The following is a 57,671-nucleotide window of genomic DNA, read 5'->3' as shown; positions in this document are numbered from 1 at the left end:
AGGATGCCGGGGCGACAGTGCTCGTGTTGAACGGTCTGGAGGCGATACCTTCTGATCGTGACATCGTGGGGATCAACGTGCACCACAGCGAGACCGATGCCCAGGTGGCGACCACCACGCTCTACGATGATCAGGGCGGTGTGCTGCTGGTCATGGCCAAGGATTCCGCCAGCAAGCCGATGGTCCTGGGGCGCTCTGCCCATTGAAAAGTCCGCTCCCGGTGACTCCCGCTGCTCCAGATCCCTCCATGAACGTCTCTGCCACCGCCCGCCTGCTGAACGCGACGCGGGTCAGTCTTGCCTGTGCTTTGCTCCTTGCTCCCCTGGCCCAGTTCCGGGCTCAGGCCCCGGAGTCAGCGGCAGCGGCAGGAGCCCCCAAGCATCCTATCAGCGCCGACATTGCGGCCAAGGACGGTCAGGTCTGGGGGGCGCTGGTGTTTGCCTCCTCGAAACCAAAGCAGGATGGCGTAGCGGCGACACCCACGCCGGAGTTTCCCGATCTGTCGAAGCGTCTGGCCAAGGCCTTTCCCTATACCCAGTTTGAAGTTCTGGGTCAGCATTCCCAAGTCGTGTTTCGTGAATACGAATCCTGGGTGGTGCCGTCCCGTGACGTGTTCCTGAAGCTGGATTCCAAAGGCACGGCTGCCAATGGAGGCCTGAATCTGCACCTGCAGTTTTGGCAGGGTCAGCAGGTCCTGGTGAAGACCGACACCCTTCTGCAGCCCGACAGTCCGCTCTTCATCGGCGGCCCCAAGTGGCGCGATGGCCAGCTCATCTTTGTCCTGCTCCTGAAAAAAGGGGCGAAGTAAGTGACACAGGCATCCTGCCTGTGCGTGCCACCGGCGTCCCGCCGGTTTTGGAATGCAGTGCGTCAGTGCGTCAGTGCGTCAGTGCGTCAGTGCGTCAGTGCGTCAGTGCGTCATCTCGGGTTCGAGGTAATTCAGTCGCCGGAAGCTTTTTCCTCGAAGAGGATGTGGCCAAAAGCCCAACGTTGGCGAACTTCCAGCGAGTCTACGTTGGGGATAGGACGGAAGATATTCTGCTCCAAAGGAGTTGCGGCGGGCTGACGGCGGGGTGCATCCAGGAATCGCCCCGCACGCTCAATCCGGCAGCACCACGCGCCCTTTGGGGATGGCACCGAAGACTTTGCCGGAACGCGAGACGCGCACGGGAGCTTCCTGGATGGTCGTGGTCGTGCTGAAGCTCGTGCCCACGGTCACGGATTGCTCGTAGTCAGAGGTCTCCGCTTCATAGATCGGTGTGGTTTCCACCTCGCGGACGCCAAACTTGTAGTACCAGCTCTCACTGCCATCGCGCTGCTTCTCCAAGCGCAGGGGACTGCCGAACTGGCGCTGTAGATCGGCTTTCGTCATGCCGAACCGGACAGGGGCGGGGGCTAGCTTGGTCTCCGGGGTGGTGCTACAGGCCGCGAGCAGAGCCAAAGGGGCAATCCAGAGATAGGGCAGGGTACAAAGGCGCATCTTCATCGGTGAGGAGAGGGTGAAAAGCAGGCCGCAAACCAGTCTGTCAGAAACAGACGGAGCCCGCATCGGTAAAATTCATCCCAGTCCGGGTGGGGAGGTCATCTTCTTGTGATTCCCATGACGAAACGCGTGGCCCCGCCACGTACGTGTACTGCACCCCGGCAAGCAAAACCATGAATCACAAAACTATCATCTCACGTTCTAAAACGCGACGTCAGTTCCTGAAGTCCGGATTTCTTGCCACCGGCGGTGCCGTGCTCGGCTTCCCGGCGGTGGTCTCTTCGAAATCACCCAATGGGAAGCTTAACACGGTCGTGATCGCCTGCGGTGGTCGTGGCGCGGCGAACCTCAAGGAGATCGGCGCCCTGACCAATGTGGTAGCCCTGTGTGACGTGAACTCCCAGGCGCTGGATGCGGCAGCCCAGCAATACCCGAACGCACGCAAGTATCGTGATTTCCGCGAACTGTATGCGAAGGAGACCGACTACGATGCGGCGGTCATCAGCACTGCCGAGCATACACATGCCTTTGCCGTGCTGCCGGCGTTGCGGGCCAAGAAACACGTTTATTGCGAGAAGCCGCTGACTCGGGATGTGCATGAGGCCCGGGTCGTGATGGCGGCTGCCAAGGAGGCCGGGGTGACCACGCAGATGGGCACGCAGTTGCATGCCTCGGCCAACTATCGTCGCGTGGTGGAGCTGGTGCAGGGCGGGGCCATCGGGCCAGTGCGGGAAGTGCACGTGTGGGTCTCACGAGCCTGGGGCATGCAGAGCAAGGCGGAGGCTGAAGCCAACGGTGACCTCTTTGTGAAGGCAGGATTGCTGGACTACATCGACAAGATGCCCACTGAGGCCAAGCCCGTTCCGCCACAGCTCGACTGGGATCTCTGGATCGGACCCGCTCCCATGCGGCCCTATCATGACATCTACTTCCCAGGACCGCGTTGGTACCGCTATTGGGACTTTGCCAACGGCACCATGAGCGACCTGGGCAGCCACTGGAATGATCTGCCCTTCTGGGCACTGAAGCTGGATCATCCCAAGACCATCTCTGCTGACGGTCCCGCCCCTCATCCGGAGCTGGCTCCGGCCAGCATGTCCGCCACCTATGAGTACGGAGCTCGTGGTGATCTGCCGCCGGTGAAGCTGACGTGGTATCAGGGAGCCCTGAGGCCGCAGTTGCTGAAGGACAAGAAGATCCCGGAGTGGAGCAATGGCGTCCTCTTCGTCGGCGATGGCGGCATGCTTCTCGCAGATTATGGCAAGTATCTGCTTCTGCCGGAGGACAAGTTCAAGGGCTTCACCGCTCCAGCACCTTCCATCCCCGCCAGCGTGGGGCATCACAAGGAGTTTGTGGAATGTGCCACGGCCGGTAAGCCCGCCTTGTGTGATTTCAGCTACAGCGGCTTGCTCACGGTGGCCAATCATCTTGGTGGCGTGGCTTATCGCAGCGGCAAGAAGATCACCTGGGATCCGGTCAAAGGCGTCACCGATGACGCCAGCGCCAACAAGTTCCTGCAGCGCGAGTATCGTGCGGGCTGGAAGCTGTAGGGAAAGGATTTTCCTTTGGTCGGGTGCGAAGCAAAAACGGCTTCGCACCCGGCTTTTTCCATGGCAAAATGGATGGACTGGAAGATTCGCACCTGTTATGAAGAAGTCATCCTCCTCCCCGGCCAGCCCGGCTCGCAGTAAGAAACGAAAATCCTGGCAGGAGAAACTCGACCACGATAACGGTCTGCCCAAGGTCATTCAGATGGAGGGTCGGCTGGAAAAACGGTTTGGTCCCGGGACCATGGTGGTACCCGCCCCACGCGCTGTGGATGCGAAAATGAAGAAAGTGCCGGCCGGCAAATTGACCACCATCGAGGCCATCCGCGATCGCCTGGCCTCAGATCACAAGACGACCACCGCGTGTGGCATCACCACGGGCATCTTCGCCTGGATCGCCGCGCACGCCGCTGCTGAACTGGAGGCCGATGGCGTGGCTGAAGGAAAGGTCACTCCCTATTGGCGGACGCTGAAAACAGGCGGTGAGTTGAATGCGAAGTACCCGGGCGGTGTGGAGGCGCTGCGGGAACGATTGGAAAACGAAGGCCACGAGGTCTACCAGAAAGGCAAGCGCTGGCTGGTAAAGGGGTATGAGAAGCGCTTGGTGAGGTTGTGAAGAAGACGGAAGATCTGAGTGCGCTGGGAGGGCGTGACGGGTCGAGCAAGGGCCTTGGGATGTTCTTTGTTCGAACCCGCGATCTAAATACCCTGGGTTCGTAGGGCGACCGCCCCGGTTTCCTCAGTCAGGGGTAGCGCGTGGCAAGCGGAGCGCTTGCCCTACAGGTTGTCAGGGGTGGGGTTTGGGCGTGCAAGGGCCTTTGGAGGTTGTGCCGCTGAACTCGCGGACGAACATCCTGGGCTGTTTGGCATCCCGACCTGTCGGGATTGCCTCGGTCAGGCCTCGATCACAAACGGCAGATCCGGCCGTTCCTCCGGATCGACGCCGATGTGATAAGGCCAATCTTGCCATCGATCTACGAATCCCGCTCGCACGGGATTCTCCCTGATGTAGTGCCACTTGGCGTCTGCGGATTCTGCCGAACGCAGCAACCGATCAAAGCACCCGGTTTGCCATTCCATTTGGCCTCGAGGGATTGGCGCATCCATCGTTTGATTGCCCCCGCGAAATTGCCGACGGATTCATAGCGATCATGGGGAATGGCCAGCACGTGGATGTGGTCGGGCATCAAGGTTGCCGAACGAACAATCCAACGTCCTTCCATGCGTTGGGCGGCGTTGAGAAAGGCGGCCATTGTTTCTGGATTGGCCAGCACCTTGTGGCGGTCCTGCACGCAAAAAGTGATGAAATAAATCACCGCCTTTTCCACCGGCAGAAGCACGGGAATACGGGGAGGATGCGCCATGTTTTTTCGATAGCAATGAGCTGAATCGAGCGCAAGCGATTGATGGCGATGGGGAGAAGGTTCGTGTGATGCGGCAAGGTACAAAATGCTTTGGATCTTCCGCATCCGAACCGGCGGCCGAACGCATTGGGTTGTAGGGCGACCGCCCCGGTTGCCGGGTCAGGGGTGGCGCGTGGCAAGCGGGGCGCTTGCCCTACAGGGTGTCAGGGGGATGGGCGTGCAAGGGGGCTGTGTATGTGCGGCCCTCCACCTGCCCTTCTCACTGAAAACTCAACGTCAATCCGTTCCTGCCATACCGCAGACTGGCGCCGGCGGGTTGGGGGATACGGCTCGCATCTAGAATCTCGATCTGCCGGTCGGGGCCGGTGATGGGGGCGCTTCGGCGGTCGGTGAGATACACGGTGGTCTTCACCGGGGTCTTGATGCGCAGTTCTGATTCCGGGGCTCCGAAATTACAACTCTCAAACACGCAGTTCTTCGTGGCGATGAGCACGCTCTCGGGAATGCGGCAGTTGACGAAGCGGCAGTTCTCGATGGACAACCACGAGCGCTTCACTTCGTCTCCCGCATCCTTCTGGTAGATCAGAGGGGCGAAGTCGATCTCATGAAACGTGCACTGGTTCAGCTTGATGCCGATGTCGATGACCTTCCAGGGTTGGATGAAAGAACCAGCAAACACACAGTTGTCGAAGGTCCACTTGCTTGAGAAGTAGTCTCCAAACCAGTCGCCTCCTTTCCCCAGCCGGCAGTTCGAGAAGAGGGAGTTGGTAGCCTTGAAATCGGCACCCCACTCTGCCGTGATCTTCATGTTGGTGAACAGGGTTCCGGTGGCTGTCCAGGCCCCTCTTTCAATGAAGGCCGATCCGCCGGTGATTCTGGCTCCGGGAAGAGTGAAGAACCGGCCCGCGGTCTTGGCCTTGGGATCCACTGGGTCCGGGCCACCCAGAATGAGGTGCTTCTTGGGGCGGTAGTCCCCCGCCGGAAACGTGATGCGGCCGATCATCCGTTCCTCCCGATCCAAGAACGCCTGTGTGGCCTGAACGACCGGGATGCGCGATCCGTTGACGCGGAAAGGCCGCCCACTGAAATCGGTGCCGGAATAGGTGGCTAGATCCTCGGCAAAATGGAGGTGCGCCTCAGTGTTGTTGGAGCGCCCGGTGGCCTTCAGCAGGACATGCCGCCGACCGAGCACCTGCCATTGTACTCCCAGGTTTTGCTCGTCCCAGGAGGGGCAGACGACCTTGCCCCCGGCATGGAGTTCAATGGCTTCATCACTCTGGCTGCGCCAGCGCCAGACGGTATCGCTGAGGTATTGCTGGAGTTTCCCTTCCTCGCCGCCCAGCGTGGGCGTGACGGGGGCGGGAGTTGCCGGAGCGGCGGCGTCAGGCATGGCGGGCGCGGCGTTGGCCAACGCAGGGGCAGGGGCCGCAGAAGACTCTGACTGACCCAGACTGGCTTGCACGATCCCACGACGTCGGCGCACCTCGCCGGCACCAGCTTCTTGTCCGGGCTGGGCCAGCTCCTGTTCATAAGCCGCCAGCACACCGTCATACTTCTGGGACAAGGTACGCTGAGTCTTGGCCGCCTCGGTTTCAATCTGGCCTAAGGTCGTCCGATAGATCCGCCGCAGGTCCTTGACCCCACTGGTGACTTCGGGACCGTCTTCGGCCGGCAGCGGCTGGTTCAGGGAAACCCGGGCTTTTTCGCCGTTGAGGGCGGCGATCTCTTGAGGCGTGGCCGTTCCTGCTGCGGCGTTGATCATGGCCCGATCCAGGGCCGCCAGGAACTTGCTGTTGAGGTCTCGCAGCGCGGCTTCTTTGACCTGGGTGACGTCTCGCTGCACGGCGCTCTTGAACTGTGTTTCCAGTTCTGTCAGGCGCTGGGCGATCTCAGGAGGGACTGGTGCCGAGGCCGGGGCAGGGGTAGCATCTGGGGTTGTTCCAGGGGCAGGAGCACCATCGGGTGACGCAGGTGCGACTGCCGAGGGATTGGGGCCCTCAGCGGCTGCGGCAGAGTGCGCGGCTGTGGGGGGCTTGTCCGTACCTCCAGAAGTCGAGCCCCCGTCGTTCTTGCCGTTCAGCACGTAGAATCCCACCGCGCCTGCGACGATCATCCCCACGGTTACAACTCCCCCCGGGAGCGAGCTACTCTTGGGTTTGGTGCGGGCCGCCGCTGCGGCGGCCTGCTCGGCACTGGCACGGAAGGGGGCGGGCCTGGGTCCCTGCGCCTTGGCGACGGGGACGGTGAGGATGTGATTGAGATCTTTGCGGAAGTCTGCCGCCTTCTGATACCGGGCCCCTGGCTCATGCTGCATGGCCCGCTTCACGATGGCATCCAGGCGCTTGTCCAAGCCGGGCACCACCTCACTGGGAGCCGGGGGCAGTCCACGAGGCACGTCGCCCGTGAGCATCTCATACAGCATCACTCCAAGGGAATAGAGGTCGGCACGTCCATCCGCCACCACACCCATCTGCAGGGACTCCGGAGCCACGTAGTCTGGCGTGCCCATGGTCATGGTGCTGTGGGCTTCGTCTCCATCCTGGGTGGAATGCTTGGCCAGGCCGAAGTCGGCCACCTTCACGCGGCCCTCCATGTCCACCATCACATTCGCGGGCTTGATGTCGCGATGCACAATGCCGTGCTCATGAGCATAGCTGAGTGTGTCGCACACATGGGCCGCGATGGAGATCGCATGCACGGGCTCCAGCTGCCCCTTCTGGAGCAGCATCTTGGAGACATCTGTACCTTCCACGAACTCCATGACGATGTAGAGCAGACCGCCCGGCATCTCGCCGAAGTCGAAGACCGCGATCATCCCCGGGTGCATGAGCCTCGCCATGAGCCGGGCTTCATTGCGGAAGCGCTGGGCATACTCTGCCTCATCTTCCCAGAGGCCGGAGGGGAGCACCTTGATGGCGACCAGCCGGTCCAGGGAGTTCTGCCGGGCCTTGTACACGGCCCCCATGCCTCCCTGCCCGATGAGTTCTAGCACCTCGTAGCCCTGCAACTCTTGTTGCAAGGCCGAAGGGGAAGGGGCTTTCCAGTGAGGACCACTGGAAGAGGATGCGGAATATGAAGAGCCAGACATGAGGGGGGCGTGATTTAACCTGAGGCTATGGCGCAGCCCCTTTTCCCTTCAACAGTACTTTGTGCAAAATGTCGCGCAACTTCGCCTCTGTCTCAGCGGGAACTCCCGGCTTGGCCAGTGCCGTCTCCAGATCCTGCTTGGCCCCGCTGAAGTCCCCCATGGCGATGCGCACGACAGCGCGCATTCCCAGCGCGTCCAGCACTCGCGAGGGCTCGGCGTCTTTTACCTCCAGGATGCGGGTGAGATCTTCCTGCGCCTCAGAGTGGTTCCCCATGTTGGCCCGAATTGAGGCGCGAAAGCCGTAGGCAGTCCCTAGAAGGACGGGAGAAACATTCTTGGACTGGATGATTTCGGTGAAGTCTTTCTCCGCCTCGGCAATTTTCCCGATCTTGAAAAGGGTCAAACCCCGGTTGTTCAGCGTTTGGTGACGGCGAAGATCGCCCAGTTCCGGCGACGCCAGTGCCTTGTCCATCGACTCGATTGCGGCTGTCTGCTGACCGCGGCTGATTTCGACAGTCGCCAGCACCGTGTAAGCTTCCGCGACAATATCGGCGGGTACATCCTTCATGGACAGGATCTTGCCGATGTCTGCCTCTGCTTCGTCCGCGCGATTGGATGTTGCCCGAATGTAAGCCCTTTTCACCAACGCTGCCGCCGCATACTCGACCGGGGGGTTCTCAAGGAACAGCAGTTCGGTGAAGTCGAAGCTTGCCTCGCTCATTCTCCCTTTGTCGCCATAGGCCAGACCACGCTCCATCAGGGCTTTTGCCCTGTTCTTCACTGAAATGTCCTTCATCTTGAGCGTTTGCGGGAAATCCAGAATCGCCTTGTCCTTCTCGCCGGTCGCCGACCGAACTGCGCCCCTCGTGTTCAAGAGGCCTGCTTGGAGGTTGGCGGTCAGACCAGGCAGCTCCAAGGCCCGGTCGAGATCCTTCAGCAGCTCCTTCACCCGGCTTTGATGGTTGAAGATCGCGGCCCGCATCATCAATGCCGTGGCCTTGAATTCGTTGGAGACCGCTACGTCGGCGAGGATCTTCTCCAAGGCCTCCGATCCCTCCTTCTCCTTTCCGGTGTGAATGAGATTCCCCGCCTCGCGCGCTTTTAGAGTCAGTTCCGGTGGACTGTTCAAGCCCAGATAGAACTCGGCAAAGTCGCGAATCTCCACCATTTGGGCGGGCAAAGACTTTGTCGCTCCGAGAAACACCGATGGTAGCAACACCGCGAAAATCATGCGGATTCGAAGGGGGGCTCGCATGAAATGTATTCTAAGCTTTTTTCGACTGCGTTGACAATCTAAGGAATGCCTGGAAGGCCCTAGTGAGATTCTTTAGCCGTCAAACCGGGCCCTCGTTTCGGGCATGGGAAAACCGTTGCCGTCCCGGACTCTGGTGGAGTACACTTTCTTTCACCGGTACAAACACCCGGATAAACGCATGAAACACTCCATGAAGTGGTCGGCGGCGATATTTGCCGCGGGCCTGGTGCTGTGCAGCCCTGCCGCTGCGGAACAAAAAGAAAAAGGGGCGACGACAGCTCCCGCCACCAAGACAACCCCGGCGGCTGCGGCCGAGAAGGAGGCTAAACCGAAGAAGGACACCTACCCGCTCTATGGGGAAGTGGTCTCCGTCAATGCCACCACGCTGGTCATTAAGGGCGGGGTGGAAAAACCCAACCGGACCTTTGTGTTGAACAAGGACACCGAGATCGTGGACGGCGACAAGGCCGCCAAGGTCAGCGACGTGAAAGCCGGCCATTGGGTAGGTGGCCTGATCAAGAAGACGGAGAAGGGCGATGATCAACTGCTCAAGCTCAATGTGGGCGTGAAGCAGAAGGAGGCCAAAGCGGCAGAGCCCGCGGCGACTGGCGCGAAGGTGCCTGACAAGAAGAAGCCGTGACCCGCTGCGCGGGAGACAGAAGACTTGAGGTCAGGGGGAGCAGAATCGTTCAGAGTTTTGGCTCGTTCATTCGAATCTGCTGCTTCACGCACGCACTCCACAGTCCCGACGTGTCGGGACGCCACCAGGTGTTGTTTCCTTCACGCTCAAAGTTCACGCCTCACGCCTCCGACATCGGAGGCCGAGCAAACGCTCTCACCCTCCAAACACTCACTCCCCCTGGATGCGCAGCATCTTTGGAGTGCGCGCGAGAATCGCCGCTTTCACTACGCCTTGTGAGGGGCTAGAACCCTTCGCCATCCGCCGGAGCCCATCCGTGCGCCCCATCCAGCCTGCCTACGCCCGCAACCGGCCCAGCACAACCCCTTCTGCCCAAGCCTCATCAACACCGGCTGTAGTTGTCGACGTGAGGAGGCACAAATTTTCCCGTCTATCACCCAGCGGCCGGAAGCGGGACCAAGGAGCCAACTCCTGCTCAGTCCGAAGTTGATCCCCAGCGGGGATATCTAACACAGCCCAACGTTGGACGAGCCCTAAGCGAGTCAACGTTGGGTACCTCCGCAGAGGATGATCAGGTGCGGAGGCCGACAGCATCTGCTTTCCCTTCCACCGCCATCAACGCCTCCACGTCGCTCAAGTGCGATGTTGCACGAATGTTTGGTTGGTCACACCTCGCGAGGTCACCCGCCGACTGACGTTCCCGGCAAGATGCCGGAAACAGCACGCAAGATGCGTGCGCTCCCCGAGCTCACGCCACGAGCCTCCAACATCGAAGGCTCGCCCCCTTTCACTTCGGCTTCCCCGGCAGCGGCAGCCCGTCCGTCCGAAACGGCACCGCCGGCAATCCCGCCGTATTCACAAAATTCGGCTTCTCCAGCGCCGGCACAAAAGCATACCTCACCGTCTTCGGCTTCTGCACTCCCGCAGCCTTCAGAAACACCGCATTCCCCCTGATCTCAGCCGCCGCCGTCTGGTAGTTTCCATCATCCCCGGCCAGCTCAAAGCCGCGCAAGGCCTCTCCGTCACGGCTCTTCAGTTCCCCGTTGCCAGGGTCAAAATTCACCATCAGACCCCCATTCACCGGCCTGGCCTCCACGAACCTCGGTCCCCGCCAGGACACCTTCTGTCCATAGGTCTTGCCCAGCGCCAGCCAGGCCAGCCGGCGGCCAATGGGGGACTTCTCTTTCGGGTGCAGCTCCTTGGGGTCATTGGTGTCATACGTCACGACAAAGCCGCTGTCCGGCACATCCGTCCCCAGTTTTTCCTGAACCTCACGCATGTACGGCCAGTAGCGGCCGTCCCCCGGCTCCCGGGCCGGTAGTTGCACCAGATAGATGGGATACTGCCCCAGGGCCTTCTCCCCGGAAGCTGCCGCCCATCGCGCACGATACTCCCGCGCATAAGCCACGAAGAGATCGTGATACACCGTCACCCAGTCCCACTTGGAGTCCCACTCACCCTGATACCAGATCTGGCCGCGCAGGGCGAAGGGCTGCAAGGGCGCGATCATGCCGTTGTACAGCGCCGAAGGGCGGCGCGACCAACGCGGCCCGATGAGCTCGCCTGGCTTCACGAGCGTGGCTGGCACCGGTTGCTTCGCTTTCTTGAGTTCATCCACCTTCGCAAAGTACTCCGCAGTTTCCCTGTCGCGCTGCGCCTGCTTCTCCGGCGTCCAGGTCTTGGTGGCATTGCCCCACCAGGTGCGCAGAGACTCGGCGGAGGGATCCTGATCGCGCACCTCATTGGGGATCCAGGAGTACAAGTTGGTGGCGCCCACCGAGGACCGGATCAATCCCAGCGGGACCTCTGGCAGATGCTTCTGCAGCTCCTCGCCAAAGTAGAACAAGGTGGCGCTGAACTTCATGATCTCCTCTGTGCTCGCGAGCGTCCAGGTGCCCGCGGCGTTGGCCACCGGTGCATCCGCACCTGTCTCTGCCACCTTGAAGAGCCGGATCCGGTCAAAGGTGCCCGGCGGCATCTTCAGGATCTCCTCCTTGCGGTCGGTCACGTTGAGGTTCCAGTCCATGTTGGACTGGCCCGTCCCCAGCCACACGTCGCCCACCAGCACGTCCTTGATGGTGACCGTGTTCTTTCCTTGAATCACCAGGGCCTGCCCGTTTCCGGACACCGGCTTGGGCTTCAGCACCACCATCCACTTCCCGTCGGCCCCGGCGGTGCCTTGCTTCGTCTCCCCGGCAAAGCGCACACTTATTTTTTCTCCCGGATCAGCCACACCCCAGATGGGGAGAGGCCGCTCCCGCTGCAGCACCATGTGGTCGCAGAAGAGGGAGTTGGGAGTGACCTCTGCAGAAGTGCAGATCGTCAGAGCTGCCAGCATCACGGCGGACAGCGTGGGAATGGAGCAGGATTTCATGAAAACAATGCGGCACCTCATGGCCAAAAGAGAGGCGTATCATCCTGGAATAACTTCCACAATAGACCATGCGGTCGGGAGGGATTGCACGAGCGCCCGGGCACCCCAGCCACTCTTTCCAGCGATTTAGCTGTCCCTTCTCCGAAACCCGACGACGGTGGGTCTTATGGAACGCCACCCGTTTCTCCACCGAGCCCAGAGGGCCGGCCCACCTGGGAGGCGTACGCAGGACTTTTTATCGGTAAGGGCCGTGTTCATGCCGCGATTCGGGTTGGGGTTCCTCCCCTGATATGAAAACGGAATCGCTCGGTGTCGGTGCCATTGGTACGGGAGGCTTCGGCCTGTTTGCCCTCCAGCAGTTTCTCCAGATCCCGGGAGTGAAACTTGTAGGGATCGCGGGCACGCTCCGGGAGGCAGCCCTCGCCATGTCCCGACGCTTTGGCGTGCCGGATCTCGTGGAGGTGGACGCGCTGCTGGCGAGTCCGGAGGTGGACCTCGTTTACATCGCCACGCCGCCGTTTCTGCACTACCCCCAGGCACGGGCAGCGCTCCTGGCCGGGAAACATGTGCTCTGTGAAAAGCCCCTGGCCATGACCGTAGAGCAGGCGGATGACCTGCTGGCCCTGGCCCAGGAGCGGGACCTCCTCTGCGTCGCCAACCTGATGCAACGGTATAACCCGCTCTATGAGGCCACGCGGGATCTGGTGGCCTCCGGTGTGCTGGGAGCCTGTCTGCATGGCTGGTTTGAAAACTACGCCAGTGACGAAGGGCTGGGCGTGGACCACTGGTTCTGGGATCGCGAGAAGAGCGGGGGCATCTTCATCGAGCATGGGGTGCATTTCTTCGACCTCTTCGAAGGCTGGCTGGGCGAAGGCACCGTCGTGGCCGCGCAACGTGTCTTGAGGCCCGGTTCAGACATTGAGGAACAGGTGCAATGCACTGTGCGCCATGCCAGTGGGCCGCTGGTGAACTACTATCACGGCTTCACGCAACCCTCGCGGCTCGACCGCCAGGAGTTCCGCCTGCTCTTTGAGCACGGCGAGATCACGCTGGAGGAATGGGTGCCCGTGCGGGCGCGGATTCGAGCGGCCGTGGACGAAGCTCAAACTCGCACGCTGATGGAGCTGTTCCCCGGCTCGCGACTGGATGTCCTCAAGACCTTCGGCGGTCGCGACCGCGCGGCTCGCGGAAGGTTCAAGGAACTCGACATCTACCAGCAGATCGAGATGCAGCACGCACTGGGTGACGACAAGCAGCGTCGCTATTGTGAGCTGCTGCGCTCGCTCTTTGCCGATCAACTGGCGTGGTTGCGTGATCGCAACCACGTTCGGAAGATCACCGAGCGCAACGGCCGTGACTCCGTCGCCCTGGCCGCCATAGCGACCCAGCTGGCTACTTCTTGATGGCGACTGGCAGCTCCCGTTCCACAGACTCCGCGCAGGTCTTGGCCAGCACCGCATAGGCCTCCGGCTTCCAGTGGAACTGGTCACCCCGCGCCCACTCGAGCTTGCCCACCAGCAGGGAGTAGAAGTCATTCACCGGCACATTCAGCTCCTTCATCACATTCGCCGCCATGCGGTTGTGCTCAATGATGACGGGGTTGATCTCGGGATCCAGCTCGGTGGGTTTGCCCTTCACCGTCACCGGCGTGCTACTGGCCCAGATGACCTTGGCCTTGGGCAGCTTCGTCCGGATCACTTCCACAAAGGCCTTGGTCAGCGGTTCAAAGGTGCCTTCCTTGATGCGGCCCGCCTGCCAGCCATGCAGACCCATGTTGAAGTGCACCACATCATACGGGCCGTTGTCCAGCATCTCACCCAGGAGCTTGTTCAGATGCGGAGACTGCGCGTGCGGATGCATCCAGGCATCCACATACGCCTTGCCATCCAGCGCCTTGATCACGGGATTCATATAACCGCCCAGGATGGAGTCCCCGATCAGCAGCACCCTCGGGCGGCTCGGGTCTTCGATCACCGCCTTGTTCAGCTTCCAGCTCTTGCCATCGGCATGCAGACGTTTGTCCGTCTCTTTGGCAGGCGGTGGATCGGCCGCCATCATACCGCTGGCGGTGAGGAGCAGCGAGCCAGCGGCGACCAGCAAATGACGACGGGAAAAGAAAGCGTAGTTCATGGAGAAACCTCTACGCAATCCAGTGGCAATTCTTCCCATCGCCATGTGATCCAGCACCTTCGCGGATACAGGGGCCTTGCTGAGCCGCTAGCGTCGCACTGGCCGTAGTAACTGCATGAGGTTGTTTGGGAACCGCAGGACATGCACGATGCACGGTGATGGAATGCGCCAAAATATCTTGCAACCTACGGAGAAACCTTGAAGGTCGAGGCGTATTGCTCCACAGCCATGGGAGAATCCCGCAAGCAGAAGGACCTCTGGGGAAGTGACTACGTCGAACATTCTAACGACGACGGGAAAGTCATTGCTGAATCCCGCCCGGAGACCACCTGGCTGGGGAATGACTACATCGAGACCCGCCATGCGGATGGCACGGTGTCCAGGACCTACAAAGAGACAGGTCTCTTGGGTGGGGAATACCTTGAAACCATTGATGCTGATGGTGGCAAATCCATCACCCGGGAGCAGCAGGGTCTTTTCGGTGACAAGTATCTGGAGACCACCCATCCTGATGGCAGTGTGACCCGCTCAGATGAGCGGACTGACTTTTGGGGCAGGCCCTACATGGAGCATACTGACGGCAGGGGTCGGGTCCCCGTCGGGCCCAGAGCGGTGGTTCCCGTGCACTATGATCGTCCGCGGAGTTTTTCATCAGGGGATGGCGCGCCCTTGGTGGAACTGCCGATGCAGATGGGCTGGTTCATGATGAAAGTGGGCCTGGTTCTCTTTGCCCTTGTGGTGGCGATCATGATCGTATTCACGAGCCTGCCCTTTTGGGCCGGCGGCATGGCCCTGGGCTGGGTGTCGGGTTTTGCCATGGGCGTGTGGCGTGGGTTTCGGGCCGGTCCTGTCATCCTGGGAGGGGCCCCGGTCGCGCGCACTGCAAAGGGCGGCTACAAGGTGGATGAAAGGGTGACGGAACGGCTGCGAAAGACCAGCCCCGATCTGGTGCTGCCAGGTCTGCTGGCGCTGGCGTGGATGATCTTGCTGATCTGGCCGCTTCACGTGCTGCATGATGAAATGCCCTGGGTGATCGGCGCCGCGCTGGCTGCTGGTGCAGTAGGGGTGTTTTTTGCGGTCATGCGGGCCAAGGCCGGATTCAGGCGTGGCCTCCATTGGAGCGTGCGCACTACGCAAGCGCTGCCAGGAGGGTGGGATGCCGCATGGGGTACTGTCGGAACCCTCTTTTGTGCGATCCTGCTCCTTCTGCTGGCGATCGTAGGCCGCGGATTACCCGACAGTTTGCGTCGCGACTTTCTGACCCCGCCGGCCCAGCCATCGGCTCTCATTCCATCCAAGTCTTCGCATGATCAAAATCGAAATCGATCTACCCAATCAACCCAGCCAAATCCTCCCCGAGGCGGTGCTTCGCCGCCTTTTTGAGCAGGGGCGAGTGAATCCAAACACTCCCGCCCGCATCGAGGGTGACCCGGCTTGGTTGACAGTGGTGGAGGTGCTGGATGGTCTGGCCCGTCGGCGGCAGTCCGCCGTACCCTCATCGTCAGGGACGGTCACCGGGGCAGGCGCATCCACACCGCGGGATCACGAGGCGGTGGTCTTCGCCATGAAGCGCTACGGCCACGGCCAGTCGCTGGTGAAGGGCCTTGGGATCAAGGCCAATCTGCTTCAAGCGATCGGTGTCATTTTGGGCCTGGTGATCGCGGCGGCAGCGTGGGTGTTTTTGGGGTCGGTGATGCTGTCACAACGAGGTCCGCTCTGGGCCGCACCGTTGCTGGCAGCCTTGCTGGGATTTGGCATCTACGCCTTCTTCGCGGCGCGGGCCACCTTCTTGCGGGTGCAGGCCAGCCTGCTGGCCGCCACCATCGACACCGCAGTTTACGTCTGTCCCTTTCTGGAAAACTCAGACCGCCTCGTGCTGCTCCGCCGGGAATCCTGAGACCCCCCACCGCCGTCGCACCCCTCATGTACTCGTTCGCCACCATCTCCCCTGAGGGCTACCCCACACTCGAGTGGTATCTGGAAGATGGCACCCTCGCGGCGACTTCCGTGCGGCCGCCCACGGGGCCGAATACGGAGATTTGGGATCACTTTACGGAAGATGGTCAGACGGTGGGGCGGAGCTTGAAGGTAGGCACCGGCTATGGACACTATTCGCCGGAGGGGGACCTGATCGAGGAAACACCTTTGCTGGCCGGATTCTGGGAACTCTGTGATTTGAAACGGATTCCAGCAGGGCCGTTGCCAGCCCCTGCACCGCTTCAACAGACTGCGCAACCGTCACCACCCGCCAGAGAGGTTGAGCAGCCGGTGCCATCGTCGGTGCGCTGGAACACTCCGCTGGGTCTGGTGGGTGTGCTGGGAGGGCTCGCCGTGGTTTCCGGGTTCGTGGTGTTGACGGCCCCTCTTCCTGGTCTGCCGTCTGGCCAGAAGGCCCTGCATCTGCCCGCTCCTGCGCCCGCATCAGGCACAGCGTATTCAGCTCCCAGTCCGGTCCCGCCTCCATCTCTGGCACTTCAGAATGCCCAGCCTTCACGGCGGCCCCGGCCTGACCCTGAGCCCAATGTTCCCCCGCCAGTGGAACCCGCTCTTGTTTCGCCTTCTTCAGCTCCCCCCGTTGCTCCACCCGCAGCGAGTCCGCAGGATGACCGCGCCGCCATCCTGGCCCGGCTGCAGGGTGAGCACTCCGGGCCTTGGGGCAGGAGGTCCAGGCCCGAACACTTTGCTTTCACCAGCGCCTGGGCCTGCGTGGTGATCTCCGGTGTGGACGCCTCAGGAAGGTCCACCACTGAGCCCCTGAGCTACCTGCTCAGAAAGGACGCGGGGGGAGCCTGGGATATTGTTTCCTATATCAAGGCCTGGCAGCCGCCCCTCACTACGGATATCGGGGTGAACGATGCCATGGACTTCTCCCTGATGAGCACGCAACAGGGCATCCTCCGGCAATATCCAGACTTCCCCGCCAGCATCCTTCCCCGTTCCAAGCGGGCGCTCGTCTCCACAGACGAAGTCATTCGCACGATGGCTCGCGAAATGATGGAGCTGGAGCAGGCGCGAAATCTTCCGGCTTTCATGACCTACTATGCCCAGGAGGTAAGTTCGCAGAATCTGGCCAATGCACCGCGCGATACCTTGCGGCAGCAGAAACAGCGCGCCTTTCAGTTATGGCCCGTCGCCCGGTACGACGTGGAGGGGCAGATCGAGGTCACAGAGGTGGAGCCCGCTGTGTACCAGGCTGCACTGGTTTCCAGCTTCCAGCTTGAAAACAGGTCGGGAGAGAGGAATGCCGGAAGGCGGCGGATTGAACTGACATTCACCCTCCTGCATGACCGATACCAGGTGACGGCGGAGCGCTGGGAACCGCTGCCCGCCATGGACGAGAAGGAGCTGATCCGGCAGTTTGTCGTGCGGAACCGCTTCCTGGAAAACAAGCAGACGCTCGACGAATTGATGCCGAGTTACGCCGAGGAGGTGGATTACTTCGACAAAGGCACCCTCACCCGCGACGAGGTTCGTCGAGACAAGGAGCACTACTTTGAGCGCTGGCCGGTGGCGGTGCAGACCATCACCTCTGAGGTGGCGGTGGAGGCGCTGGGTGTGGCCCGGTACCGCGTGACTTATGACACCCAGTTTCAGGTGAGGCATCCTGTTGAGGGCCGTGCGCGAGAGGGCGAGTGCCTGTGTGAACTGGAGATCGTGGCCCTCCCTGGAGGCCCTCACATCGTCCTTGAGCGGGCAACGGTGGTTTCCACACGATCCGTGCCTGTGCAGCCCCTGGGAGGCTCCACCAAGTCCGGCGGCACCCCGCCGCCTCGCCAGCGCCCCTCAGAAGGAGGCACACCGCGCAAGGAGAGCTTTGAAGAAATGACCCGGCGACTGAACAAGCTATGAAACAACTTCTTAGACCAGCCCTGGTGGTGGCACTCGCGGCAGCTGCCTTGAGCTCCTGCGTCGTGCCGGACCCCGAGTATCTGCAGGCCATGCAGGAGATGGGGGATACGCAATATCCAGCCAGCAAGATCGTCGGGCGGTGGATCCAGTTCAGCAACATGCCCTACAACTACCAGGCGACAGGGAGGGAATCGAGAAACAACTTCGATTTCCGGGCGAACGGAACCGGCGTCACCCAGCAGCACGACAAGTACGTCACCACGGGCGAGGAGATCACCATCCAGGCCCCGGTGCGCTGGGACTATGCAGGCAACAACTGGTGGAATGTGCACATGCCCTCGGCCGACCAGTACCGCATCCTGTCCACCAGCCCCGGCTTGTCTCTGGGGCCGCGTCCGGCCTACATCATGCGGGTGCGCTATCACCGGGGCCGCTTGTACGACACCAAGACCATGCAGGTGATGGTGTCCCCTGAAGAGGCCCCCTCTTACATCCGCCTGAAGCGGGCCCGCATGCAGGCGCAGGCCTCCGGAATGGCCCCCGTCACCTATGTGCAGCCATCGTATTGATGGCAGTGACCAGCTTGCGTTTTCGTGCAGCGACACCGGGCGGGACGGCTCATGGAAGCTGTTCGGAGCACAGACTTCAGTCTGCCTCAGGTTGTCTACGCCGGACTGGGCAATCTAAAGATCGAACCCCGAACAGAGCCCCCGCTCAGCGGGTTGCTGGATGCCGTTCGTAGTTCAAACTTTAGTTTGCCTTGGGCGTTCTTTCGCGGACCGAGCAGACTGAGTCCGTACTCAAAACAGTTTCACTGAACCGTCACCGCCCCTGAATCTGCCGAGAATCAACGCAAACCGCCGCCAGCCAGCAACTGCTCGCCAGTGAGCCAGCGCGAATCATCGGAAGCCAGGAACACGGCGATGTCGGCAATGTCCTTGGGTTGACCCGTGCGCCCCAGCGGGGTCTGGGAAACAATGCCGGTCTCCATTTCCGAACCAATGATGCCGGCGCTTTGCGTGCCTTCGGTTTCAATGATGCCGGGGTTCAATGAGTTCACGCGGATCTTCCTGGGTCCGAGTTCGCGTGAGAGCACGCCGGTGATGGCATCCACTGCCCCTTTGGTGCCGGTGTAGACAGCGCTTTCTGGTGGCGTGATGCGTGTGACGATTGAGCCTACGTTGATGATGCTGGAACCTTCGCCCAGATGCTTCACCGCCGCCTGCGTGGTGAGCAGCAGGCCCAGGACGTTGATGTTGAACTGACGATGGAAGTGCTCCTCCGTGATGGCCTCAATAGGGGAGAACTCGTACACCCCGGAGTTGTTCACCAGGATGTCCAGGCGACCGAAGTGCTCAATGGCAGCCTCGACAATGCCTGCGGCCTCAGCAGCCTTCGAGACATCGCCTCCCACTGCCACAGCCTTGCCCCCGGCAGCGGTGATGGCGTTGACGACCGTCTCCGCCCCTGCCTTGCTGGAGGCATAGTTGACCACAACGGATGCGCCCTCGGCGGCGAGCGCCTTGGCAATAGCGGCGCCAATCCCTTTGGAGGCACCGGTGACGACTGCGACTTTACCTGCAAGCTTGCTCATGACGATGAAGAGGTTGAAGATGAGATTCTGAAGTCCGGAGCAGAGGTCGCCAGCAGCACCGCGCCGCCAAATCTTCCTTAGTTCCGAACATTTGAACTAACGCTGGTCGATTGGGGCAGGGTGCATCGAAGAAGTGAAAAGTTGAGAGTGAAAAGTAAAAAAGGGGGGAGCGGAGCGCGTCAGATTGGGGGCGGTGTCTCCCTGGGGAGATTCTGGGGCGTTTGATTCTGTCGCGCCTCGCGGTCCTGGAGCAAGCCTTGGGCAGTGGGCAGCACTCCCCGGGAAAGCATGGCATACCGGGAAGCTAGTGCCTCCTCACGTCCGCTCCCGCCCAAGACTCCCTGTAGGGCAAGCGCTCCGCTTGCCGCGCGCGACTCCTGATGAGGCAACCGAGGCGGTCGCCCTACAACCCAGGGTGTTTTGATCACGGGTTCGAGCACAGAACGCTCCAATGCCCTGCCGCCCTTACCCCTGCACCTTCGCCCCGCGGACCCAATGCTGGTTGGCGGCCGCCACCGTCTGGAAGTTGATCGCGATGACCTGGGACGCTGCGGTCAGGCTGTCGGCATTCTCCGCATAGGTCGCACGCAACTTCGTGCGGACCTCCGCGGAGGGTTGGGTGTATTTCACACCCATGCGGGAGAGCAGGATGGCAAGTTCGTACCCCGCCTGAGGGGTCGGGGTTTCCAGTGAGTTGAGCCAGGGGTCCATAGGGATGTTGATGCTGATGTTGATGTTAACGTTTGATGAAGTTGCAGGAACTAACTCACGGCACAGAGGGTCGCACGTGCCGCGCCGCCAGCTCGGCGGAGACCGTGCGCCGTTCTCCCCAGTTCAGCGCATACAGGGCCACCTCCTCCCAGCCGGGCTGGGCGATCATGAGATGCGAGCGGCCGGGGAATTCCCGGTAGTCCGTGATGGCGGAGGAGCGGCGGTAGAGCTTGTAGTTCAGGGCATTGACCAACGGAGGCACCAGCCGATCCTCCCGCCCCGCGAGCAGCAGCAGCGGCTGCCGGTCCCGATTCAGATGACGCACAAAGTGGGCGGGTCTCAGCGTGAAACTGCCCAGCGCCAGCTGAAAGAGCGGCCGCCCGGGCGTGGGCACGGCATAGGCCTCGTAGGCCAGCCAGGCGTCCTCCTCATTCATCGTACCGGCAAAGGTCTGGTAAAACTGCTCAAACGTCAGGGCCACCGTGCGGCGGTAGTTCAAGGGATTGCCCAAGGCTGGCAACCCGGCCTTCAATGTCGTGAAGGGGAGGCGGCTCACCCCGTGAGGTGCTGGGGCGCTGATGGACACCCCCGCAGAGCCCAGTCCGCGATCAAGCAGCATCTGCACCACCAGGCCGCCTACGCAGTGCCCCATCAAAATGGGAGGCCGCTCCAGGCTGCGGATGATGCATTCGTAGTGGTCGGCGATTTCCTCGATCCCAAGTCCTGCCAGCGCGGAGGCGTCCCGCCGCAGGTCCTCCAGCCCGCCTTCCATGCCGGGCCAGGCCGGAGCCAGCACCGGGTGGCCGCGCTCCTCAAAGCAGGTCTTGAAATAACTCCAGACCCGGGGCGTCGTCCAAAGCCCGTGAATCAGCAGGATGGTGCGGGGACCCGAGTACAAGCAGGAGAAGTCAAAGTTCATGGCGCAGCGGGGCAGAGAGTTGGCAGGCACACCGCCGACGTGGCGGTGTCTCACTTGGCCATTGGGAGACGGCACGAGATCGTGACAGACCAACTTGATTATTTGTTGGCGCGGCCTTCGATGTCGCATGCCTGTCGGCATGCCAGAATCCCGTAGCTCTCAACACCTGGCGGCGGAGCCGCTTTGCCCAACGGTGTGACCACCACCCCCTACTCAATATTCTGCATGCTTCCCAAATGGTACCAGGGGCTGTCTTTGTTATTGCGGGCTTTCAGATGCATCTTGCCGGTAGTTGACCGGTCGGGAATGAAGACCTGCATGCTGGGGACGTCACTGCGGCCGAGCAGGGATCCCTCGACACCCTCCACCGCGGTCCGTCCGATGATGCGTAGCACATTCTGCCTTCCAGAAGGCTGGGTTTCCGTCCAGATGTCACCCTCTCGAACCCAGATGCGCACGCCCGGATCCGTGAACTTGTAGTCGTAGGTGAAGCGCCTCGGCAACCGGTCCCCAGGTTGCGGCGCTCCGGCGGGCACAGCAGGCGCGGGCGGTTTCTGTTCTGGCGCCGCCACGAGAGAAGGCACCCCCTGGAGGTGCGCGGTGAAGAATATTTCCTCACCCCCAAAGGCATCGGCCGGCAGGGTCCCGGCACGGTCCTTTTTGTACTGCCACAACCACGCCAGTGCCTGCCGGGCTTGGGTCTCAATGATGACGCGGCGCGCCTCGGGGGTGAGCTTCTCGTCCTTCTGCACCACCGGCAGGATCGTGGTCATCAGGTAGATGATTTTGCGCAGGGCCTCCGGGTCTTTGTCCGCCATCTGGCGGATGGTCTGCACCTCCTTCAGTGCTGCCTCCGGGTCTCCGGACTTCAGGTGAATGCCCGTCATCGCAAAGTGGATGGAAACCAGGATCTGGGCGTAGTGCCGGTTTCCTGGGGCTCCTTTGAGCGTGACGACCTGCTGGGCCAGGGCTTTCTGAAGGAGCGGACGCGCCCGTTCCCAGCCAGGCGTTTCGTCGATCAATGACGCGAGCTGGCACAGTGTCTTTACGAGAGAGTTGCGATACTCCGTGAGCGACGGGAAGGCGGACACCAGTTCCTCCTTCTCCTTGATGCCACGCAGCATCGTCTGCTCTGCCTCCTGCTGCCGTCCCAGGCGCCATTGCACCACGCCGAGCCCATGCAGACCCTCCGCCATGGCCAGCCGGTACTCTGGCACGGCGGGATTCTGCTTCATGAGCAGTTCCTGCAGGGCCACCGTCTTGTGGAAAGCTTCCTCGGCGGGGCCGAATTGATCGGCCCGGAAAAGCAGCCAGCCGTGGTTCCCGGTGCCAACGGCCAGAGCGCTGCGGTACTCGATGACGTCGGGGAACCGCGCTGCCAGATCACCGAGCACTTCCATTGCCCTGCGGGACGCCGTGGCGGCGTCCTCAGGTCGGTTTTGCTGGCTGCAACACTTCGCCAGATCCGTCAGGATGCGTGACAGCCCCAGCTGATGATCTTGAGTTTGTGGAGCCTCCTGGGTCAGGCGCTCCTGAAGGACGAGTGCCCGCCGCAGGACGGCCTCCGCATCGGCCCAGCGTCCGCCCTTTGCCAGGAAGGCACCATGGCCGCGCAGTGCCAGTGCCAGGGGGGCATTGGCGCCCACTGTGGCAGGCCGCGCGGCACCCAGCTGGCTGGCCGCGGTCAGGGCGCTCTGAAAGGCGGCTTCTGCATCTGCAGGACCGAAGCGGGCGGAGTCATTTCCTGAATCCGCGCGGCTCTGTCCCCGGGAATCGTCTTCGGCCAGCCCGCTGAGCAGCAGCCCCAGATTGGCATGGCTCGTGGTGAGCTCGCTGGCGAACACCGCCTCCGTGGGGAAGCGGGCCGCCAGATCCTCCAAGATCTGGATCGCTTTGCGCAACGAAACGTCCGATTCATCGGTGCGTCCCAGCTTCTGCTGCACCACACCGAGCACCTGCAGGCTCTTGGCCTCGATCTGCTTTGCCTTGGGCGCTGTCCTCGCTGTCTCGGGCAGTTGACCCAGCCCGGAGATCGCTTTCCTCAGGCTGGTCTCGGCCTGCGCGGTATCGCCGATGACGAACGAGATCGTCCCCAGGCGTAGATAGGCGCCGGCCTGCTCCAATCGCACCGCCGGGTCATCGCTCTGTTGCGCCACAAACTGCTGATAAAAGGGCAGCGCCGTCTCCAGCAACTGCTGTCGCAGGCTCTGGAGGTTCGCCTGGGAGAGCCGCCGGTCATCCGTCACCTTGTTCAGGAACTGGTCCACCGCCTCCCGTGCCCTGGCCAGGTTTGCCTGCGCTTCTGCCTGGCTCTTGCGGCTCTGGTCCAGCGCCTTCTGCGTATCCTTGCCCGCCTGGATGGCGCGGGCGGCCTGGGTGTAGCTGATGAACGTGGCGGCCACCAGCGCGGCGGCCACGGTGGCACCGGCGGTGACGATGGTCCGGTGGCGACGGACGAACTTGGAGGCCTGGTAGCTCCACGTGGGGGCGGCGGCGCTCACCGGCTCCTGCCGCAGGTGGCGGCGGATGTCCTGTGCCAGGGCGGTGGCGCTCTCGTAGCGGCGGTTGCGATCCTTCTCCAGCGCCTTCATCACCACCCAGTCCAGATCCCCGCGCAGGCGGCGGGCGAGGCGGGTCGTGTCCAGCCGTCGCGCCGTGGCCGCGACGGTAGTTTCCTCTTTCTGAGCCGGGGTCAAAAGCACCTGGCTGGGGCGGGGCGGCGTTTGCTCCCGGACGCGACGCAGCAGTTCCTCGAACCCGGAGGGCAGGGCCGGATCCTCCTGCAGGGGCACGCGCCCGGTGAGCAGCTCGTACAGAATGACCCCCAGGGTGTAGATGTCACTCCGCGTATCCACATCCGGCAGGCTGCCCGCCTGCTCCGGGCTCATGTACTGCGGCGTGCCGATGATCATGCCGCTGTGGGTGCGCAGCTGGCGCAGGGGCGACCCCGCATCATCCGCGGGACCGCCCAGCGCCTTGGCGATGCCGAAGTCGATCACCTTGGGCACCGGCCGGCCATCCAGATCTGCCACCAGGATGTTGGAGGGCTTCAGGTCCCGGTGCAGGATCGCCTTCTGGTGGGCGTGTTGGACCGCCTGACACACGGGAATGAACAGCTCCAGCCGCTGCTCGATGCTGAGCTGGTGCTGGTCACAATAGGTCGTGATGGGCAGCCCCTGCACCAGCTCCATCACAAAGTAGGGCCGCCCGGCTGAGGTGGACCCGGCGTCAAACACCGCCGCGATGTTCGGGTGGTCCATCAGCGCCAGCGACTGGCGTTCGGTCTCGAACCGCCCAATGATCTCCCGGCTGTCCATGCCAGGCTTGATCACCTTCAGCGCCACCTCCCGGCGGATGGGTTCCCATTGCAGAGCCTTCCACACCATGCCGAAGCCGCCTTCTCCCAGCAGTTGCTTCAGCTCATACCGGCCAATCAGGCTGCCGGGTGCCGCGATGTCCCCGGCCCCGTCAGGCGATGTCGATGCGCCGTCCTCCCGTGTGAAACAGGCCAGGTCAATCAACCCGGGAGCGGGTGAAGGGTTCTCCCGGAGGGGCTCGTGAGAGGAGGAGGGAGGATCGGTGGGTGCCGACATGGCGGTCATCATCGCGGATTTTGGGCGAGACTCAACCCTCCCAGCACGGGGGCCGTGTCATTTCCTCGTATTTGATTTGACGCTCCTCCCCCGGGGTTCTTTTTTCCCACGCCCTATGGAACCCACACACCATGCCGCCTTCCCCGTGACGCAGTGGACGGAGGTGGTGAGAGCCTGCCAGCAGGACGATGGCACCCGCCGCCAGCGCGCGGTGGCCGCCTTGTGCCAGGAGTACTGGTACCCCCTCTATGCCTTTGCCCGCCGGGCTGGCCGCACCCGGCCGGATGCGGAGGATCTCACGCAGGGCTTCTTCTGCCATGTGCTGGAGCGCAATCTCGTGGCCTCCGCAGATCGGGAGCTCGGTCGTCTGCGGACTTTCCTGCTCAGCATCTTCAAGCGCTACATGTCAGACGTGGATGACAAGGCGAGGGCGCTGAAACGCGGCGGGGGGCAGCAGGCGGTGTCCCTGGACGCCCAGGATGCCGAGCAACGTTATCTCTGTGAACCAGCAGACTCCGAGACGCCGGAAACCCTCTACCAGCGTGCCTGGGCTCTCGCCGTACTCCAGGGCGCCATGATCGCCCTCCGCACCGCCGAGACCGCCAACGGCAATGACCGCCAGTTTGAGCTGCTGGTCCCCCATCTGAGCCCAGACTCTGAGGCCGATGCCGCCAGCTACGCCGGAGCTGCCCAAGCACTGCAGACCACCGTGGAAAATGTGCGCCAGCTCGTCAGCCGCCTGCGGAAGAGATACCGCCTCTGCCTGCGCCAGCACATCGCGGCCACCCTGCACGAGCCCACCGAGGAGCAGATCGACCTGGAAGTCACCGCCTTGAAAACCGCCCTCCGGCGGTAGGAAAAAGACACCAGACTGCCAGACACCAGACGTCAGACTTGAGGTCGTGGGCGAAGTGCCACGGGTGTCCCGCCTGTGCGTGCCACCGGCATCCTGCCGGTCGTGCTGCTCCTCGTAGCGCAGATTGGCAATCTGCTGTACCGCCGATTGGCAATCGGCATCAGTCGACCGAAGCGGAGAAGTTGCCTCAAACGAGGGCAACCCCACTAAAAGCCCATAGTCGGCCAGCCTTTCCTCCCCGCACCTTCGCCACCTCCCTTTGCTCACCCGCGGGGCCAGAGACCCCGCCTCCTTTACCCTGCGCCCACGTCACCTTGAAGTTTGTCCCCTGGCAAAGGAGGCGGGAGACACCAGACTGCCAGACACCAGACTTCAGACCTGAGGTCGTGGGCGAAGTGCCACCGGCATCCTGCGGGTCGTACCGCTCCTCGTAGCGCAGATTGGCAATCTGCTGTACCGCCGATTGGCAATCGGCATCAGTCGACCGAAGCGGAGAAGTTGCCTCACACGAGGGCACGAAGATACAAAGATCTGCTCGCACGAAGGAGGCGCAGCCTCAGTCGCACACCTCCTGAAGCAGGCAATGGCAGGGGCGATCAAGCATGCGCCAGCTCAAGTCTGGATTCTGGAGTCTCCAAGTCTTCTGTCTCCCGCGCAGCGGGCAAAAACAAAACAGGCCGCGGAAAACCTCCGCGACCTGTTCTGAAAACTTAATCAGCTAGAACTGCGAACTGCGACCTCGTCCCTACGACTACTCCGCCGTCACCTTGTCCTTCTTGGACCGGCGCTTTTTACCGCCCGCGTTGCGGAGGGCCTTCGGAATCGGGTCTTCCTTCTTCTGCAGAGCACGGCGCAACTTGCGCAGCGCGATGTTCTGAAGTTGACGGATACGCTCGCGGGTCACGCCGAACTCCTGGCCGACCTCTTCCAAGGTGCGGGCCTTCTGTCCGTTCAGACCGAAGCGGGCGTCGATGATCTTGCGCTCACGCTCATCCAGCACGGTCAGCAGACCGTCGAGCTGGCTGTGCATGTTCTTGTGGCTCAGCAGGTCGAAGGGCGTCTGGGCGTTCTCGTCACCGACGATCTCGCCGAACTCCGTGCTGTCGTCCTCGCTGATCGGAGCATCGAGGGACGCGGGGCGCATGGAGGCGACCTTCAACTGGCTCAGCTTGCCACGGTCGATGCCGATTTCCTCGGAAAGCTCGTCATCGGTAGGCTCGCGACCCAGCTCCTCAGACATCGCCATGGCAACACGGCGCATCTTGGAGATCTTGTCCACCATGTGCACGGGCAGGCGGATTGTCTTCGACTGGTTGGCCAGAGCGCGCTTGATGGACTGCTTGATCCACCAGGCAGCATAGGTGGAGAGCTTGCCGCCCTTGTTGGGGTCAAAGCGCTCCACCGCCTTCATCAGGCCGATGTTGCCTTCGGAAATCAGGTCCAGCAGGGGGAGGCCGTAGTTGGCGTAGTCCTGCGCTATTTTCACAACGAGACGCAGGTTCGCACGGATCATGTGCGAACGGGCTTCGGGATCACCCTTTTTGATGCGTTCGGCAAGCTCAACCTCCTGCTGCGGAGTCAGAAGATCGGTCTTGCCGATTTCGCGCAGGTAGATTTTGATGCCTCCATCGAGTTCCATGTTGGCCATAAGTGAGAAAGGGGAAAAATTTGGGGGGTTAGCAACCTAACTTGCTTTCTTGAAAATTCTTCCAAAAAATTGGGCAATTAATTTTAAGCAATTTCTCTGCCAGCGGACGCAGAGTTTTGCGGTCATATAGTGGTCTTCCTGATGGCGGGGTATGAGAAAGACGGAATTGCCGCCCTTCCGTTCAAACAAAAAAGCTGATTCTGGTCAATCTCAAAATCGAGAAATGCCAACAATTGGACACATTCAGTTTCAATTACTTCCGTATCGTTGTTGGAATCTTCATAACGCTTTGCTCAGGGGTTAGGACGAACGGGAACACATAAAATTGCGAATATTAATAAAAGGCCGCTTTTTTCGGTCCTGAGCCACAGGGGCGCCCACCCCTATGCAATGTCTGTTTTTTGCGAAGTGTTACGCCTGTTGTGCATTTGGTGCGCTTTTTCATGAGCCTTCTTTCATAGGAGAAGCGGTCAGAAGCGGTTTTTTCCCAGGAAAAGCGGGGAAAGCTGGGCAGGAGAGCCATAGGGCAGGACAGCAGTGTTCGTCCTTGCAGTCCTTTGGCTTTTCCCTAGCCTGTGGCGCTCACCTATGATCGTCCGCACCCATTCCGCCACCCTGCTCGGCGTCAACGCCATCGAGGTGGAAATCGAGTGCCATGAGGCCAACGCCCAGCAGTTTCGCATCAGCATTGTGGGGCTGCCGGACGCCGCAGTGAAGGAAGCGCGGGATCGTGTGATGGCCGCGGTGCGCAACAGCGGCTTTTTTGCCCCCTTCACCGGCAGCATCACCTTCAACCTCGCCCCAGCTGACCTCAAAAAGGAAGGTCCCGCCTTCGACCTCCCCCTGGCGCTCGCCTTCCTGGCTGGGAGGGAGGGGCTTTCGCCAGATCGCCTCGCGGAATGCTGCATCGTCGGGGAACTCTCCCTGAGCGGGGAGATCCGCCCGGTGCGAGGCATCCTGGCCATTGCCCTCGAGGCGCGGGCCAAGGGGCGCCGCCAGCTCCTCGTGCCGCATCGGGTCGCTGCCGAGGCCAGCGTGGTGCAGGGGATCGAGGTCATCGGTCTCCAGAACCTGCGCGAGGCCGTGCTCTATATAAAGGGGGAGAAGTCCATCACCCCCGAGCCCTGCCGCGCCGCAGAGTTCTTCAAGGCCCACGCGGACTACGGCATCGACTTCAGCGAGGTGAAGGGCCAGCAGGAGGCCAAGCGCGCCATGGAGATCGCCGCCGCCGGCGGGCACAACCTCTTGATGATCGGCCCACCCGGCACGGGCAAATCGATGCTCGCCAAGCGCATCCCCACCATCATGCCCGGCATGCATGAGGAGGAAGCGGTGGAAACGACCAAGATCCACAGCGCCAGCGGCCTGCTGGGGGAGAGCGGGGCCTTCATCGCCACCCGCCCCTTCCGCTCGCCCCACCACACCATCAGCGATGCCGGTCTGCTCGGCGGCGGCACCAACCCCGGCCCAGGCGAGGTCAGCCTCGCCCATCACGGCGTTCTCTTTCTGGATGAGCTGCCCGAGTTCCGCCGCTCCACCCTGGAGGTCATGCGCCAGCCCCTGGAGGACGGTCGCGTCACGATCGCCCGCGCGGCGGGCACCGTCACCTTCCCCGCCCAGTTCATGCTGGTGGCGGCCATGAACCCCTGTCCCTGCGGCTACTACGGCGATCTCAAACGCGAATGCCGCTGCGGCCCGCCCGCCATTCAGAAGTACCGCCAAAAGATCAGCGGCCCCTTGTTGGATCGCATCGATCTGCATGTGGACGTTCCGACCGTGGAGTACAAGACCATCGCCGGGGCCGAGACCGGTGAGAGCTCGCAGGACATCCGCGATCGCGTGGAGAGGGCCCGCGCCATCCAGCGCGATCGTTTTGCCAAGGACAAGGGCGTGCACACCAACGCCGGCATGACCCCCAGGCTCATCCGCAAGCACTGCGAACTCGATGCCGAAGGTGCCGGGTTCCTCGAGCACGCGATGACCAACATGAACTTCAGCGCCCGTGCCCACGACCGCATTCTAAAGGTGGCGCGAACCCTCGCCGATCTGGAGGCCTCAGAGAAGGTTCTAGCCAATCACGTGCTCGAAGCCATCAACTACAGGACCCTGGACCGCGCGATGTGGAGTTGATTGGGGAGGTTGGCTGATAGGCGCACCTTCGCGGGCGGGGATGTAATTTCCCTGCTCTGCACAACACGGACTAAAGGACATCTGCCAATGAACGGAACCATTCTTCAACAATGGTCGCCTTAGGCCTCTTTTTCGCCCCGATCTGCGGCAGAAGTGCAAAAGGGACAGGCTATTCAGAAAACTTGCTGATGATCGGTCCGCCAGGGACCGGCAATTCGATGCTCACCAAGCGCATCCCCACCATCATGGTCGGCATGCATGAGGAGGTGGTGGTGGAGATGACCAAGATCCACAGCGCCAGCGGCTTGCTACTACCTCGCGATCTACATGATCGCCATCTTGGAAGGTTTTCCAAAATGGACAGATGGAAAATTCGTCTTTGATCACATCACCAGAGCAAAGACCTACAACCGTTTGGAGGATGCTGATTTTGTAAATGGTACCCTTATCGGAAGGTTGCCCCCCGCTGTCTGTCACTCATCGCAGAATTTATCGATCAAGCTGTTGAATGCTGAAGAATTCAACGACGAAGAACTTACAAGACTAAAAGTTTCCGCACAGATGCTTCGGTCCGCGGGTGAATGACGAGGCCCGATGCAGCCGATCCCGGCAATAGCTGGTCTCCTGCGCGAATGCTCCAGGTGCCGAGCGCGGAGTGCATGCCAACGTGGCGATGACGCATCGCCGGAGCGCGCTCCGCCCGCCGCTATTCCATCCAGTGATGTGGGGCCCTGGGCGGTTGTCCTACAAAGTCTCTTCGAGTTCACGTTTGATTCACCCGCAGCACCCGTCAGTGCCAAGGGCGCGAAGGACGTCGCACCGGTGCAACCGCAGGTAGCGATCGCTCAGCATGCGCAGTGGAATGGCTGGATGCAGGGAAGCGGTTTGTTTTCCGATGGCGGACTGAGTCTAAACCCCGGCGAAGACTTCGACAGCGGCACCTTCATGGTGGGCGCGGACTTCGCGGTGAGCGAGCACGTGTCGTTAGGCGTGTTTGCCAGTTATCAGGAAGGCTGGGGCGACTACGATAACGGCGGTGACATGGATCTGGAAAGCGTCCGCTTCGGCGGTTATGCGACCTACGACCTCGGCGGATTCTACGCCAGTGGCGCGGTAGGCGGCGGCACGACGGACTACAGTGTGAAACGCCCCATCCAATGGGCGACGCTGGATCGTTCCGCGCGGAGTGATCCGGATGGCACGGAGTTCTTCACGCTGCTGGGCACAGGCTACGATTTCCATGCGGGGAACTTCACCTTTGGACCGTCCTTGAGTGCGCAGTACACGAAGCTCAAGCTCGATGAGTTCACCGAGTCGGGCGCGGACACTTTGGATCTTCGCGTGAGAGACGCGGAGGAGGAGAGTCTCCGCACGTACCTCGGTGGTCGCATTGCCTACACAATAAAGGTGAATGACCGGTTCACGGTGATTCCTGAACTGCGTGCGTTCTGGGAGCGTGAGTTTTTGCAGGGCGGAGAGAATCTCAACGCCTCACTCAACGGTGGCAATGGACCTGCGTTCAGCTATGTGACAGAGGAACCGGGAAAGGATGCGATGTGTGTATTACCATGCAAACTTCGGTCGCAACGATGATGCGCAGCACACCGTGTCTGTCAGTGCGAACTGGAAGTTCTGATCCTTGTCGAAGGGGCCAGGCGAATTTCAGGAGACGGGTCTTGGGAGGAGGCTGTTCCCGCCGTGAGCAGCCAGCCACGGGACACGCTTCGCCATCGTCGAAGAAGATTTGACAGTCGCCACCGCGCCTGTTGATCATCTCCCGATGAACACCTCCTTCAAAGCTTGTCTCACCGCCGTTGCGTCGGTGTTGCTCTCGGCAGTCGGCTTTGCAGCGGACACGGTGGAATCGCTGATCGCCCAAGCTGGCAATGCGAACGATGATCGTGAACGGCAGGTGGTTCTGGAAAAGCTGGCAACGCATTCATCACTCGATGACACGCGGCGCAAGGAAACCGCGGCTCTCGAGGAATATGTGCGGCGCTGGAATGAGAGCGGGTTGAAATTTTACAACGCGAGCACGCGCGGAAAACCGGACCGCGCCATCGGCGACTATGACTTCGGCGTGGCGGCCGATTCGCCGCTGCGCCCGATTTGCGAGTTGTATCGCGGTCGGATGCTTGCGTGGAATTTGATCGAGAATAGCAACGTGCGCACGAATCCCAAGGAGGCGAAATGGTTCAAGGATGAGGCCGTGGCATCGTTCCGGCGGGTGGCCGAAGCGTTTCCGAAGAACACCGTGGCGCGCATGTATCTGGGCGACGCACTGCCGTGGGGGACAACCCCGGAGAAAGTCGAAGGAGCGCCAGAGTGGGCGGCGTTGCAGCGCGAGCAACTTGAACGTATGGCGGAGATCATTCGCTGGTGGATCACGCATCGTCAGCGGGCGAACACGGGTGAGTTCGGCGGCGGATGGGGTGATGACTGCGAGATGTGGCGCTGGTGGTCGTCCGTGCTGCTCGGATTTGAGGACCCGAAAATCATCGCTGCACAGTTGAAATTTTCGCGCTCTGCCGTGACGCGACCGCAATTAAAAGGGGGCTTCAACACGGAGATTTCAGATGTGGAGCACGCCGCCGAGGACACCACTGACAATCTCGTGCCGCTCATGGTGCTGGAGCCCAACAGCGAAAAATGGACGAAGTGGGGCCTGAAGATGGGCGACTTCATGCGCGACGTGTGGACCGGCAAAAACGAACGCGGTCAGTTGCAGTTCAAAAGCTTCTACTTCAGCGCCACCGAGACGGCGCCGCAGCAGCAACGGGCCTTTGATGTGATTGCGAACGTCGGCGCCTTGCATCCCGCGCTGCTCGCCTGGCAAAAGACCGGTGACGAAAAGCTCGGCGCGCAGATTTGCGCCTGGCTCGACACCTGGGTGGATGCGACGGCGCGGGCCGAGAACGGCAAACCCGCAGGCATCCTGCCCGCCTCCATCCGCTGGCCCGATGGCGCTGCTGCGGGAGCGGAAGGCCGTTGGTGGGAGCCGGTCAAACCCGGTGGCTACATGCACAGCTATTACATCTGGCCGAGCGTCATCACCGAGATCACTGATGCGCTCATGCTTGCGCATACGATGACCGGGAAAGAGTCGTATCTCGCCCCACTGCGTTCGATGGCAGCCATCCGGCTGAAGCATTTGAAAAACCTGCCGTCGGAAACTCCGACCCCCGGCAGCGAAGCCTGGTGCGGAGACCTGCTCGCGCCGCGTCGCAATGCCAACAGCAACACGGGTGGTCTCGTCAAAACGCTCGCACGTTTCAAGGCGCTCACCGGCACGACGGAGTTCGACGAACTGCTCGCGCTCGAAGGGTCCGAGTTTGTCATCCGCACAGATGCCGCAGGTCGCCAGGAACTCGAAGCAGCCTTGCGCGAAAGCCTCGGCGCATTGCGTGTGAATTTTCCCGGTTTCACCAGCGAGGTGCGTTCGACCGACCGCTGCATGCGCTTCGTGCAGTTCCTCGCGCAGGACTATGCCTTCGACGACTACAAGGGCGTCATGCAGCCCAAGCACGAGCTGCTTTACCGCATGGTCACAGGTGACAAGAATGCCCCGCGCTTTCCACAAATGGCCGTGCGCTGGCTCACGCCGCCCCAAGACATCGCGGCGCTCGTCACGGAAGCCAGCGCGACGCGTTTCACCGCGGAGTTGTTTCATTTTGGCAAAGAGCCACGCGAGCTGAGCGCGGAACTGCGGCAATTGAGGCCCGGCAGTTACAAAGCAAGCCTCACAGTCGGTGGCAAACCGGTGAAACTGGCCGACGACAGGGTCAAGGTCGAAAAGGGCCATTTCTCGAAACTGCCCTTCACACTGCCCGCACAAGCACTCACCGTGCTGACGATTCAACCAACCCCATGAACTCCCTGGGGCTTCTTGTTGGTGGTCACGCGTGCGGTGCGCTTCGCCTAAGAAAAAGCGTGCACCCCAACGCCGACATGACCCCCGGCGCATTCGCAAGTATTGCGAGCGCGACGCCGAAGGCCTCCCCTTCCACCCGTCACGGAAAAAGCTTCGTATGGTTGTTTCCTGTAATAGCGGCCGCCACCGGATGCTTGACGCGCCGTTCTGTCGTGATGGCATAGTAGTCGCTGCCGCACTCCTCCGCCCTGGCAATGACCTTCAGCCCGTAGTGTTTGAGAGTTGCAGCACTGACTGCGGTTGGGATTGCGGTGAACCCCCACTCACCTTGTGCGGCCGCCACCATCATGAGCGTGGCATCTTCGAATTCCGAAATGACTCTGGGGCGGATGGATTCTGAGTCAAACCACGTCTCGAGCGCAATCCGGCTGCCCATGTTTTCACTCGGGAGCAATGCGGGCGCGTTGTGAAGCGACCTGGGGAAATTTCGGCGGAGCTTTGCAGCAAGGGCCGGTGCTGCGCAGAAAGTCACCCCCGAACGGCCCAGGCGATGGTTGTACACCTTCAACTTGAGACTGCTTGAGGCCGGTTCATCAGACAGGACGAGGTCAAGGCGGTGGGCGCGAAGCTGATGAACGAGCGGAGCCAGCTCTGCCTGCCGGCAGACGATGTGCGTGGGAATGCGGAACTGAAAGGCAGGCTTGAGCAGCTCGTAGGCAATCTGCTTGGAAAGGGCGTCCGTCATGCCGACGTTGAATTTCAGAGCCTTCTGGGTTCCCGGGAGGTGCTTGAAGGAGGTCACCAGTTCCCGCCCTGCAGCAAAGATTTCGTCTGCATAACCCAGCGCCAGACGTCCGGCCTCCGTCAGGACAATACCCCGTCCCTTTCGCTGAAAGAGTTTCTCGCCGAGCGACTCTTCCAGGCTGCGAAGCTGCGCACTGATGGCCGGCTGGGAAACATGCAATTCCTCTGCTGCCTTGCGGACGCCGCCCTTTCTGGCGACCGCCCAGAAGTACCGCAAGTGGTGAAAGTTGAGGTGGTCCATAACATGGCAACGATAACTTTTTGTTATCGGTTGCATAAGAATGCAATCATTGTGGTGCAGTGTCTGGAGGGTAGGGTGGGGATGCCGATGAGGAGCGGACCAGGTGACCGCAGGTTGGCCCTGCAGGGTCCGATGCCCACGAGCTGGAATTTTACCACCATGAACATGAACACCCCCACCTCCATCCCCGTGCACATCATGCCGCACCATCTCACCCTCACACCCTCCCTGAACGCATGCGTCCGGGGGAGTGTCGAAAAATTGTCCCACTACGCGAACGATGCTCTGGCGGCCCACATTGTGCTGCGGAGACATCATGGCACTGCCGAGGGAAAGCGCTTTTCAGCGAGCCTGCGCCTCGCACTGCCTGGGCGGGACCTGCACGCCACGGCGACTCACGCGGACATGTACGCTGCGATAGGGTTGATGACCAGGAAGCTCGCGCGCCGCTCAAGGAGGCGCAAGACCCAGCGCGTCCGGGCCCGGAGCCTTCCCGCCCGCGGGATGGTGCGATGAGCTGAACCTCTCGCCCCCGGTGCGGCAGACGCGTCAGCCAGCGCATGGGTTCGATGAGATATCATTGTTTGCGCCGGGCCGTGGCACAAAGCCGCCCAGCTGCGCTGAAAAAAAGGCAGCCTGGGTCTTCCTGGTTGAAAACCCCTCTTAACGGCCCCCAGCACGGCATCCGCACGGATGCTGCGCCGGTCGCAACCTTCCAAGTATTTTCCCATTCCCATTCCACCATGGCCCATACAAGACCGACCAAACTCGACCGTCCGGTGGACCCCCAGCGTGACCATATCCTTGGGGATCCTGACGCCGAGCTGACCCTGGTGGAATATGGGAACTACACGCGACCATCCTGCCACGCCGCGCACGAGGTGGTGGCTGACCTTCGTGACCGATTCGGGGAAAGGTTGCGCTATGTCTATCGACATCGGCCGGCTGGGGACAGCGGGCTGGCAAGGCGGGCCGCAGAGCTGGCGGAGTATGCTTTTCTTTCGAAGGGCGAGTTCTGGCCTGTTCATGACGCTCTCATGAAGGGCGGGCAATCGTTCAAGTCTGAAGATCTTGAACGGTTCGCCGGCGAGTTCCAGCTTTCGCTTGATGATGATGATCACACCTCCGTGCGCGATGCCGCAAAAGCGAGAGTGCAGGAGGATGTGGAAAGCGCGCACCGTAGCGGAGTGGTGATGACGCCTACCTTCTTCATCAACGGACGGCGTTATGAAGGGACGTGGGATGAGAACGCACTGGCAGATGCGATGCTGGGCACCCTTGGGCATCGGGTGCAAACCGCTGCGCTGAACTTTGCCCGGTGGGCACCCTCGGCTGGCATGCTGTTGCTTTTCATGTCGGTGCTGGCGGTAACCCTGGCGAACTCAGTGTTTGGCGGGCCCTTCGCCTCGCTGTGGGGTGTGATGGGCGGGGTCCGCATCGGGGAAGCTGCTCTGAGCCTCCCGCTGTTGGGCTGGATCAATGATGGGCTTCTCGCCATCTTCTTTTTCGTCGTTGGGCTGGAGATCAAACGGGAGTTCACCATAGGACGCCTTGCGACATTTCGATCCGGCGCATTGCCTGTCATCGCTGCCTTGGGTGGTATCATTGTCCCTGTCCTGATCTATCTCAGCATCGCGCCATCCGGCCCGCTCGCCAAAGGATGGGCCGTGCCCATTGCAACGGACACGGCATTTGCCGTGGCTGTCATAGTGCTGCTTGGAACGCGGGTGCCGGTCGAGCTGCGAGTGTTCCTGACAGCTGCCGTCATCATCGATGACCTTGTCGCCATCGCCATCATCGCGGTCTTCTACACAGAAGCGCTGCATGTGCACTACTTGATCGCCTCGGTGGGGATGACGCTGCTTCTGGTCGGGATGAACCGTTGGGGCATCTATCGCCCGATGCCCTACCTTTTGTTGGGCATCGTTCTGTGGATCTGTCTGCATGCGTCCGGGCTCCACGCCACGCTTGCAGGAGTGATCCTCGCGTTGGTCACTCCGGCCCGGCCTCCGGCAAAGTTGAATGTGTTGATGGCCCAGGCTGAGGCCATCATCCGGGCCGAGACGCGTCGCAGTGGCGAGTCAATCATGAGGCATGGACTCTCTGAGCCAGCGATGCGGGAACTGGATGCGATCCATGACCGCACCGAGTCGCCTACAGACAAGCTCCTCCGTTCGGTGGAGCCCTGGTCCAGCTATCTTGTGCTGCCGCTCTTTGCCCTCGCCAATGCAGGGGTGGTTCTAGCCTTGGATGTCTTCCAATCACATGGGGGGCTGATGCTGGCCATCACGCTTGGCTTGGTCGTCGGTAAGCCGGTCGGGATCGTGCTTGCTGCCTGGCTGGCGGTCCGCTTGCGAGTTGCAACCAAGCCACCAGAGTATAGCTGGCGTCAGCTTGCGGGTGCTGGCGCACTTGCGGGGATCGGCTTCACCATGTCGCTTTTCATCGCAGGAGAAGCTTTCCCCATCCCTGCGGACTTCGCTGCTGCAAAGATCGCGATCTTCACCGCGTCGCTCATCGCCGGGATTCTGGGTACGGTCATGCTTTGGCGGAGACGCGAGCAGGGAGATGCGAATGACAGGATCTCAGAGGGCTGCCCCACCTGACTCGCGCGCATCCTCTCAATGAGGGCATGGGGCCTGCGAGCCCGTATGGGATCGCAACAAGTTCTACCCTGAAACCAACATCGAATCATTACAAACAAAGCAAACATGACGAACATGAACCCAATCAGCCACCCACCAAAAAGGATACTGCTGGCCACTGACCTGAGCGCACGTGGCGACCGCGCTCTGGACCGGGCAGCCCAGCTCTCGCGGCAGTGGGGGGCGGAACTGGTGATCGTCCACGCGATCGACCGAAAGATGGAGAGTCTTTCTGATCTCGCCAACCCCCTTCCATCGTGGCGCCGGTCTCCCACCCCTGAGCTGAACATTCAAAAGCAAATCAGGCGAGACCTCCGGGAGGAAGTTGACCATCTGAAGATTCAGATTGGGGAGGGGGACCCTGCCCGCGTGATTCTGGATACTGCAGCCAGAGAAGGTTGCGAGATGATTGTCCTGGGGATGGCTCAAGAAGACATCTCGGGACGGATGCCTCTTGGGAGCACCGTAGAGCACCTTGTTCGAAAGTCGCCCCTGTCCGTCCTCGTGGTGAAGAACCGGCCCAACGGCCCTTACCGGCACATCCTTGTTGGAACGGACTTCACGGAGGAGTCGAGGTACGGCCTTGAAGTCGCGGCAGGTTCCTTTCCTGGCAGCCGCTTTGCAGTGATGCACGCGTTTGAAATGCCCTATCGTGCCCTTTTGTCAGATACCACGCTGAGCCAGGAATTTGCGGCGATGGAACGGGCGACGATCACTGAGTTCCTCAGAGATTCCGCAGTGCCTGCACAAGTGCGCGACGGCATCAAGACGATGATCGAGCATGGGCCTCCCGGCTTGATGCTCCGCCGATATGTTGAAGAACAGCATGCAGACCTCACTGTCATCGGGGCCTATGGAAGAGGATTTCTCTTTCATCTGCTCATGGGCGGTAACACACCTCGCATCGTTGACTCGGTGCCCAGCGATGTTCTGCTTGTTCGGGCTCATCGACCCGGAGCCACGCCTCTGGGTGACTAGAGCCTTGGCCTTCTTCTTCATGCCTCCGGGATACCTTGAGCAGCATCGTGAATTCGTCTGTTCCTTTTTAAGGCGGTTGACAGACTTCATTCTGAGCCCCTTTTTTTGATCGGAGGTCTTGCCAATGTACTGTGATGGCCAGTAGGGATCCCGTCTCCACCCAGCCACCCAATGCCTGACAACTGCCAGCTCCGCCCCGTCGCTCCTGCCGACGCCGAACGCATGTTGCGCTGGCTGTTGGATCCGGAAGTCGCAGACAACTTCGGCATGCGCTCACGGCCTACCTTGCATTCGATGCAGCAGTGGATCGGAAAAGCCAGCACGGGGCAGGAGACTCACGCCTGGGCCATCCTTCATCGCGGAGTGCATGTTGGAAACGTCATGCTCGATTGCATCGACACTTTTCTTCAATCGGCCCGGCTCTCCATCTATCTAGGTGAAGCCTCGGCGCGCGGCCAGGGCGTCGCTTCGCACGCCATCCGGCTGGCGCTGGAGCAGGGTTTTTCCACACACGGACTTGAGCGTATCTGGCTGACGGTGCACGAACGAAACACGCGGGCGGCTTTGCTTTACACCCGGGCGGGCTTTCGCATCGAGGGCGTGCTGCGGCAGGATTTCATCTTTCGCGGCGAGCGCATCAATTCCATTTTGATGAGCCTGCTCCGAATGGAGTTTATTGCAAATAATACTGGAACATCCAAAAGTCTTGACAACCAGACGTGAGATCCAGATAAAGGCGTCCAGGGGACAAGACTATGACCACCAATCAGGACGCTATATCCATCGTTTCCCAGGCTCTCTCCCAGCTGGGCCTGCAACCGCCCAACTCCGAGACGGAAAGCCTCTCGATCACGTTGCAGGACAACACCGTCATCCGCATCGATGTTGTCAATGAGGGGAAGCGCGTCTGCCTCTGGAACGAGTTCATGCCCTGGCCCGACCCGGAGGTGGAAGCGACGGTGCTGGAGAACCTGCTCAGACTGCATGCTCTCGGCACCGCGACTGACGGAGCCTCCTTCGCCGCGAAACGCGAGACCGGCAGCATCATCGTGTTCAAGAGCTTCCCGACTGCGCACCTGACGGCTGACTGGCTGACGGAAGAACTTGAGAGCCTGGTCGATCTGATTTTCAAAGCGCGAGAGGTGGCTGCTACCGGGCGCCTGAACGGCGCAGATGGGAGCCCTGACACCGACCTGGCGGACCTGTCATCCTTAGTCTGAGGTAACACTATGATCGGTAGCAACATCAGCTCGACGAGCCCGCTGACGGGTGTGGGAGGGGAGGTATCCGTCGGCAGCACCCCGGGGCGTACGACCTCCCCAAAGTTCTCCGGGGCCATGGTCAACCCAGAAGGGGGCAGCGGCAGCACCAGCTGGATGCCCAGCGCCAAGCAGGTCGTGAGCGGCTTCATGGCCCTCGGGCGCTGGGCGGTCACGGCGGGCGTCTCCTACGGTGTCGCCACCACGGTGAGTCCTGTCTTGGGCCCTGAGATGGGGGCTTTGGCCGCCGTGAAGACGGGCAAAGCTGTTTACAACACGCTTGCCCCCCAAGAATCCGATCCGGCCAAAGTCCTCTCCGACAAGTCGCGGGTGGACAGCCTCAGCAGCATGTTCGACAACGCCCAGAGCAGCGACAAAGTCAGTCAGCCGCACAAAGAAATTCTCAAGACCATCGATGACCTGGGTTCCCGCGCTTACTGTCGCGATGGCGTTGACGGAAATGGCGAGCCCAAATACAGGCCGATGACCCAGGACGAGTTTCGCGCCGCTGTGCTGCATGGTGCTCATGTCGTGGTTCCCGGCAGCGAGACTCTGGACAAGTTCAAAGAGAATCCAGACAAGATTGACCGGTCCGCCACCGGCAAGTCCTCGCACTACACGAGCATGACGGACAAGACCGCGGTGAAACGTGAGCAATATGGGATCGACATGCCCACCAGTGACGTCGGCGGCCCCTCGGGCGGCAACGGCTTCGGCCACCTCCTGACTGGCAAGACCCCCAATGGCGACACCTTTTTCCAATTGGAAGGGCACGGTACCTCGACCAGCGAACAATGGCGGGGCCACACCAAGGACCTCTTCAGCCATCTCAACTCTCTGGCCAATGTCGGCCCGCAGGGCGTCATCGACATGGTCGAAGGAAGCCGCACCCACATCATCATCGCTCCGGAGAAGTAGCAGAAGATCAGGTGCAATGCCTTCTCTTTGCAATAGCCTGTCCGTTGGCGCTATGACAGGTAGATGGTGAGCGAAAAGATACACTCGGATCCTTCCGACTTGTATCGAGATGACCTTTACAGGGTTGGAAGTCTCTTCACTAAGAATGCAACGGGAAGCGAGTGGAAATGAAACCAACAATCACTCTTGTCACTTGTGTGTTGCTCTGCTCCACATTCGGGCTTGCCTGTAGTGGCAAAAAGTCAAAGCTGGCGGGTGAGCAGGTTTCACTATACTTAGCGGGAGGATACCAAGAAGACTACGTCACACTTCGAGTTGATGACAAGATCTTGTGCAGCGAGAAAATCTCTACCGATCCGAGCTCTGGTCTCGCTAAATTTTTGGACTTCAGATGTACTGAAGATGTAGGCATAGTAAAAATCGATGTTCAGTTATCAGACGGAAAGACTGTGTCTCGCGGCCTCCAATTCCAAATTGGTCAAGGGAGTTACATCCAATTGCACCTTTTCCGTGGGAATGATGTCAACCCGCCTGAGGTGGTTGAATTCCAGACCGTCGCAAAACCTGATTTTTACTGAGAACCTGTTTGGATAAAAACATCCGGGTGTGGCAGGTTCAATTAAGGGAATGAGATAAAAGCGGCTTCGCCGAGGCTGAGATCTGCCCCTCCGGGTTGCGGTCCTTTTGAGCCTGGACGGCGTTGCTCATCGGTTGTGAATCTCGATTCACGCCCTCTTCGCGCCTTGTCCAGACTCAAAATGCCTCGCAACACACCCAGCGCTTTTATCCAAACAGGTTCTGAGAACCCCAGCGGGGCAAAGTTGCCGCAAAAAGCACCGATAAACATGGTGTGCCCATAGCAGCCCGCGCGGGCATACTGCTTGCGACAAACGGGCTCCACAATCAAGCGTCTGGCGAGATCCATTCCACAGCGAGAACTTGCCTCCTATTGTCCGAACGGGTCAATGCCTAGCCCCTCCTCTATCCGGCATTCGGGCATCTGCAATCGAATGGAGGATTTCAAAGAAGACAGGTGTTTATGGAAATGGCCGCCAGGCACCTTCCGACGGGGTGAAGGAGATCTTCGGGTGAGACCGTAGATAAGATTCACCACCCCTGCTGCCGCCCGCCCCGACCCCCGAGTTCTCGGGGTTCGTGCATAAAGGCGGCGCGGGTTACGTAATGGTCTCAATCCGATGACCCGTTTCGATTCCAGCCTCCCCGCCATCTTGGTCGCCAGCCTTGGTTTTGGCCTTGCCGGTGCCGCCCGCGCCGCCGGGCCGATTGACGTCTTCCTGGAGAAACACTGCATCAGCTGTCACGGCCCTGAGAAGGAGAAGGGGGACCTGCGGATCGACAAGCTCTCGCGCGACTTCAAGCTGGGCGCGGATTCCCATCATTGGGCGGAGATGATCGAACAGGTGAATTCCGGCGAGATGCCTCCGAAGAAGGAGAAGAAACCGACGCAGGAGGAGATCTCGGCCTTCGTGACGCAACTCGACTCCCTGATCAAGGAGGGCCGGGCGGCGCGGATGGCAGCGCGGCCGGCGGTCACGCATTACCGCCTGAGCCGGAAGGAGTATCAGAACACGGTCTATGACCTGCTCGGCGTGCGGTACGATCCCGCCAAGCCCGGGGAGCTGAACGAAGACACGCTGTGGCATGGATTTGAGCGCATCGGCTCGGAGTTGTCGCTTTCGCCGTCGCATGTAGACCGCTATTACCGTGCCGCGGGCACCGTGCTGGACCGCGCCTTCCCGGTCGCTTCTGGTGCCGAGGCTCGCAAAGTCCGCAAGATCGCAGCGGATCTGCGCTACAACGGCGGCAAGGAACAACAGGCGGCTCTGGACCGGTTCGGCATCAAGCGCCCGCTGCGTTACCTCCTCTTCCCCGGCACCGTTCAGAACGCGCTCTCACCCAACTGGTTTGGGAAACCGGGGCCGGAGTCCAGCGGGCTCTACAAAGTCCGCATCCAGGCCAGCGGCATCCGTCCTCCCGGCGGCCAGCCCGCGCACTTGAGCATCGGCAAGCGGACCGGCGAGGAGACGGTGGACAGCCTCATCGACCTGGACATCACAGCGCCGGAGGACAAGCCGCAGGTATATGAGTTCGAGGTGTTTCTCGAAATGCCCGCGACGCTGGACTTCTGCGTCGTGGCCACCGATGTGGTGGACAGAAGGAGCGGCGCGGCCTTCCGCAATGCGCTCTCCAGCCGGGGCGGCTATGTGTTCACGCATAGCAGCGAGACCCTGCTCCTGAACCCGAACGCCCCGCAGATGTTCGATGACAAGGGGAACGGCCTCTTCTCGACGGTGCTCCTTGATTGGATCGAATGGGAGGGGCCGCTGGTGACCGATGCGGAAAAGTCCCGGCGCAAGGACCTGGTGCCTGCCGATGACGCGACCCCCGAGGTGGTCGCCGAGCATCTGCAGCGCTTCGCCGAACGCGCCTGGCGCCGCTCCGTCAACCAGGAGGAGCTGGCGGAGTATCTGAAATCCTACCTCACCGAACGCGAGGCAGGCGAAAAGCCAGCCGAGGCCTACCGGGTGGCGATGCAGGGTGTGCTGACCTCCCGTAATTTCCTCTACCTCGTTGAGGGCGAGCCGGTGGCCCGCGAGCGCCTCACCGATCTGGAGCTCGCCTCCCGGCTCTCGTACTTTCTGTGGAGCTCGATGCCGGATGACGCCCTTTTCAAGGCGGCCAAAGGCGGCACCCTGAACGGCGAGGGGCTGAAGAAGGAGGTGGACCGGATTTTGACGGACAGCCGGATCAACCGCTTTGTTGAAGACTTCTCCCGCCAGTGGTTGCAATTGCATCGCGTGGGCATGTTCCCGCCGGACAAGAAGCTCTACCCCGCCTATGACCTGTGGCTGGAGACGAGCATGCGGGAAGAGCCGGTGGAGTTCTTCCGCGAAATGCTCGTGAAGAACCTGCCCATGGAAAGTTTCCTCGATTCCAACTGGACCATGGCCAACTCCCGGCTCTGTGATTTCTACGGACTCCCCGAGCCCAAGACGGACGGTTTCCTGCGCGTCTCGCTCAAGCCTGAGGATCGTCGCGGCGGACTGCTCACCATGGGCGCGACGCTCGGGCTGACCTCGGACGGCACACGCCACCGTCCAGTGCACCGCGGTGTCTGGCTCAGCGAGGTGATCCTGGGCAAGACACCCCCGCCGCCCCCGGCCAACGTGCCTGCCATTGAACCCAATCCGCCGACAAGCCCCAAGGCAACCCTCCGGGACAAACTGGAGGCGCACCGCAACAACGTGAACTGCGCGGCCTGCCACGCCAAGATCGACCCCCTTGGGCTCGCCTGGGACAACTACGATGCGATCGGCCAGTGGCGTACTCATGAGAATGTCGCGGCGGGGGTCGGCAAAAACCCTCTGGTCAATCCCAGTGGCGAAATGCCCGATGGTCGCACCTTCAAGGATGCCAACGATTTCAAACGCCTCTTGATCGAGGATCGCGACAAGTTCGTGCGAGCCTTCATCGAGCACCTCAGCACCTACGGCCTCCGCCGCGTGCTCACCGTGGATGACGAGGACGACATCACGGTCATCGCAGCAGAAGCGAAGAAGAACCAGTACGGGGTGAAGGACATCGTCCGCGCCGTGGCTCTGTCCAACCTCATGCGGAAGAGATGATGCTTCCCATTACTCCAGTATTCCACCACTCCATTTCTCCGTCACTCCACCCCTCCGTCCCATGAGCACCTACCTTTCCCAATCCTGGCTGATCGACCGCCGCCATGCCCTCAAGGCATTGGGCTCTTTCATTTCCTTGCCGCTGCTGGAGTGCATGGTCCCGGCTCGAGCAGCGGAGGCAGTGACCGCCACGCCGCGGCGCAGCGCTTTCATCTATCTGGCGAACGGCGTGCATTCGCTGAACTACCAGATCACCAAGGGAGGGAAAGATTACCAATTCTCCCGGTCGCTCATGCCGTTGGAGAAGCACCGCCAGTCCATCACGCCCATCAGCGGTCTGCATCACCCGGGCAGCCTCAGTCATCACCACAACTGCATCAACATCTGGCTGACGGGAGGCAAGCTTGGGCCCTCTGATAAGAACACCATCTCGGTGGACCAGAAGATGGCCGAGATCACGGCACAGCACACCCGCTACCCGTCACTGGAGGTCGCCATCACGCAGGAATCCCTCGCCTGGACGGCGGACGGAGTCCGGCTGCCGGCCATGCGTCGTTGCAGTGAGATCTTTGCCTCCATGTTCGAGGAGCCAAAAGGTGGCATCGCCGCCCAGCGGCGGGCCTTGCGCCGCAAAGGCAGCGTCCTGGATGACAACCTCGCTGAGGTACGTCGGATGGAGAAGAAGATGGGCTCCCAAGACAAAGGGCGCATGGATCAATACCTCACCTCCGTCCGCGAAGCAGAGATCCGCACCCGGCGGGCCGATGCGTGGCTGGATACGCCGCTGCCTGCCGTCTCCGACGCCGATCGCCAGCGCACCAACCGCGACATCGCCGACACCAAAGCGGGCGACTATTTCCGGACGGTCTATGACCTCATGGTGCTGGCGTTCCAGACGGATGTGACCCGCGTGGCCACCTTCAGCCTGGGGGGTGAGGGCCAGGCCATTGCCATTCCTGAAATCGGCATCACGGAATCGCGTCACCAGCTCAGCCACCACGGCGGCGATCAGGGCTACATGGAGAAGCTCACGAACTACGACACCTTCGCCATCGAGCAGTACAGCTATTTCCTCACCCGGCTCGCGGAGACCAAGGACATCAACGGCAAGTCATTGCTCGGCTCCACGATGTCACTCTTCGGCAGCGGCATGTCCTATGGTCACAGCCATGGCAACGCCAACCTCCCCCTCGTGCTCGCCGGCGGCTCGGACCTCGGGCTGAAGCACGGGCAGCATTTGGATTTCAACGCGGCCGCCGCAGGATTCCAGGGCTACTCACTTGGTGCAGACGGCGGGCTCACCACTGCGCACTATCAAGTCTGCAGCCGCCCCGTGAACACCGACGCCCACATGAGCAACCTGCTCCTCCTCATGGCCCAGCGCATGGGCGTGGAGACCGACAAGTTTGGCGACAGCAACAAGGTGATCGCGCTCTGAGGTGGCATCAGGGAGCTCTGGAGTAGAGGAAATCACTCCAGAGCTCCGCCATTTCATCATTCCAATACTCCAACACCCCGCCTCTCCACTCCTCGCATGAACCGAGCCCCCTGGCTCCTGGCCCTGTGCCTCGGCCTCTCTCTCTCCTCCTTCACATCCGCCGCCGCCCCTGTCGCTGTAGAGGAACCGTATCGCCCCGAAGCAGGGAAGTTCCCCTCTTTCGAAAAGGCGCACTCGTACCGGGGTGAACTGGTGTTCGTGGATCATGCCAACCGTCGCGGCAGTCTTCGCATCCAAGCGGCGGGCACTTATTTCCGAAATGCGCCGCATCCCTTCGCGCTGCTTCCCTACGCCGTCGTCCGCTATCATGGCGCGCCGGCCGATTTGAGGGACATCCCGCTCGGCACGGTGCTGCACGTCCGGGCCTACCTCCCGCCGGATCCGAAGCTCTCCGCCGTGCCGGTGTTGCCGGTCAACAACAAGGACAAAATCGCGGGCTACAGCGGCACTGGCGTGGCACCGGCTGAGAACCACGTTCTTCTCCTGGAAGACGAGCCCAGCCATTGTCAGCGCGGGGGATTGGTCTGGAAGCTCAAGGAACTCGAGCTCAAAGACAAGGAGGGGATGATCATCGCCAGCCGCGAGCCCAAGGCGGGAACTGCTGCGGGTGGCAAAGCCGAGGAGGAAAAGCTGACCTTCGACGCCGCCACGCGTGTCTGGCGCGGTCGCGAATGCCTTGGGATCGCCGACCTGATCACTGAGGGCATCTGGCCCGCCAGCGGCAAGAAATCACTCGATGGCCAGGCCGTCCTGCTCGGGATCACCTGGAGGCCCACGCCCGATGGTATCTTCACCCGCTTCCATATCTCTGACATCTGGCTGGATGACGCTTCGATGCAACGTGCCGCTCAAAATCAAACCGAGACGCACAAGGCTTTCATTCGCAGCCGCTGGATGCCCGCCTTTGTGGATGCCGTTGAGTATGGCAAGTTCGGTCGCGCCACCGTGACCGCGACCTTGTTTGGTGGCATGGACGAATCTCTCTACGCCGACTTCCAGAAGGGCGGCCAGGTGCTGGTGAATGGGGCCGAGAATACCCTGAAGCATGCCGGAGGTGCCTACGGCCCCGCGCACATGGCTTCCAAGGGCCCCGTCCTCAACGTCACGAAAGCCTCTGGAGAGGCCCCGCTGGGCAGCAGCGGCATCCAGGTCCAGTTTGAGACAGACCTCGTCATCGAAGGCATCCGCTCCGGGAGAGTCGTCCGCATCCGTCCTTCAGGCTGGCCCCAGGTGCAAGTGCCCCGGGAGGAGTATGTGGGAGATGGCTCCGATGCCGAAGACCGCTTTCCGACCCCGGTCATCTTTCCGAAGTACTGATCTCCTGGAGTGATGGAGCAATGGAGCGGTGGAGCATTGGAACTCCATCACTCGAATACTCCGCTACTCCATCACTTCATTGATCCGTTCTTTCATGAAACCCGCCCTCACCCTGCTCGCCACTCTCTCGTGCGTGCTCACCACCACCGCACCTGCCGCAGACGAGCCCTTCCGGCCTGAGGCGGGGAAGTTTCCTCCATTGGAGAAGGCGCACTCCTATCGGGGCGAGTTGGTGTTTGTCGATCATGCGAACCGCCGGGGAAGCCTCCGCGTGGCAGGGTCGGGGGTGTTTCGCCGGAACGATCCGCAGCCTTTTGCCATGCTCCCTTACGGCATGGTGCGCTATCACGGCGCACCAGCAGATCTGCGGGACATTCCTCTCGGCACCGTGCTGCACGTCCATGCCTTTCTCCCGCCGGATCCGAAGCTCTCCGCCGTGCCCGTTCTGCCGGTCAACAACAAGGAGAAGACGTCGGGCTACGGTGACGCCGGAAGTGCCCCCGCCGAGAACCACGTCCTCCTTCTCGAAGACGAACCCAGTCACTGCCAGCGCGAGGGCTTGGTCTGGAAACTGAAAGAAGTGGATCTTGGAAACAACGAGGGGATGATCGTCGCCAGCCGTGAACCCAAGGCAGGAACAGGCGCAGGCGGGGACAGCAAGTCCAGTAGCGAGGAAACACTGAGCTTCGACGCCGCCACCCGCATCTGGCGCGGTCGCGAATGCCTCACGCGCATCGACTTGATCACCGAGGGTACATGGCCCGCCAGCGGCAAGAAGTCCCTGAATGACCAGGCCGTCCTGCTGGGGATCACGTGGAAACCGACGCTGGGCGGTGTTTTTACCCGCTTCCACATCTCAGACATCTGGCTGGACGACGCATCGATGCAACGCGCCGTCCATGTCCAGACGGAGACGCACAAGGCGTTTATCCGCAGCCGCTGGATGCCCGCCTGGGTGGATGCCGTTGAATACGGCAAGTTTGGTCGCGCGACCGTCACCGCGACCCTGTTCGGCGGCATGGACCCCTCCCTCTACGCCGATTTCAAGAAGGACATCCCGGCCGTGATGAATGGGGTGGAGAACACGTTGAAACATACCGAAGGCGGCACCGCTGGACCCGCGCAAATGGCCGCACGAGGCAAAATCCTCGACGTCACGAAGACGCCTGGTGAGGCCCCTCTGGGTAGCAGCGGCATCCAGGTCCGTTTTGAGACCGACCTCATCACCGAAGGCCTCCGCCCCACCCGAGTGGTCCGCATCCGTCCCGCAGCGTGGCCTGATGTGCACATGCCGCGGGAGGAGTACCTCAACAGCGGGAACTTCAGCCACGAAGACAGATTCCCGACGTCGGCGATTTTTCCGAAGTATTAGGACGTGTTTGAAGTGATTGATGGTGAGGCCGCGCGCCAACGCAAGTCGGGCTGAAAGGCTCAAAGAGCCCTGCCAGGGGCGAAGACCCTAAGTATCGATGCCGAACAAGAGATGACCGTCTGCTGTGCACAGGGGGTGTTTGATACCCGTTACCCTCGCGGACATGGAGCTCCTCTTGGGCAGGCGGTCGCATCCGACGATTCAGACATCGCATATGAGGAAGTTAGTGCCTGCCAAGGAACTTGGATGCGAAAGGCTCCCAGACCGCCACAACTCCTTCGGAGTAAAAACCTCCAACACCCGTACCCAACGTAGACTCGCTGGAAGCTCGTCAACGTTGGGCTTGTCGCCCCATCCTCTTCGAGGAAAAACTTCGACTGAGCGAGTGGATGGCACCAGGTCCTTGAAGCGCTCGCCCCAGGCCGAAGTTGATCCCCAGCGGGGATCTCTAACACAGCCCAACGTTGGACGAGCCCTAAGCGAGTCAACGTTGGTTACCTCCGAAGAGGATGATCAGGAGGGAAAGCCGACAGCATCCGCTTTCTCTCCCAACGTTTTCAACGCCCCCACGTCGCTCGAATGTGTTGTCGCATGTAGCGAGGCCTCCCGCTGACTGACGTTCCCGGCAAGATGCCGGAAACAGCACGCAAGATGCGTGCGCTCCCCTGGCTTCTCCTGCACAGGTCACTTTGAGAAATCGCCAGACTGCGTTTCGCCACCAGTCCAAGATCAGCACTCTGAAGCCTTCTGGCGAAAGACTACTGAGGGCGATTCAGACTGCTATTTTGCACGCGAAGCTCGGCGAGCGAGCGCTCCAGGTCGAGGAGCCGTTGGTCATGGCTGCTCACGGCGACGACCACGGCCTCATCGAACGGCTTGCGTTGTTTTTCCAGACGCATCAGCATCTTTTGCAGAATTTTCTGGGGGCCCTGGAAGAGAAGAGAGCCGAATGAGGGTACCGTCTTGGCCACATCCACGGAGCGCTTCAGATGCTTTTGCAAAGTCTTCACAGGGGAGGACAATTTTGTGGAATGCATGGCGGAAAGAGGCAGGCTTCTTCCGGCATGAGGCTCGAGCGAGCGAAGTTCGCGGAGGCGAATCTCCACCGCCGCGGCGCAGCGTGCGGGGTTGAAACGTTCGGCGAGGTCTGCGGCGGCACGGCGTCCCTTTTCCGCGGCCTCTTCAGGGTGGTCATAGACCCTTCGCATCAGCTCTGCGGCGTGGGAGATGCTGGGCTCTGCCCAAACAGCCTTTGCGGGGTAGGGGGCTGAACCGGGGCCAACGGGAACCTTGTCGTACCGGCAGAGGAAACTGTTGCCCTCATTCATGAAGTCCATGTTTCCGGAGTAGCCTGTGGCGATGACGGGCTTCCCCTGGCGCATGGCCTCAGCCATGGTTAGACCGAGCCCCTCACTCCGATGGAGTGAGACATAGCAGCCACACCCCGCCTTTAATGCCTGGTTGGTGGCATAGTCCATGTAACCTGACAGGATGCGGATCTCGGCGCGGTCCCGTGCGGCGTAACGAAGCTGCTCCAGATCTGCGATGTGTGAGTCCCCGTTGATGCACTTGAGCACCAGTGCGGGACCCTCACCCGGCCGGAAAGCCTGCTTGAAAGCCTCCACCACGGCCAGAGGGTTTTTCCTCCGGAAGATGCTGTGGAAGTCGAAGCTGAAGAGGAAGAAGAACCCCTCTGGAATGCCCAGGAGCTTGCGGTCCAGAGCCCCAACGGCACCCGCAGTGCCAAATGGCAGGGGGATGTACTGAACGGGGACTGGAGAAATGGGGGCCAGTGCCTTGCGGATGAATTCAGAAGCCACCCACACCTCATCCACTTCCTGGAAGGCGGAGTGCATGCTCTCGGGAAAGGTTTCCAGCTCCCAAAACCACAGACCGGCCACCCTGCGTTTGTGAAAATACTCACGGCCCAGCCGCTGCCGCACGGAGGAGACGCTGTCCGCATTGACACAGAGCAGACAGCAGTCGAAGGCCTCTTCCTCACCCAGCACGCCTTTTTTCTGGTGCTCGTGGAGGGCCTGTTGACGCCCCGGAGGAGTGGAGTCCACCAGGGTTTCAAACGGGATGGACGACTCGCTCAATCCCTGTGCCACGAGGCGGGCAGCCTGACCGACACCGGACTCCGTCCGCAGATACCCGACAATTTCCAATCCTGGAACGAGTTTGGGCTCCGTCCGTCTAGGAGGCGGGAAGATTGGCGGCGGGATCAACCGACTTGGGAGCATGAACTGCTTCACCCCTTGTTGCCTGATCCATTCGATCAGGCGGACCGCATCCCGTCCCTGGGGATCCCGGAATGTTGCGATGAGATCCTGACGCGCCTCCCGCAACAACAGGGCCAGCCGCGGTAGCATGGGAGTCTGGCTGGTGGAGAAGCACGGTTCATTCAACCAGTCGAAGAAGGGCTCCTCACCACCCGGGGCGAATGGCGACGGAGGCGGCACACGATGTTCCTTTTCTGCTTTGACCAGCTCCTTCAGAAAGATCCTGCGCAAGCTGCGGGAGATTCGCTCCCCGCCGGCAAACCTGAGGAAGGGGTACTCTGCCGTGGTGTCGGCGCACTCCTGTTCCGCCAGGTGGACGGCCCGGATGTAGGAGCGGGTCAGCTCGGTCAAAGCTTCATGCTCACTGAGCAGCACCCGCGGCCGGCCCTGATGGTGACGCGTGAGCAGGTGGGGAACCTTTTCATCCAGGCCACTGTAATGGAAAAAAGAAAGCTGCCTGTTATTGACGAAGTAGGTGCCGTTTTCCAGGGTGACCTGGCGCTGGTCCACGTTCCAGTACGCCACGTTGAAAGTTTCATCTTTGGAGATGTGGCAGTCGAAGAAGCAAGGTGCGAAATCAATCCAGCGCTGGTCCGTGAATCGTTGTTCTTCGGGGGCGCTGTAGCATTCCCGCAACAGACGCTCGCACCACCATCCCGTCACTTTCGAGGCAGCAGCACGATTCATCCCCAAGAAGCCCAGATTATAGATGCCGCTTCCCATGATGTCGGCCTCTGAGGGCTGGCATCCCTCCCTCTGCATGGGATGCAGGACATGAGGTGTCAGCACCAGTTCATGGGCTTCCACCGCGTCCACGAGCGACGTCAACGGCTGGAAGAACTCAATGTCCGGGTCGATGTAAAAGACATGACGGCCAGAAAGGCGGGTCACTGTCTCCATGGTCCACGGCTTGTAGGCGGTGGCCACCTCTGTCAGGTCATAGATAAATCGGAAATTGGCCACCTCGGTGGCAGCAAGCTGGATCTCATGCACGCGAAGCAGGTGGATGCCCCGCCGGTCCACCGCCTCCTGGGCGAGTGGACCCAGGGCATGGTCATCGATCAGCAGCATCCAGAAGTCCACGTCGGGATGATGCGCCTTCAGCGAATCCACAAGTACAAATGCCCGGGCAAGGTAGTTCGACGAAACGATGGTGCATGCCGCAAACGGAGCACTTGAGATGGCATTTTCCATGAGCATAAGGACGGTTGCTGGACCGGCTCCGGGAGCAGATGAACGAGCTGGCCTGACGTTGGCCCTAGTAGCCTGCACTCGCGATTTCATCAAGCCCTCCCCAGTATTTGAATTCTGATCTGAAACGCAAGGCGCAGTCCTGCCCAGTCATCAAGATCGAAGCCACGTGGGGGCCATGGATCTCAATCCTCCGCTGAAGTTCGCGCAACCCTTGACTGGCGAGTCGGGGTGTCGGCCGCCGGGGCCGCTGCCTTGGCACAGGGCGGGTCATCTCACCAGCATGGCCAGCCCGGTGATGGCAAAGAGCAGCCGGTAGCGTCGTTGCATCCATTCGGCCGTCTCGAATCCCAGGCCCCGCCGCAGCGCCTGGACAGACCAGGCGACCTGGAGCGACCATGCGAGCACGCTCCAAACCAGGATCTGTGGCATGATGCGAAACGCTGCCAGCCCCACCATGAGCGCATAAGCCGTGGTAAAGAGACCCAGGCTTGCGAGAAAGGTGGGCAGGCTTCCGAACACCACTGCGCTGGTGCGAATGCCATTGAGCCCATCTCCCTCGGCGTCGCGAACCTCCTGGTTGAGATGACCCGCGGCGAAGACCAATCCAAAGAAGAGGCCGATGGCGAGCCCTCTCCCGTCCAGGTCATGGAACACCGTATAACCCAGCAGGAAATGCAGGAGGCCGCCAAGCAGGTGATTGATCGACGCGGCAACCGGGGTGCTCTTGCCGACCCCGGGCAGGCAGGAATAGAAAAGGCTGAGCGTTGCGATCGCTGCTCCTAGCAGCAGGGCTGGTCTGCCAATGGCTGCGAAGGCGACCGTGGCGAGAATGAGAAGGGCAGTGGCTGAGCGAGCGACCTGGTCTCTGCGGATACCCTTCCGGGCGAAGACCAGGGCTGCCCGCCGCGGATCACGCATGTCATCGGCGTGCCCCGCCCAGTCATTGATGATGAAGACATGGGCTGTGAGGGTGAAGCTGCCGAGGAAGAGCACACCCGCCCGGATCACATCACCCCAGGCGAAGGTGAAGCCACCGAGATAGCAGCCAAGCAGGGGCGATGCTTGCAGGACCAGCACCTCCAAGGACCGGGTGGCTGCGAAGTGTCGCAGGATCTTCGCGTAGTGCCGAAGAGACGGCTGGGAACTCATCGGGATTGTTTTGGGGAGAGCGGTGCATTCAGTCCGGCGGCTTCGTAAATCCTCAACCAGAGCGCGTAGCCGAAGTCCTCGGACCAGTAGTACCGTTTCACCGTGGCGCTCAGATCATTATGGTAGAGCATGGGTGGGGTGACGCGAATCTGGGCAAAGTTGTCATGCCCGATCCGCCCCAGTAGATGGCGCGCGGCCTCCCGCGTGGTCGCATCCTGTGGAGATTCCATGATGGCCACGAACGTGCGTGCCGCTTCACTCCAGATCTCCTGACCAGCAGAGGGAAGGGCTAAACGCTCCGTGGGCACCGGAAGCGGAGAGCCCAACAGCCTCAGCTCCACGCTGCGGAGGTACGGGATCAGCGGAGCCTTTGCGTAATACACCCACATGTCCCCATCCTCGATAGAGCGCTCAAGTGCGCGGCCGAGTTTCTGTGCCGCCGGCGGGTCAAACTTGAGCAGCATCAGGTACACGTGCATCTGGATGCAGATGTCGGTCGGGTTGGGGTCATTGCCGGGATCCAGCCCTTGATAGTTGTTGAGTGGGGCCAGCCAGGTCCGGTAGAGCCCTCTCACGTCGCGGTAGCGTGCCAGCTCGCTGAGCATGCGCTCACGCCGTGGGTCTGCAGGACCAGGGCCGGCGATTCTCCATGCAAGAGCCGTGTCGTCGGCGTCCGGGGTGATGACGTGGCCCATGGTGCCGATGGTGGGGCCGTCCGGCAGCCCATGGTAACGCACCAGTCCCGTGTCCTCGATCTGGGCGGAGAGATGGTTCCGTGCCCTCCCCATCATCTCCTCGATCCCTGCCTTTTGTGCGATGGGTGAGAGCAGATCTACCAGCACTGCTGTCAGGTAGGTGTTCATCTCCGGCTGGGGAGCCTCGTAGTGAGGCCTCGCCGTATGCGCGGTGAGCCAGTAGCCGGGCTCAGACTGCCGCTTCCGCAGCAGGGATGTCGCGTGCATTGCCATGACCTCCAGTTCCGGTCCCGTCGGAGGCTTTAGCGGTGTCGCGGCGATCTTTGGAAGAGGCTCCGGTGCCACCACCATCACCTTCATTTCCCCAATCATACGGGCCTCCCCTTTCGGCTGAATGCGGACAGCCAGTTGCAGGACGCGCTTTCCCGGCGCGATGCCATTCGTGTTGGCATAGGCTCGCCAGCCAGAAGGGGAACGGGTCTGCATCGCTTCACTCACATCTGCTCGCGGCAGGAACTCCGTGCTGGAGCCGACCACGACCCCGTCCACCAGCAGGATCATCTGCGCAGGGCTGCGCCCACCAGTGAGTGCCCAACCTTCGAGCACGGCACCGGATTCCAGCTTGGGCATTTCACCCGTGCCGGGCAGCAGGACTGCTCCCACCCGGTCGATGGAACCGCGTGCGTCGAAGAGAAGCTCGGGAGGGGCAGGGGGATGACGCAGTTCGACGAGAAACGGTGTGTTGCGCGGATTCCAAGCTCCCTCCAGGGAGGCGCGCCCTCCCGCAAAGACGAGTTCGTCACTCGTCCTCGTGTACCAGAAGGCTCCGATCACCTGCACGGCAACGGACATCACCATCGTCAGCACCAGCACGCCACGCGCGAAGGGACGCAAGACGAGCACGGCTGGAGCAAGCAACCACACGAGGACTGGCAAAATGTCTGTCAGCCATCGCGGTCCCCACGACTCGCCAGCGCGCCAGTCCATCTGGGAATAGGCCAGGATCTGGACCGCGACACCCGCGCTGAGCGCCACGGCGAGCGTTCTCGTGCCGGGCGACCGCAGGCGCTGGATCAGGCCCAGTGGGAGGAAGACAAGGAACGGAGTGAAGACCAGCAGACCGCGCGTTGGGCTCACCAGCAGACCGCCCACTCCGGACAGTCCCGGCTGGAGGAAGGTGCCCAGGTGTTTTGCATGGGAAGATCCGCCGATCGCAAGGGCATAGCCGCCCGCAATGTGTCCTACAAACTCAAGGTTGTAGTAGAGAACGGCTGCCAGCGGAACAACACCACCTGCGAGGAGCCACAGCGCATCGCGCCACCGCCTCCAGATCATGAAACAGACGATCGCACCAGCGATCACGGTGTCTGGCGGGCGGTTCGCCGCGATCAAGACGCACACGGCACCGAGCAGTACGGTGCGCCAGGTCGTCGTTTTCGAAACCACCAACAACATGGCGAGGGCGATAAGCACCTCCGCCGCGCCATGCTGCCAGAGCGCCTGGCTGGAAATCATCCACGTATTCGTCCCGAAGGCGAAGGCCAGGGTGAGCGGCAGAGTCCACCGGCCGCATTCGCGGCGGAGCACCAGGTACATGAGGATGCTTGCTATCGATGCCAGGATCGATGCCGAGAGCTTCTCCATGATTTCCGCCACATGTCCAACGTTGGGCTGTTTCCAGCCATGGGCGTCGAGCCAGGCGACAGCGGGATAGTAGAGCGGAGCTACCATCACTGGGGCCACCACGGGGTACAAAGAAGCGAGGTGATGATTTCGAGTGCGGACGGTCCAGTAGGTCCACGGCTCGAAGTACGGGACTTTGTTCTCAACGTCGGGTGCGCGGTACTGATGGGAAATTACCGGGTGACCCTGTGCCACCAGCCGGGTATTCGCATCGAGATCCAGAGTGCCGTAACGCCAGAGAATCAGAGGGAGATAGCGGGCAGGGAGGGTGTCCCCGGCTCCGATCTGGCGCAGATTCGCATTGTAGATCAAGAGGCACAGCAGGCCCAAAAGGACCGGTGCCACTGAGCGTTTCAAAATGGGGAGGAAGGTGCTTTTAAGCAATCGACCGATTGTTCATCGGTAGCAGTAGTCACGCAAGGCAAAGGAGGACGTTTCCAGATCAAACAGAAGAGGTTGCCATCTTCAAGCAGTGCCACAGTCATCGCTCTTGTCGCCGATGGGCGAAAGGGTGGCAGCTCCCGACCAAGGAGCTGGCGGAGCCTCTACTTTGGTCGCCATTTTATTCGCATAAGCACGCCTTACCTCTATTCTCGCGACGCACTCAGCACCCCTTACCCATGAAAAGTTTCACTCGCGAAGAGGCCATCGCCATGACCAGCGCCTACCCTCACTGGTACCATCGCATTGAGGTGGCAGAGGGGGTGGTCACTCCGGGCATCAACGATACGCCGACCTATTTTTCCCTCTTTGACTTTCCTCAAGACTGCCGGGGCATGCGCGTGCTCGACATCGGCACCAGAGACGGCTATTTCGCATTTGAGTTTGAGCGACGGGGCGCAGAGGTGCTGGCGGTGGACTATTTCCCCGCCGAGAACACAGGGTTTGCCATCGCCGCCCAACTCCTCAACTCCTCAGTCGAATACCGTCAGAAAAACATCTATGAACTCAGTGCGGCAGAGCTGGGCCAGTTCGACATCGTCCTCCTGCTTGGCCTGATCTATCATCTTCCAGATCCCATGCTGGCGCTGAATCTGGGGCGCGCCCTCTGTCGTGACCGCCTCTATCTGGAGACTCAGGTCATCGACCGCGCCTTCCAACAGGAGGATGGTTCCTTCACCACCTTGCAGGAGCTCCAGCCTGGCTTGCTCACCCGCCCCATCATGCAGTTTTACCCGCGGGATGCCCTGAACAATGACTTCACCAACTACTGGGCTCCCAATGAGGCGTGCATGCAGGCCATGTTGGAGGAGAATCTCTTTCGCGTAGATCGTGTCATTCCCAACGGCCCCCGTGCCTTGTTTGAATGCACCATCCGCGAAGATGCGGTGTTGGATAAATTCAACGCACTGTCTCGCGGCCGGGTGTGATCTGGCGGGCTTGTGGCTGGCGAAGGCTTACAGCCATCGCCCTATGCCGTACTTCAGAATCGACCAGAAGGCGTGGACCCCGTCCTTCCAGCCGATCTTTTTGCCTTCAGCGTAGCTCCGTCCGTAATAGGAGACCGGCACCTCATAAACTCTAACCCCCAGCGCGGCCACCTTGATCACCATTTCAGGCTCGATGCTGAAGCGGGATTCTTTCAGATCAAGGCGGGCCAGCACCTCGCGTCGGAACAGTTTCGTTCCACTCTCCATGTCTGTCAGGTTCAGCCCCGAGAAGCAGTTGCACAACAGCGTGAGAATCCTGTTCCCCACATAGTGCCAGAAGTAATGGACCCGGTGCGCGCCGCCTCCCAGAAATCTCGATCCAAAGACCACCTCGGCATGCCCCTGTAGGATCGGCCGCAGCACCTTTTCATATTCCGCCGGATCGTATTCGAGATCCGCATCCTGCACGAGCACCACCCTGCCGGTGGCCAGCGGGAATGCGGTTCGCAAGGCGGCCCCTTTGCCCTGGTTCTGGCTGTGTCGCTCCAGCCGCACCCCCGGATGCTCCTGAATGAAGTCCTGGACGATCGCCGCAGTGGAGTCTGATGACCCGTCGTCCACCACGATTATTTCCTTCACAGAGGGTTCCTGCAGCACACGGACAAGGCATGCCTTGATGTGCCTCTCCTCGTTATAGGCTGGCATCACCACCGTCAGCGAACCCATAAGCGGTATGGCATCTTCAAAAACCTTGGACACTGGTCAATTGATTCAATCTGAGGCTGATTGTCAATTGTCTGCCGCCTCCATTGCCACCTGAGAATGCGAGCCTCATTCTTGCCTGTCTGGTGGAAAAGGGGTGACTCTCCGAAGGAGTTGTGGCGGTCTGGCTGACTGTGGCTCCCGGAGGTGCCTCAGGAGGGCTTGAAAGGCCCTAAGAGCCCAGCCCAGGGACGAAGAACCCTGGGTACCGGATCCGAACAAAAGCTGTGCCCTGAAGGGGCACGAGAGATGACCGCCTGGTGTGCACATGGGGGTGATACCGGTTCCCCTCGCGGCCATGGAGCACCTCTTGGGCAAGCGGTTGCATCCGGCGATTCAGACATCGCATACGGGGAAGCTAGTGCCTGCCAACGAATCTGGGGGCGAAACGCGGTCTGGTGATCTCTCAAAATGGCTTTGTGCTGGAGAAGCCAGGGGAGCGCACGCATCCCTGCGTGCAGTTTCCGGCATCTTGCCGGGAACGTCAGTCAGCGGGTGGCCTCGCGAGGTGCGCCCAACATTCGTGCAACACCGCATTCGAGCGACGTGGAGGTGTTGATGGCGGTGGGGAGAAAGCAGATGCTGTCGGCCTTCCCACGTGATCATCCTCCGCGGAGGTACCCAACGTTGACTCGCTTAGGGCTTGTCCAACGTTGGGAGATCCCCGCTGGGGATCAGCTTCGGACTGGGGTGGCCGCCAAGGCACCGGTGCCATCCACTCGCTCAGTCGAAGTTCTTCCTCGGAGAGGATGGGGCGACAAGCCCAACGTTGACGAGCTTCCAGCGAGTCTACGTTGGGTACGGG

At 61.1% G+C, this 57,671-nt stretch carries 44 protein-coding genes (1 of these 44 running past the window's edge); 28 read left to right on the top strand and 16 right to left on the bottom strand.

The genetic code is table 11. The features are described 5' to 3' along the window. Together BV034_RS33990 and BV034_RS33985 are read left to right on the top strand one after the other, a co-directional pair. Window positions 1–206 carry the 3' portion of a hypothetical protein gene (locus BV034_RS33990; RefSeq protein WP_050031385.1) on the top strand. 442 nt of this gene lie to the left of the window's left edge, so the window shows 206 of its 648 coding nt (coding positions 443–648); the start codon falls outside the window, past its left edge; it ends in the stop codon at window positions 204–206. Next, window positions 203–808 carry a hypothetical protein gene (locus BV034_RS33985; protein ID WP_265593796.1) on the top strand — a complete coding sequence of 202 codons (606 nt, stop codon included), beginning with the start codon at window positions 203–205 and terminating at the stop codon, window positions 806–808. Before BV034_RS33990 ends, BV034_RS33985 begins: the two co-directional genes overlap by 4 nt. A 291-nt stretch (window positions 809–1,099) precedes the next feature. Here the strand turns inward: BV034_RS33985 and BV034_RS33980 are convergent, their stop codons facing one another. Further along, window positions 1,100–1,480 carry a hypothetical protein gene (locus tag BV034_RS33980; RefSeq protein WP_265593795.1) on the bottom strand — a complete coding sequence of 127 codons (381 nt, stop codon included), beginning with the start codon at window positions 1,478–1,480 and terminating at the stop codon, window positions 1,100–1,102. Between the two features lie 176 nt (window positions 1,481–1,656). Here BV034_RS33980 and BV034_RS33975 point away from each other — a divergent pair, with 176 nt between their 5' ends. Next, window positions 1,657–3,033: a Gfo/Idh/MocA family oxidoreductase gene (locus tag BV034_RS33975; protein WP_050031391.1), complete on the top strand. Its 1,377-nt coding sequence runs from the start codon at window positions 1,657–1,659 to the stop codon at window positions 3,031–3,033. A gap of 97 nt (window positions 3,034–3,130) precedes the next feature. Beyond that, complete coding sequence (locus BV034_RS33970; protein ID WP_050031382.1) at window positions 3,131–3,646, top strand: MGMT family protein; 516 nt, start codon at window positions 3,131–3,133, stop codon at window positions 3,644–3,646. A 358-nt stretch (window positions 3,647–4,004) separates the two neighbouring features. On the opposite strand, the gene BV034_RS33965 is transcribed toward BV034_RS33970, so the two are convergent. The 3 genes from BV034_RS33965 to BV034_RS33955 form a co-directional block, all read right to left on the bottom strand. Next, window positions 4,005–4,394: a transposase gene (locus BV034_RS33965; RefSeq protein ID WP_050031381.1), complete on the bottom strand. Its 390-nt coding sequence runs from the start codon at window positions 4,392–4,394 to the stop codon at window positions 4,005–4,007. A 259-nt stretch (window positions 4,395–4,653) separates the two neighbouring features. Next, window positions 4,654–7,413, bottom strand: coding sequence for a serine/threonine-protein kinase (locus tag BV034_RS33960; protein WP_050031380.1), 2,760 nt, complete (start codon window positions 7,411–7,413; stop codon window positions 4,654–4,656). A 94-nt stretch (window positions 7,414–7,507) separates the two neighbouring features. Next, the gene (locus BV034_RS33955) at window positions 7,508–8,737 is read right to left on the bottom strand and encodes a hypothetical protein (protein ID WP_265593794.1); all 1,230 of its coding nucleotides are present in this window, start codon (window positions 8,735–8,737) and stop codon (window positions 7,508–7,510) included. Between the two features lie 178 nt (window positions 8,738–8,915). Here BV034_RS33955 and BV034_RS33950 point away from each other — a divergent pair, with 178 nt between their 5' ends. Then, on the top strand, window positions 8,916–9,377 hold the full coding sequence (locus BV034_RS33950; protein ID WP_265593793.1) for a hypothetical protein: 462 nt from the start codon (window positions 8,916–8,918) through the stop codon (window positions 9,375–9,377). Between the two features lie 787 nt (window positions 9,378–10,164). On the opposite strand, the gene BV034_RS33945 is transcribed toward BV034_RS33950, so the two are convergent. Then, complete coding sequence (locus BV034_RS33945; RefSeq protein ID WP_265593792.1) at window positions 10,165–11,751, bottom strand: sialate O-acetylesterase; 1,587 nt, start codon at window positions 11,749–11,751, stop codon at window positions 10,165–10,167. 290 nt (window positions 11,752–12,041) lie between these two features. Here BV034_RS33945 and BV034_RS33940 point away from each other — a divergent pair, with 290 nt between their 5' ends. Beyond that, window positions 12,042–13,154: a Gfo/Idh/MocA family oxidoreductase gene (locus tag BV034_RS33940; protein WP_050031376.1), complete on the top strand. Its 1,113-nt coding sequence runs from the start codon at window positions 12,042–12,044 to the stop codon at window positions 13,152–13,154. Here the strand turns inward: BV034_RS33940 and BV034_RS33935 are convergent. Further along, window positions 13,144–13,881 (bottom strand): SGNH/GDSL hydrolase family protein, encoded by a 738-nt coding sequence (locus BV034_RS33935; protein ID WP_050031375.1) that lies wholly within the window; start codon window positions 13,879–13,881, stop codon window positions 13,144–13,146. The two genes, BV034_RS33940 and BV034_RS33935, sit on opposite strands and share 11 nt — an antisense overlap. A gap of 228 nt (window positions 13,882–14,109) precedes the next feature. On the opposite strand from BV034_RS33935, the gene BV034_RS33930 reads away from it, so the two are divergent. Genes BV034_RS33930 through BV034_RS33915 form a run of 4 tightly spaced genes read left to right on the top strand, consistent with a single transcriptional unit; the run spans window position 14,110 to window position 18,299 of the window. Then, complete coding sequence (locus BV034_RS33930) at window positions 14,110–15,264, top strand: hypothetical protein (RefSeq protein ID WP_050031374.1); 1,155 nt, start codon at window positions 14,110–14,112, stop codon at window positions 15,262–15,264. A 10-nt stretch (window positions 15,265–15,274) separates the two neighbouring features. Further along, a complete protein-coding gene (locus BV034_RS33925; protein WP_050031373.1) occupies window positions 15,275–15,778 on the top strand; it encodes a hypothetical protein in 504 nt (167 codons plus the stop codon). A 26-nt stretch (window positions 15,779–15,804) separates the two neighbouring features. Further along, window positions 15,805–17,730 carry a hypothetical protein gene (locus BV034_RS33920; RefSeq protein ID WP_050031372.1) on the top strand — a complete coding sequence of 642 codons (1,926 nt, stop codon included), beginning with the start codon at window positions 15,805–15,807 and terminating at the stop codon, window positions 17,728–17,730. Continuing rightward, window positions 17,727–18,299 carry a hypothetical protein gene (locus BV034_RS33915; protein WP_050031371.1) on the top strand — a complete coding sequence of 191 codons (573 nt, stop codon included), beginning with the start codon at window positions 17,727–17,729 and terminating at the stop codon, window positions 18,297–18,299. The genes BV034_RS33920 and BV034_RS33915 overlap by 4 nt, the downstream gene beginning before the upstream one ends. A gap of 278 nt (window positions 18,300–18,577) precedes the next feature. Here BV034_RS33915 and BV034_RS33910 read toward each other — a convergent pair whose 3' ends face one another. The 4 genes from BV034_RS33910 to BV034_RS33895 form a co-directional block, all read right to left on the bottom strand. Then, a complete protein-coding gene (locus BV034_RS33910; RefSeq protein WP_050031370.1) occupies window positions 18,578–19,324 on the bottom strand; it encodes a glucose 1-dehydrogenase in 747 nt (248 codons plus the stop codon). 465 nt (window positions 19,325–19,789) lie between these two features. Further along, window positions 19,790–20,035: a hexameric tyrosine-coordinated heme protein gene (locus tag BV034_RS33905; protein WP_050031369.1), complete on the bottom strand. Its 246-nt coding sequence runs from the start codon at window positions 20,033–20,035 to the stop codon at window positions 19,790–19,792. Between the two features lie 55 nt (window positions 20,036–20,090). Continuing rightward, window positions 20,091–20,954, bottom strand: coding sequence for an alpha/beta hydrolase (locus BV034_RS33900; protein ID WP_063768984.1), 864 nt, complete (start codon window positions 20,952–20,954; stop codon window positions 20,091–20,093). 209 nt (window positions 20,955–21,163) lie between these two features. Further along, window positions 21,164–24,547: a serine/threonine-protein kinase gene (locus BV034_RS33895; RefSeq protein ID WP_265593791.1), complete on the bottom strand. Its 3,384-nt coding sequence runs from the start codon at window positions 24,545–24,547 to the stop codon at window positions 21,164–21,166. 115 nt (window positions 24,548–24,662) lie between these two features. Here BV034_RS33895 and BV034_RS33890 point away from each other — a divergent pair, with 115 nt between their 5' ends. Continuing rightward, complete coding sequence (locus BV034_RS33890) at window positions 24,663–25,403, top strand: hypothetical protein (protein ID WP_050031367.1); 741 nt, start codon at window positions 24,663–24,665, stop codon at window positions 25,401–25,403. Window positions 25,404–26,154: 751 nt separating this feature from the next. On the opposite strand, the gene BV034_RS33885 is transcribed toward BV034_RS33890, so the two are convergent. Further along, window positions 26,155–27,051: an RNA polymerase sigma factor RpoD/SigA gene (locus tag BV034_RS33885; RefSeq protein WP_009958032.1), complete on the bottom strand. Its 897-nt coding sequence runs from the start codon at window positions 27,049–27,051 to the stop codon at window positions 26,155–26,157. A gap of 588 nt (window positions 27,052–27,639) precedes the next feature. On the opposite strand from BV034_RS33885, the gene BV034_RS33880 reads away from it, so the two are divergent. From BV034_RS33880 to BV034_RS33865, 5 genes are all read left to right on the top strand, one after another. Further along, window positions 27,640–29,181, top strand: a complete 1,542-nt coding sequence (locus tag BV034_RS33880; RefSeq protein WP_050031366.1) for a YifB family Mg chelatase-like AAA ATPase — start codon at window positions 27,640–27,642, stop codon at window positions 29,179–29,181. Between the two features lie 110 nt (window positions 29,182–29,291). Continuing rightward, complete coding sequence (locus BV034_RS36960) at window positions 29,292–29,564, top strand: ATP-binding protein (RefSeq protein WP_050031365.1); 273 nt, start codon at window positions 29,292–29,294, stop codon at window positions 29,562–29,564. After that, complete coding sequence (locus BV034_RS36700) at window positions 29,509–29,766, top strand: hypothetical protein (protein ID WP_265593790.1); 258 nt, start codon at window positions 29,509–29,511, stop codon at window positions 29,764–29,766. The genes BV034_RS36960 and BV034_RS36700 overlap by 56 nt, the downstream gene beginning before the upstream one ends. Before the next feature lie 138 nt (window positions 29,767–29,904). Continuing rightward, complete coding sequence (locus BV034_RS33870) at window positions 29,905–30,774, top strand: autotransporter outer membrane beta-barrel domain-containing protein (RefSeq protein ID WP_050031364.1); 870 nt, start codon at window positions 29,905–29,907, stop codon at window positions 30,772–30,774. A 187-nt stretch (window positions 30,775–30,961) separates the two neighbouring features. After that, complete coding sequence (locus BV034_RS33865) at window positions 30,962–33,052, top strand: hypothetical protein (RefSeq protein ID WP_050031363.1); 2,091 nt, start codon at window positions 30,962–30,964, stop codon at window positions 33,050–33,052. Between the two features lie 139 nt (window positions 33,053–33,191). On the opposite strand, the gene BV034_RS33860 is transcribed toward BV034_RS33865, so the two are convergent. After that, window positions 33,192–34,097, bottom strand: a complete 906-nt coding sequence (locus BV034_RS33860) for a LysR family transcriptional regulator (protein ID WP_050031362.1) — start codon at window positions 34,095–34,097, stop codon at window positions 33,192–33,194. Window positions 34,098–34,262: 165 nt separating this feature from the next. On the opposite strand from BV034_RS33860, the gene raiA reads away from it, so the two are divergent. The 11 genes from raiA to BV034_RS33805 all read left to right on the top strand — a co-directional run bounded on the left by raiA (window position 34,263) and on the right by BV034_RS33805 (window position 47,731). Beyond that, window positions 34,263–34,613 (top strand): ribosome-associated translation inhibitor RaiA, encoded by a 351-nt coding sequence (gene raiA, locus BV034_RS36695; RefSeq protein WP_265593789.1) that lies wholly within the window; start codon window positions 34,263–34,265, stop codon window positions 34,611–34,613. Between the two features lie 227 nt (window positions 34,614–34,840). Then, a complete protein-coding gene (nhaA, locus tag BV034_RS33850; protein ID WP_050031360.1) occupies window positions 34,841–36,703 on the top strand; it encodes a Na+/H+ antiporter NhaA in 1,863 nt (620 codons plus the stop codon). Window positions 36,704–36,817: 114 nt separating this feature from the next. Beyond that, window positions 36,818–37,720 (top strand): universal stress protein, encoded by a 903-nt coding sequence (locus BV034_RS33845; protein ID WP_265593788.1) that lies wholly within the window; start codon window positions 36,818–36,820, stop codon window positions 37,718–37,720. 171 nt (window positions 37,721–37,891) lie between these two features. Next, window positions 37,892–38,443, top strand: a complete 552-nt coding sequence (locus BV034_RS33840) for a GNAT family N-acetyltransferase (RefSeq protein WP_050031358.1) — start codon at window positions 37,892–37,894, stop codon at window positions 38,441–38,443. Window positions 38,444–38,475: 32 nt separating this feature from the next. Beyond that, window positions 38,476–38,940, top strand: coding sequence for a type III secretion system chaperone (locus tag BV034_RS33835; RefSeq protein ID WP_050031357.1), 465 nt, complete (start codon window positions 38,476–38,478; stop codon window positions 38,938–38,940). Window positions 38,941–38,949: 9 nt separating this feature from the next. Continuing rightward, window positions 38,950–39,897: a hypothetical protein gene (locus tag BV034_RS33830; protein WP_050031356.1), complete on the top strand. Its 948-nt coding sequence runs from the start codon at window positions 38,950–38,952 to the stop codon at window positions 39,895–39,897. A gap of 167 nt (window positions 39,898–40,064) precedes the next feature. Next, window positions 40,065–40,475, top strand: coding sequence for a hypothetical protein (locus BV034_RS33825; RefSeq protein ID WP_050031355.1), 411 nt, complete (start codon window positions 40,065–40,067; stop codon window positions 40,473–40,475). Between the two features lie 618 nt (window positions 40,476–41,093). Next, window positions 41,094–43,544 (top strand): DUF1592 domain-containing protein, encoded by a 2,451-nt coding sequence (locus BV034_RS33820; protein WP_050031354.1) that lies wholly within the window; start codon window positions 41,094–41,096, stop codon window positions 43,542–43,544. 61 nt (window positions 43,545–43,605) lie between these two features. Continuing rightward, window positions 43,606–44,982: a DUF1552 domain-containing protein gene (locus BV034_RS33815; RefSeq protein WP_050031353.1), complete on the top strand. Its 1,377-nt coding sequence runs from the start codon at window positions 43,606–43,608 to the stop codon at window positions 44,980–44,982. A gap of 96 nt (window positions 44,983–45,078) precedes the next feature. Continuing rightward, on the top strand, window positions 45,079–46,359 hold the full coding sequence (locus tag BV034_RS33810; protein WP_050031352.1) for a hypothetical protein: 1,281 nt from the start codon (window positions 45,079–45,081) through the stop codon (window positions 46,357–46,359). Between the two features lie 94 nt (window positions 46,360–46,453). Next, window positions 46,454–47,731, top strand: coding sequence for a hypothetical protein (locus BV034_RS33805; RefSeq protein WP_050031351.1), 1,278 nt, complete (start codon window positions 46,454–46,456; stop codon window positions 47,729–47,731). Window positions 47,732–48,489: 758 nt separating this feature from the next. On the opposite strand, the gene BV034_RS33800 is transcribed toward BV034_RS33805, so the two are convergent. From BV034_RS33800 to BV034_RS33790, 3 genes are all read right to left on the bottom strand, one after another. After that, window positions 48,490–51,207 (bottom strand): glycosyltransferase family 4 protein, encoded by a 2,718-nt coding sequence (locus BV034_RS33800; protein ID WP_265593787.1) that lies wholly within the window; start codon window positions 51,205–51,207, stop codon window positions 48,490–48,492. A gap of 267 nt (window positions 51,208–51,474) precedes the next feature. Beyond that, a complete protein-coding gene (locus tag BV034_RS33795; RefSeq protein WP_050031349.1) occupies window positions 51,475–52,356 on the bottom strand; it encodes a UbiA family prenyltransferase in 882 nt (293 codons plus the stop codon). Next, window positions 52,353–55,079 carry a hypothetical protein gene (locus BV034_RS33790; RefSeq protein WP_265593786.1) on the bottom strand — a complete coding sequence of 909 codons (2,727 nt, stop codon included), beginning with the start codon at window positions 55,077–55,079 and terminating at the stop codon, window positions 52,353–52,355. Before BV034_RS33790 ends, BV034_RS33795 begins: the two co-directional genes overlap by 4 nt. Before the next feature lie 275 nt (window positions 55,080–55,354). On the opposite strand from BV034_RS33790, the gene BV034_RS33785 reads away from it, so the two are divergent. Continuing rightward, the gene (locus BV034_RS33785) at window positions 55,355–56,104 is read left to right on the top strand and encodes a methyltransferase domain-containing protein (RefSeq protein ID WP_050031347.1); all 750 of its coding nucleotides are present in this window, start codon (window positions 55,355–55,357) and stop codon (window positions 56,102–56,104) included. Window positions 56,105–56,131: 27 nt separating this feature from the next. On the opposite strand, the gene BV034_RS33780 is transcribed toward BV034_RS33785, so the two are convergent. Then, window positions 56,132–56,830 (bottom strand): glycosyltransferase family 2 protein, encoded by a 699-nt coding sequence (locus BV034_RS33780; protein ID WP_050031346.1) that lies wholly within the window; start codon window positions 56,828–56,830, stop codon window positions 56,132–56,134. Window positions 56,831–57,671 lie beyond the last annotated feature (841 nt).

It is taken from the genome of Verrucomicrobium sp. BvORR034 (assembly GCF_000739635.1).
Lineage (GTDB): Bacteria > Verrucomicrobiota > Verrucomicrobiia > Verrucomicrobiales > Verrucomicrobiaceae > Verrucomicrobium.
The sequence above is the reverse complement of the archived record's forward strand: the minus strand, read 5'-3'. Positions and strand labels throughout refer to the sequence as shown.

What these genes read in the sequence shown, in the direction of transcription:
- BV034_RS33835 (WP_050031357.1), top strand. Translation starts at nt 38,476, where the DNA reads ATGACCACCAATCAGGACGCTATATCCATCGTTTCCCAGGCTCTCTCC.
- BV034_RS33950 (WP_265593793.1), top strand. Translation starts at nt 8,916, where the DNA reads ATGAAACACTCCATGAAGTGGTCGGCGGCGATATTTGCCGCGGGCCTG.
- BV034_RS33945 (WP_265593792.1), bottom strand. Translation starts at nt 11,751, where the DNA reads ATGAAATCCTGCTCCATTCCCACGCTGTCCGCCGTGATGCTGGCAGCT.
- BV034_RS33955 (WP_265593794.1), bottom strand. Translation starts at nt 8,737, where the DNA reads ATGCGAGCCCCCCTTCGAATCCGCATGATTTTCGCGGTGTTGCTACCA.
- BV034_RS33880 (WP_050031366.1), top strand. Translation starts at nt 27,640, where the DNA reads ATGATCGTCCGCACCCATTCCGCCACCCTGCTCGGCGTCAACGCCATC.
- BV034_RS33895 (WP_265593791.1), bottom strand. Translation starts at nt 24,547, where the DNA reads ATGTCGGCACCCACCGATCCTCCCTCCTCCTCTCACGAGCCCCTCCGG.
- BV034_RS33940 (WP_050031376.1), top strand. Translation starts at nt 12,042, where the DNA reads ATGAAAACGGAATCGCTCGGTGTCGGTGCCATTGGTACGGGAGGCTTC.
- BV034_RS33905 (WP_050031369.1), bottom strand. Translation starts at nt 20,035, where the DNA reads ATGGACCCCTGGCTCAACTCACTGGAAACCCCGACCCCTCAGGCGGGG.
- BV034_RS33830 (WP_050031356.1), top strand. Translation starts at nt 38,950, where the DNA reads ATGATCGGTAGCAACATCAGCTCGACGAGCCCGCTGACGGGTGTGGGA.
- BV034_RS33970 (WP_050031382.1), top strand. Translation starts at nt 3,131, where the DNA reads ATGAAGAAGTCATCCTCCTCCCCGGCCAGCCCGGCTCGCAGTAAGAAA.
- BV034_RS36700 (WP_265593790.1), top strand. Translation starts at nt 29,509, where the DNA reads ATGATCGCCATCTTGGAAGGTTTTCCAAAATGGACAGATGGAAAATTC.
- BV034_RS33910 (WP_050031370.1), bottom strand. Translation starts at nt 19,324, where the DNA reads ATGAGCAAGCTTGCAGGTAAAGTCGCAGTCGTCACCGGTGCCTCCAAA.
- BV034_RS33885 (WP_009958032.1), bottom strand. Translation starts at nt 27,051, where the DNA reads ATGGCCAACATGGAACTCGATGGAGGCATCAAAATCTACCTGCGCGAA.
- BV034_RS33800 (WP_265593787.1), bottom strand. Translation starts at nt 51,207, where the DNA reads ATGGAAAATGCCATCTCAAGTGCTCCGTTTGCGGCATGCACCATCGTT.
- BV034_RS33900 (WP_063768984.1), bottom strand. Translation starts at nt 20,954, where the DNA reads ATGAACTTTGACTTCTCCTGCTTGTACTCGGGTCCCCGCACCATCCTG.
- BV034_RS33935 (WP_050031375.1), bottom strand. Translation starts at nt 13,881, where the DNA reads ATGAACTACGCTTTCTTTTCCCGTCGTCATTTGCTGGTCGCCGCTGGC.
- BV034_RS33965 (WP_050031381.1), bottom strand. Translation starts at nt 4,394, where the DNA reads ATGGCGCATCCTCCCCGTATTCCCGTGCTTCTGCCGGTGGAAAAGGCG.
- BV034_RS33890 (WP_050031367.1), top strand. Translation starts at nt 24,663, where the DNA reads ATGGAACCCACACACCATGCCGCCTTCCCCGTGACGCAGTGGACGGAG.
- BV034_RS33780 (WP_050031346.1), bottom strand. Translation starts at nt 56,830, where the DNA reads ATGGGTTCGCTGACGGTGGTGATGCCAGCCTATAACGAGGAGAGGCAC.
- BV034_RS33975 (WP_050031391.1), top strand. Translation starts at nt 1,657, where the DNA reads ATGAATCACAAAACTATCATCTCACGTTCTAAAACGCGACGTCAGTTC.
- BV034_RS33805 (WP_050031351.1), top strand. Translation starts at nt 46,454, where the DNA reads ATGAAACCCGCCCTCACCCTGCTCGCCACTCTCTCGTGCGTGCTCACC.
- BV034_RS33785 (WP_050031347.1), top strand. Translation starts at nt 55,355, where the DNA reads ATGAAAAGTTTCACTCGCGAAGAGGCCATCGCCATGACCAGCGCCTAC.
- BV034_RS33840 (WP_050031358.1), top strand. Translation starts at nt 37,892, where the DNA reads ATGCCTGACAACTGCCAGCTCCGCCCCGTCGCTCCTGCCGACGCCGAA.
- raiA (WP_265593789.1), top strand. Translation starts at nt 34,263, where the DNA reads ATGAACACCCCCACCTCCATCCCCGTGCACATCATGCCGCACCATCTC.
- BV034_RS33795 (WP_050031349.1), bottom strand. Translation starts at nt 52,356, where the DNA reads ATGAGTTCCCAGCCGTCTCTTCGGCACTACGCGAAGATCCTGCGACAC.
- BV034_RS33915 (WP_050031371.1), top strand. Translation starts at nt 17,727, where the DNA reads ATGAAACAACTTCTTAGACCAGCCCTGGTGGTGGCACTCGCGGCAGCT.
- nhaA (WP_050031360.1), top strand. Translation starts at nt 34,841, where the DNA reads ATGGCCCATACAAGACCGACCAAACTCGACCGTCCGGTGGACCCCCAG.
- BV034_RS36960 (WP_050031365.1), top strand. Translation starts at nt 29,292, where the DNA reads ATGGTCGCCTTAGGCCTCTTTTTCGCCCCGATCTGCGGCAGAAGTGCA.
- BV034_RS33930 (WP_050031374.1), top strand. Translation starts at nt 14,110, where the DNA reads ATGGGAGAATCCCGCAAGCAGAAGGACCTCTGGGGAAGTGACTACGTC.
- BV034_RS33980 (WP_265593795.1), bottom strand. Translation starts at nt 1,480, where the DNA reads ATGCGCCTTTGTACCCTGCCCTATCTCTGGATTGCCCCTTTGGCTCTG.
- BV034_RS33825 (WP_050031355.1), top strand. Translation starts at nt 40,065, where the DNA reads ATGAAACCAACAATCACTCTTGTCACTTGTGTGTTGCTCTGCTCCACA.
- BV034_RS33865 (WP_050031363.1), top strand. Translation starts at nt 30,962, where the DNA reads ATGAACACCTCCTTCAAAGCTTGTCTCACCGCCGTTGCGTCGGTGTTG.
- BV034_RS33820 (WP_050031354.1), top strand. Translation starts at nt 41,094, where the DNA reads ATGACCCGTTTCGATTCCAGCCTCCCCGCCATCTTGGTCGCCAGCCTT.
- BV034_RS33845 (WP_265593788.1), top strand. Translation starts at nt 36,818, where the DNA reads ATGAACCCAATCAGCCACCCACCAAAAAGGATACTGCTGGCCACTGAC.
- BV034_RS33860 (WP_050031362.1), bottom strand. Translation starts at nt 34,097, where the DNA reads ATGGACCACCTCAACTTTCACCACTTGCGGTACTTCTGGGCGGTCGCC.
- BV034_RS33815 (WP_050031353.1), top strand. Translation starts at nt 43,606, where the DNA reads ATGAGCACCTACCTTTCCCAATCCTGGCTGATCGACCGCCGCCATGCC.
- BV034_RS33920 (WP_050031372.1), top strand. Translation starts at nt 15,805, where the DNA reads ATGTACTCGTTCGCCACCATCTCCCCTGAGGGCTACCCCACACTCGAG.
- BV034_RS33810 (WP_050031352.1), top strand. Translation starts at nt 45,079, where the DNA reads ATGAACCGAGCCCCCTGGCTCCTGGCCCTGTGCCTCGGCCTCTCTCTC.